The sequence below is a fragment of the Streptomyces sp. NPDC104831 genome, assembly GCF_055583025.1.
In genome coordinates this window covers 77,804-132,601 of the sequence record NZ_JBVJOT010000017.1, presented here as the reverse complement: position 1 = coordinate 132,601, position 54,798 = coordinate 77,804, and the positions used below count along the sequence as shown (strand labels likewise).

Genomic DNA, 54,798 nt, shown 5'->3' with positions numbered 1-54,798 from the left:
CCCCGGGCAGCGCGACTACGACCTCGACCTGGCCCGGGTCAACATCAGCGGCGAGCTGCTGGACCTGGAGGCGTCCGGCGCGCTGCACCCGTCGGTGGACCCGGTGGAGTTCGGCCACGAGATCTGCACCCGCTACCAGGGGCTGTGGCGGGAGCTGACCCGCACCTCGGTGTACCCGGCGGGCAAGTACCACTACATCGAGCGCCGGATCCGCCGGCTGAACGACCTCGGTTTCGACGTGGCCGAGATGCAGATCGAGCACTCCTCCAACGGTGACACGGTCACCTTCGTGCCGAAGGTCGTGGACGCCGGCCACCACCAGCGGCAGCTGCTGCGGCTGACCGGCCTGGACACCGAGGAGAACCAGGCACGGCGGCTGCTGAGCGACCTGGAGAGCTGGATGGCCACCCAGGACGACTACGCCCCCGAGGACGCGGGCGGCGGGGACCCCCACGCCGCCCGCCCGGAGGTGCTCGCCCACCGCTGGGTCCGGGACGTGTTCCGGCCCACCGTGCGCGCCGTGCCGCCGGAGCTGCGCGGCACGATGGACCCGGCGGAGATCTACCACCAGCTGCTCGAACACCGCTGGTACCTGTCCGAGCGCGCCCAGCACGACATCGGGCTGGACACGGCCGTCAAGGACTACATCGAGAACGTCCTGCCGAGGGCCCGCGCCACACTGGAGCCGGCCGAGCCCGAGTAGGTCAGTCGTGCGGGACCACGGCCACCGGGCAGCCGGCGTGGTGCAGCACGCCGTGCGCCACCGAGCCGATCCGGGCACCGACGGCCGTCCGGTGCGCCCGGCGCCCGACGACCATCAGCTGGGCCCGGGCCGCCGTCGACAGCAGCACCTGCCCGGCGCTGCCCATCTCGACGTGCTCGGCGACGGACACCTCGGGGAACCGCTCCCGCCAGGGCCGCACGGCATCCGCCAGCGCCTGCTTCTCGTACGGTTCGAGGCCGCCCGCCTCGTCCAGCAGCCGGAGCGAACCGGGGCTGTAGGCGAACACCGGGGGCAGGGTCCACGCCCGCACCACGCGGACCCCCGCTCCCCGGGCGGCCGCCGTCTCGAACGCGAACCGCAGCGCCGCCGCGCTGTCCTCGGGGCCGCCCTGCTGGCCGACCACGACGTCCCGGCCGGCCGCCTCCGCCGCCGCTTCGTCCCCGGCGCGCACCAGCACCACGGGCCGGGCCGCCTCGGCGATCACCTGCTGCCCCACCGAGCCCAGCAGGAACCCGACGACGGGTCCGTGCCCGCGCGAGCCGAGCACCAGCATCTCGGCCCCGGCCGCGGCCCGGGCCAGCGCCTGCCCGGCCCCGCCCTCCACCAGGTCCGTGGTCACCGTCAGCCCCGGGTGCCGCTCCGCGACGGAGCGCGCGGCGCGCTCCACGCCTTCCGCGACCCACCCGTGCTGGGTGTCCCGGTCGGCCGTGGCCAGCGCCTCGGCGTACCGCCAGGCGTGCACCACGCGCAGCGGCAGGTCCCGGCGCACCGCCTCCCTGGCCGCCCAGTCCAGCGCGGCCAGGCTCTCCTCGGTACCGTCCACCCCTGCCGTGATCGGGCGTGTCATCCGTGGGCCTCCTCGTCGTCCCGTGCGCACGAGCGTGTCGTCGTGTGCTCATGATCATGGTGCCCGCTCCCGGCCGCCGGCACCGCGAAGTGCCGCGGCGGACCCGGGCGATCGAACATACGATGGCCTGGTACCGGTGACATGGGTGGGGAGTCGTATGGCACAGGCCGCCGAGACCGCGCGGACCGTCATCCTGACCGTGGACGACGACCCGGGGGTCTCCCGCGCCGTCGCCCGCGACCTCAGGCGGCGCTACGGCGGGTCGTACCGCATCGTCCGGGCGGAGTCCGGCGAATCCGCGCTCGCCGCGCTGCGCGAGCTGAAGCTGCGCGGGGACCTGGTGGCGGTGATCCTGGCCGACTACCGCATGCCCCGGATGAACGGCGTCGAGTTCCTGGAACAGGCCCTGGACGTGTACCCGGGTGCCCGCCGGGTGCTGCTGACCGCGTACGCGGACACGCACGCGGCGATCGACGCCATCAACGTCGTCGACCTGGACCACTATCTGCTCAAGCCCTGGGACCCGCCCGAGGAGAAGCTCTACCCGGTCCTCGACGATCTCCTCCAGGCCTGGCGCTCCAGCGCCCACAGGCCGGTGCCCAGCACCAAGGTGGTCGGGCACCGCTGGTCGGCGCGGTCCTCGGCGGTCCGGGAGTTCCTGGCCCGCAACCAGGTGCCCTACCGCTGGTACTCGGTGGACGAGCCGGAGGGCCGGCGGCTGCTGGCCGCCGCCGGGCAGGACGGGCAGCGGCTGCCGCTGGTGGTCACCCCGGACGGCACGGCCCTGGTCGAGCCCGAACCGCCCGAGCTGGCGGCCCGGGTCGGGCTCGCGACGACCCCGGCGGCCGACTTCTACGACCTGGTGGTGATCGGCGGCGGCCCGGCCGGGCTCGGCGCGGCCGTGTACGGCGCCTCCGAGGGCCTGAGGACGGTGCTGGTGGAGCGGTCGGCGACCGGCGGACAGGCCGGGCAGAGCTCCCGCATCGAGAACTACCTCGGCTTCCCGGACGGTGTCTCCGGCGCCCAGCTCACCGACCGGGCGCGGCGGCAGGCGGCCAAGTTCGGCGCCGAGATCCTGACCGCCCGCGAGGTGACGGGACTCGAGGCCAGCGGGGCCGCCCGGATCGTACGGTTCGCGGACGGCTCGGCGATCGCCGCGCACAGCGTGATCCTCGCGACCGGCGTGCAGTACCGGCAGCTTCCGGCCGCGGGCTGTGACGGCCTGACCGGCTGCGGGGTGTTCTACGGCTCGGCGCTGACCGAGGCCGCCTCCTGCGAGGGGCAGGACGTCCACATCGTCGGCGGCGCCAACTCGGCGGGCCAGGCGGCGATGTACCTGTCCCGGTTCGCCAAGTCGGTGACCCTGCTGGTGCGCGGGCCCGACCTGTCGGCGTCGATGTCGCACTACCTGATCCAGCAGATCGAGGACGCCCCGAACATCTCGGTGCGCTGCCACACGGTGGTCGACGAGGCCCACGGCACCGGGCGGCTGGAGCGGCTGACGCTGCGGCACGCGGTGACCGGCGAGCGCGAACAGGTCGACGCCCAGTGGATGTTCGTGTTCATCGGCGCCGCCCCGCTGACCGACTGGCTGGGCGAGACGGTGCTGCGCGACGAGCGCGGCTTCATCCTGGCCGGGCCCGACCTGACCGCCGGCGGACGGCCGCCGGCCGGCTGGGAGCTGGACCGGCCGCCGTACCACCTGGAGACCAGCGTTCCCGGCGTGTTCGTCGCCGGGGACGCGCGCGCGGAGTCCGCCAAGCGGGTCGCGTCCGCCGTCGGAGAGGGAGCCATGGCCGTGATGCTCGTCCACCGGTACCTGGAGCAGTCGTGAGCGGCCGGACCGTGCCGTGCAGCCCCCGGGAGATCGGCTCGCTGTTCCTGTTCGAGAAGCTGAGCCCCGAACAGCTGGGCCGGCTGTGCGCGGCGGGCCGGGTGGAGCTGTTCGAGCCCGGCCCGGTGTACACCGAGGGCGACCCCGCCACCTGCCTCTTCGTGATGATCGAGGGCACGGTGGTGCTGTCCCGGCGGGTCGGCGCCGACGACGTGGAGGTCAGCCGGACCTCGCAGCGCGGGGTGTACGCGGGCGCGATGCAGGCCTACCTCGGCGACCGGGTGCGGCAGGTCTACCGCAACTCGATGCGGGTCACGGAGCCGACGCGGTTCTTCGTGCTGCCGGCGGACGTCTTCGCGGACGTGATGCGCGAGTGGTTCCCGATGGCCGTGCACCTGCTGGACGGTCTGTTCTTCGGGTCGAAGAACACCCAGGCGATGATCGGGCAGCGGGAACGGCTGCTGGCCCTCGGCTCGCTGTCGGCGGGGCTCACGCACGAGCTGAACAATCCGGCGGCGGCAGCGGTCCGGGCCACGGCCGCGCTGCGCGAACGGGTCGCCAAGATGCGGCACAAGCTCGGCCTGATCGCCGAGGGCCCGTTCTCCCGGGAGGTGCTGGCGAGCCTGGTGGAGATCCAGGAGCGGACCGCGGAGCGGGTGGCGAAGGCGCCGGTGCTCAGCCCGCTGGAGGCGTCCGACCGGGAGGACGCGCTCACCGACTGGCTGGAGGGACACGGCATCGGCCACGGCTGGCAGCTCGCGCCCGTCTTCGTGCAGGCCGGACTCGACACCGACTGGCTGGAGCAGGTCGCGGCGGCGGTCGGCGAGGAGATCCTGCCGAACGCGGTCGGCTGGCTCAACTACACGATCGAGACCGAGCTGCTGATGAACGAGATCGAGGACTCCACCGCCCGCGTCTCGCACCTGGTCGACGCGGCCAAGCAGTACGCGCAGCTGGACCGGGCGCCGTACCGGGTGGTGGACGTGCACGAACTCCTCGACAGCACCCTGCTGATGCTGTCCGGGAAGCGGGGGCCGGGCATCGAGGTGGTCAAGGACTACGACCGCACGCTGCCGCCGGTGCCCGCCTACCCGGCGGAGCTGAACCAGGTGTGGACCAACCTCGTGGACAACGCCGTGTCCGCGATGAACGGCACGGGCGGGCAGGGCACCCTGACCGTGCGCACGGCACGCGAACACGAGCGGCTGCTCGTGGAGTTCCGGGACACCGGGCCCGGGATCCCGCCGGAGATCAAGGGCCGGATCTTCGATCCCTTCTTCACCACCAAGCCGGTCGGCGAGGGCACCGGGCTCGGCCTGGACATCTCCTGGCGGATCGTCGTCGACAAGCACCACGGCACCCTGCGGGTGGACTCGGTGCCCGGCGACACCCGCTTCCAGGTGCTGCTGCCGCTGACCGCGGAGCCGTCCGGGGAGGAGCCGGAATGAACGACGTCGAGGCGACCGGGGACATCGACCCGGACGTGCCGCCGAGCGGGCCGGGCTGCGTGGAGTGCGAGGAGACGGGCGGCTGGTGGTTCCACCTGCGCCGCTGCGCGCGGTGCGGGCACATCGGCTGCTGCGACGACTCCCCCTCGCGGCACGCCACCGCCCACTACCGGGCGACCGGGCACCCGGTGATCCGCAGCTTCGAGCCGGGCGAGGACTGGTTCTGGGACTACGCCGCCGAGGAGCTGTACACCTCCGGCCCCGCGCTGGCTCCCCCGGCGAGCCGCCCCGCCGGCCAGCCGGCGCCGGGCCCGGCGGGCCGGGTGCCGGCCGACTGGGCGCGCACGCTGCGCTGACACCGGGCCGGGCGGGCCCGCACAGGCGGATGCCCCGCACGGGGCGGGGCATCCGGTGCTGCTGGGTGGTCCGGCGTCCGTCAGTGGGCGCGCGGGGTGTTGGCGGCGGTCACGTTGACCGCGGACCACGACGTGTTGACCGTCTTGTACTCGGTGCTGTTCGCGCCGTACAGGTCCTTGGCCGCCTTCAGGGTCGCGGTGCGCGCCTGGTGGAAGTCGGTGCTGGAGACCATGTAGCGGGTGAGCGCCCGGTAGTAGATGGCGGTCGCCTTGGTCCGGCCGATGCCCTTGACCTTGATGTTGTGGTAGGTCGGCGAGTTGTAGGTGACGCTGCCGATCGTCTTCTTGCCACTGCCCTCGGCGAGGAGGTAGTAGGCGTGCGAGGAGACGCCGGAACCGGCGTGCACCTCGGTGTAGTAGGTCTTCGGCGACCAGTAGTCGATGGTGCCCTCGAGCTTGTCCAGCGACGGGTGGTCCAGGCGGCGCAGGAACTTCTGCGCGAGGCCCAGCTTCTCGCCGACCAGGTAGTCCGGGGTGTCCTTCGCGTTCTTGGCGTAGAACTCGACGTTCGAGCCGAAGATGTCCGCGAGCGACTCGTTCAGCGAGCCGGGCTCGCCGTACTGGTTGCCGTCGGAGTCGACGATGGTCGGCTGGAGGTTGGCGGTCGCCTCCACCACGCCGTGGGTCAGCTCGTGACCGGTGACGTCGAGGACGACGAGCGGCTTCTTGAACATCTCGCCGTCGCCGTCGCCGTACAGCATGCAGTTGCAGGTGGGGTCCCAGAAGGCGTTGGCGACCTTCTTGCCCCAGTGCACCATCGCCTGGGCGGCCTTGCTGTTGTTGCGGATGCCCTTGCGCTTGAACGTGGACTTGTAGAAGTCCAGCGTCTTGGTCACGCCGTACTGCGCGTCGGCGGCGACCGTGGCCCGGCTCGTGGTCTTGCCGTTGCCCCACACGTTGTTCGTGTTGGTGAACTTGGCGCCGGCGCTGAACTTCTCGGTGTACGAGCCCTTGGCGTCCCGGGTCTCGGTGCCGTACCGGTTCGGGTCCTTGAGCTGGTAGTGCCCGCGCGAGGTCTGCGTGGTGGTGAGGCCGACGTTGCCCACGAAGAGGGTCTTGCCGGTGCCCTTGGCGGCCGACGGGTAGCCCGTCGCACCGGTGGCGCCGGAGCCGGCCGGGCCGGAGGCGCTCGCGGCGGAGCCGGTGCCGGTGGCCGGGTCGAGGGTCTCGCCGCGCTCGCGCAGGGTGTCGAGCAGCTTCGGCGACAGGAACTCGTCCCGGGTCGGCGTGCTGCTGCGCACCTTGCCGGTGACCGCGTCGACGACGACCGTGCGGGCGGTGTCCCGGTCGGTGACGGTGACCTGGTAGGCGAGCGCGGAGGCGCCGGCGCGGGCGTCCACCACGAGCTGGGCGCCGCTCGCGTCGCCCTTGGCCGCCGCGGCGGCCTTCGCGGCGGCCTGGGCGGCGGACAGCCTGGCGCGGGCGGCGGGCTTGACGGCGTGGTCGGCCGCGCGGGTCACGCCGGCGTAGCCGAGCTTGCCGTCGAGGTGGACGACGAGGTCGCCACCGAGCACCTGCAGGCCCTCGTGCGTGCGGACGAACCGGACGTGCCGGGCGCCCTCGGGGTCGATCATGACGTCCTGGGCGTGCAGTTCGTCGCCCTTGGAGACGCCGGTCGCGGAGGCGTGCGCGAAGGCCGCGGCGCGCGCCGCCTCCACCACCACCGCGGCATCGACGGCGGCGGAGGCGGCGGTGCGCTGCGTCCCCGTGTCGGGAGCCGCGAAAGCCGTACCGGCCAGGCCCGTGGCGGCCGTCGTCACCGCGACGGCGACCGCCACGGTGCGTATGTGCGGTCTACGCAATCTGATCAGGGTTCCTTCGTTCGAAGGCGGGAGAGGTCGTCAACCGCCTTGAGACATGACGCGGTTGGGGCGCCACGGGGGCCGGTCCGGCCCCGGGGGTAACCCTTACGGATCAGTCATGGACACGTAAAGCCGGAATGATCCATTTCGTGAACTTCTATGGCAATCCTTTACATACGGCAGCCACAGAGTGATCACAGCATGACCCATCGTGTGTCGGCTGGGAGGACGTCACCCCCATCCCCTAGGTTCCCAGGGCGGAATGTGACCGATATCGCATCAGGAACCCGGCCGGTGGGAGAGGATCGCGACATGGACTTGGCAACGGTGGGACGGGGAGCGGTACTCGGCGCGGTCACGCTGTCGCTGTTCGCGGTCCCCGCGCACGCGGCGGCACGGCAGGCAGCGCGCACTCCGGGCGCGGCGGCGCTGCCGGCCCCGGACACCGGGCGTCTGGCCGCGGTGCTGCGGTCGGTGGTGGCCCGGGGCGCGCCGGGGGCGCTGGCCCGGATCGACGACCACGGCCGGACCTACCGGGTCACCCGCGGTGTCGCCGACCGCGCCACGGGGCGGGCCATCAGCACCGGCGACCGGTTCCGGATCGGCAGCGTCACCAAGACCTTCACGACCGTGGTGCTGCTCCAACTGGTCGACGAAAAGCGGCTGCGGCTGGACGCGCCGGTCAACCGCTACCTGCCGGGCCTGCTGCCGGACGACCGGATCACCGTCCGCCACGTGCTCGGCCACCGCAGCGGCCTGTACGACTACAGCGACGACATGTTCGCCGCCAGCGTCCCCGGCTTCGAGGCGGTCCGCAACAAGGTGTTCACCTACCGGCAGTTGGTCTCCCTCTCCCTGAAGAAGCCCCGCACCAACGCGCCCGGCGCCGCCTACGCGTACTCCAACACCAACTTCGTCGTCGCCGGGCTGCTCGTGGAGAAGCTCACCGGGCAGCCGGTGGGAACCGCCTACCGGAACCGCCTCATCAAGCCGCTGAAGCTGACCGACACCTTCTACGTCCACCCGGACACCGCGATCCCCGGCCGCCACACCCGCGGGTACCTGACGCCGGACGCCGCGGGCGCCCCGCTGGTCGACGCGACCGCGCAGACCGCGTCCTGGGCGCAGAGCGCGGGGGCGGTCATCTCCAGCGCCCGCGACCTCGACGCCTTCTACGGCGCGCTGCTGAAGGGCAGGCTGATGTCCGCCGCGCGGCTCGCCGACATGGAGCGGTTCACCAAGGTGAACAGCACGACGGCGTACGGGCTCGGGCTGCGGCGGCGCACCCTGTCCTGCGGGGTGTCGGTGTACGGGCACACGGGGGCGGTGCAGGGCTACTACACCTACGCGTTCGGCACGAAGGACGGCGGGCGGACCCTGACCGCCGTGGCCAACACCTCCAACAACGCCAAGGTGCTGGACGCCCTGGCCGGGACGCTGGAGTCGGCGTTCTGCGGCAAGTGACCGGACGGCGGCCGGACCGGCACGTTCCGTGATCTTGGCGGAACGGGGCCGTCCGGGACACCATGCCCGCATGAAGGGTGATCTCTTTTCCAGTCAGCACATGGTGCGGCCGGCCGTGGAGCCGGGGATGTCCGTCGAGAACGCCAAGTGCGTCAAGTACGCGGTGGACGGCGAGATGTACGCCCGGCAGGGCGCGATGGTCGCCTACCGCGGCGACCTGAGGTTCGAGCGCAAGGGGCAGGGCGTCGGCGGCATGCTCAAGCGTGCGGTCACCGGTGAGGGGCTGCCCCTGATGGTGGTGCGCGGGCAGGGCGAGGCGTGGTTCGCGCACGAGGCGCAGAACTGCTTCATCGTCGACGTCGAGCCCGGCGACCAGTTCACCGTCAACGGCCGCAACGTCCTGTGTTTCGACGCCTCGCTGTCGTACGAGATCAAGACGGTGAAGGGGTCGGGCATCGCCGGCGGCGGCCTGTTCAACAGCGTGTTCACCGGGCAGGGCCGGCTCGGCCTGGTCTGCGAGGGCAACCCGCTGGTCATCCCCGTGTCCGCGCAGGCGCCGGTGTACGTCGACACGGACGCGGTGGTGGGCTGGACCACCCATCTGCAGACCTCGCTGCACCGCTCGCAGTCCCTCGGCTCGATGCTGCGCGGCGGTTCCGGGGAGGCCGTGCAGCTGATGCTCCAGGGCGAGGGGTTCGTCGTGGTGCGGCCGAGCGAGCTGACGCCCCAGACGAACCAGCAGCACTGACCACCTGCGGGGAAGCCCGGGCGGGGTCGCGCGAGGAAGGGGGATGGACGAGGCGCACGCCTTCGGCACCGGGTACGGCACGACGGGCGCGGCGCCCGTGCTACCGCCGTCCGCCTCCCCGGCGCGGGCCCGCGACGAGCGCACCGGCCCGTCCGCCGGCCTGTGGGCGCCGGGCTGCGCCGCGGGAACCTCCGGGAACGGCCGCCCAGGGCGGTGGTCCGCGAGGTCCTGCCCCGGGTGCCGTGGGCGGGCCGGTGCCGGACGCGACGGGGTACCGTCCGGCGCGGCGCAGGGCGGACCGGGTCGCGCCGACGACATCCGCACGGACGTTCCGGGTACCGGAGGAGTGACTCGCGTCGTCGGCTGTTTTCCGGGCGCGGAGGCGGGGACTCGCCGGATATGGTGCAAATCGGATACACGATGATGACCGAGCAGGCCGGTCCCCGGGACCTGGTGAACCATGTGGTGGGCGCCGAGGAGGTGGGGTTCGACTTCTCGGTGATCTCGGACCACTACTTCCCGTGGCTGCGCGCGCAAGGCCACGCCTCCTACGCGTGGAGCGTGCTGGGCGCCGCCGCCCAGGCCACCACGCGGATCCCCCTGATGACCTACGTCACCTGTCCCATCCTGCGCTACCACCCGGCGATCGTGGCGCAGAAGGCGGCGACCGTGCAGCTGCTGTCGGAGGGCAGGTTCCGGCTCGGCCTCGGCGCGGGCGAGAACCTGAACGAGCACGTCGTGGGCGGCGGCTGGCCTCCGGTGGACGTCCGGCACGAGATGCTGGAGGAGGCGATGGAGATCATCCGCGCGCTGTTCGAGGGCGGCCACGTCACCCACCACGGGCAGCACTACGACGTGGAGTCGGCCCGGCTGTGGGATCTGCCGGACCAGGCGCCGCCGATCGGCCTCGCCGTCTCGGGCGACCAGTCCTGCGAACTCGCCGGGCGCCTCGCCGACCTGGTGATCGCGACCGAGCCGAAGGCGGGCCTGCTGGAGGCGTTCGACCGGCACGGCGGCCAGGGCAAGCCCCGGGTGGGCCAGCTGCCGGTGAGCTACGACCCCGACCGGGACACGGCGGTCAAGCGCGCCCACTCCCAGTTCCGCTGGTTCGGCCTGGGCTGGAAGGTGAACGCCGAACTGCCGCACCCCGACTCGTTCGAGGCCGCGACGCAGTTCGTCACCGAGGACGACGTCGCCTCCGCCATCCCGTGCGGTGACGATCCGGATGCCTTCGTCGAGGCCGTACGGCCGTACGCGGAGGCCGGGTTCGGGGAGATCGCGCTGGTGCAGATCGGCGGCGACGCGCAGCGGGAGTTCCTGGACTGGTCGGCGAAGACCCTGCTGCCGGCGCTGCGGGAGGCGTTCGGCTGAGGGCCGGCGGCGGTGTGGCGCAGGAATCAGCCGCACGAGTGAGCATCCTGGGCACTGCCGGGGTACTAGAGGCTTCTACGCCGATTGTCTGCCGGAGGCCCCGCGTGAACCCGTTCGTGCACAAGACCCTGGTGGTGCAGCTCCTCGCGCCCGGCACCGGACGGTGTCCGGTGCTGGCCCATCTCGGCTACGCCGCCGACGACCCGTTCGCCGTCACCGCCGTCTTCGCCCACGACGGCCGGGTGCTGGCGTCCTGGCGGCTGGACCGGGCGATGCTCGCCGAGGGCCTGGCCGGCTCGGTCGGCATCGGCGACGTACGGCTGCGGCCACAGGACACGGGGCCGTGGCACGAGCTGCGCATGGAGTTCCTCGGGGACACCCGCCAGGACGGCAGCCGGCACCGGGCGGTCGTGCTGGCGTGGGCGCCGGGGGTGGCGGCGTTCCTGCGCGAGACGTACCGGGTGGTGCCGCCGGGCCAGGAGCGGGTCGACGTGGACGAGTTGCTGGCGGAGATCCTCTCCGCGGGGTGAGTAGCCGTACTCATGCCGGCGGCCCCGGCCCGGCGCCACGATGGGGGCTCTACGACGCCTCACAGCAAGGAGCCCCGCCGTGACCGCTGCGCATCCCGCCCCGCTCCGGGCGCCGCGCCGGGTACCGCCCGTCGTCTTCGCCGGTGTGGTGGCCGCGGGGCTGGCCGTTTCGGCGGTCGGCGCCCGTGACCGCGCCACCTGGTTCCTGGAGACCGTGTGGGTGCTGGTCGGCCTGCCGCTGGTGGTGCTGTGCTGGCGGCGCTTTCCGCTGACCGGGCTGCTGTGCGGGCTGCTCACGGCGCACGCGCTGGTCCTCGCGGTCGGCGGGCACTACACGTACGCCGAGGTCCCGGCGGGCGACTGGGTGCGCGACGCCTTCGGCCTGGACCGCAACCCGTACGACCGTTTCGGGCATCTGATGCAGGGCTTCGTCCCCGCCGTGCTGGTCCGCGAACTGCTCACCCGCACCTCGCCGTTGCGCGGCAGCCGCTGGCTGGCCCCGCTCACCGTGTGCGCCTGCCTGGCCTTCAGCGCCTGCTTCGAGCTGCTGGAATGGCTGGCGGCCGAGATCGGCGGCCACGGCGCCGACGCGTTCCTGGCGACCCAGGGAGACCCCTGGGACACCCAGTGGGACATGCTCTGCGCCCTGACCGGCGCCGTACTGTCCCTGCTCCTGCTCAGCCACCACCACGACCGCCATCTCCGGACACTGCGGACGCCTGCGGCAGTGCGCGTCCCGTCCGATGGACCACGGGCCGAGCCGGGGTCGGAGCGGGGCCGGGGCCGGTTGGGCGCCCCCGCACCCGGCCGTCCCGCGGGCAGCCCACGTCCTGCGCCGGGGCGGGCGCCTGGTGTCCGGCCAACGCCGTCGCCGAAGACGGCAGCCGCTCCGGGCAGGCCCTAGTCCTCCGGGTCCCGCGGGTTCCGGTGGCGGGCCCACAGGGGGAGGATGTACCAGCACAGGACGTACCAGGCGACGACGGCCGACACCAGGTAGGGGACGTAGCCGTTGTGGGTGGCCACCCGGAGGATCAGCAGCAGGGACGAGGTCATCGTGGCGAGCAGCAGGGCCAGGCCGACCAGTGTCAGCCGGGAGGCCAGCCGTACCGCGCGGGGCTTGACCCGGTGGCCGGAGACCAGGCGGTGCAGGGACACCGGGCCGATGAGGGCGCCGGTGGCGCAGGCGCCCATGACGACGGTCACGATGTAGATCGTCTGGTCGGTGTCGGCCAGCCGCGCGTACTTCGGCTGGAAGACCACCGTCAGCAGAAAGCCGAACAGGATCTGTACGCCCGTCTGTGCGACGCGGACCTCCTGGATGAGTTCACCCCACATCCGGTCGGCCCGCTCCTCCTCCGTCTCGTCGCGCCCTCTGCGCCGCCCTTCCCGTGTCATGCACAGCCGTATAACCGGCCGCCCGTTCGTCAAACGGGGAAGCGGCTACCAGCGGTTTTCGACCTGGTCCTTGATCCGGCGGTCGTACAGTTCCCGGATCGCGGTGAGGGTCGTGGGCGCCAGCGGCGGCAGCTTGGCCGCGGCGGCGTTGGCGCGGGCCTGCTCGGGGCTGCGGGCGCCGGGGATCACGGTGGTGACCCCCTCCTGCTCGATGATCCAGCGCAGTGCGAGCTGGGCCGGGGTGTAGCCCTCGGGGGCGAGCGCGGCGAACTCGGCGGCGGCCTCCACGCCGGTGGCGTAGTCGACCCCGGAGAAGGTCTCGCCCTGGTCGAAGGCCTCGCCGTGCCGGTTGTAGGTGCGGTGGTCGTCGGCCGCGAACACCGTGTCCTTGGTGTACTTCCCGGACAGCAGCCCGGAGGCGAGCGGGACCCGCGCGATGATGCCGACGCCGGCCTCGCGGGCGGCGGGCAGCACCTCGCGCAGCGGCTTCATGCGGAACGGGTTGAGGATGATCTGCACGCTGGCCACACCCGGCCGGGCGATCGCGGTGAGCGCCTGCTCGCAGGTCTCCACGCTCACGCCGTAGGCGGCGATGCGCTCCTCCTCGACCAGGGTGTCCAGGGCGTCGAACACCTCGTCGGAGGAGTAGACGGGGGTGGGCGGGCAGTGCAGCTGCACCAGGTCGAGGCGGTCGACGCCGAGGTTGCGGCGCGAGCGGTCGTTCCAGGCGCGGAAGTTGTCCAGGACGTAGTTCTCCGGGATCTGCTCCACCCGGCGGCCCATCTTGGTGGCCACGAGGACGTGCAGGTCGGGACGGCCGCGCAGGAAGGAGGCGATGGTCTCCTCGCTGCGCCCGTCGCCGTACACGTCAGCCGTGTCGAAGAAGGTCACCCCGGCCTCGGCCGCCGCCTCCAGCACGGACAGGGCCACCTTGTCGTCCACGTCGCCCCAGTCGGCGCCCAGCTGCCATGTGCCGAGCCCGACCACCGATGCCCACTGTCCCGACCTGCCGATCACACGTTCGTCCATGGCGTCAGTCTGTCATCCGTCACGGCATCCCGTGCACTTGACGGGTCGGCTCAGCCGGCCAGCCGGGCCCGCAGCTCACGCTTGTCCGGTTTGCCCGCCGCCGTCAGCGGGATGTCCGGCACCAGGTGCAGGGCGTCGGGAGCGTAGAGGCGCCCCTTGCGGGCGGTGACGAAGTCGCGGAGCTCCTCAAGCACGGGGCGCTGCCCGGCGGCGGGCACCACGGCGGCGTGCACGTGCTCGACCTCGTCGTCGTCCCGGCTGCCGAACACCGCGCACCGGCCGACGGCGGGATGGCCGAGCAGCAGTTCCTCCAGTTCCGCCGGATAGACATGGCCCCCGACGACCACGATCTTCTCCTTGACCCGGTCCACCAGGTACAGGTAGCCGTCCTCGTCGAGATAGCCGACGTCGCCGGTGTGCACCCAGCCGTCCCGCAGCACCTCGGCGGTCAGCTCCGGCTGCTTCCAGTAGCCGCCCATCACATAGGGCGAGCGCACCCGGACCTCGCCCCACTCCCCGGGCGGCAGGGCGGTGCCGTCGGCGTCCCGGACGGTGATCTCCACGCCCGGCAGGGCCCGGCCGACCGTCAGCTGGCCGCCGTGTCCGGTGACCTCCTGTTCCGTGGGGCCGGTCCGGGTGATGAGCTGCGTCTCGGCCTGTCCGTACATGCCGTGCAGCACGGGTCCGAGGACGCGGGCGGCCTGCCGCATCCGGGCCGGTGAGGCGGGGGTGCCGCCGTAGCTGACGCGGCGCAGGGCGGACAGGTCGGTGCGCGGCAGGTCGGGGTGGTCCAGGAGCCGGTAGAGCAGGGGCGGCAGCAGCCAGGTGTGGGTGACGCGCTCGCGCTGGATCGCGGCCAGCGCGTCCCCGGGCTCGAAACCGTGCCGCAGGACGACCGAGCCGCCCTGGTACAGCGCCAGGTCGGCGAAGATCCCGGCGAGGTGGGCGAGGGCGGTGCAGGCCAGGAAGCGGGGCGGGTCGCCGGCGGCGGCGAATTCCTGGTCCATGCTCAGCCGGTAGGCGCCGTGGGTCATGCGGATGCCCTTGGGGACGCCGGTGGTCCCGCCGGTGTGCCGGACGCACCAGTCGTCGTCGGGCCCGGCCCGGCCCTCCATCGGCCGGGCCGGCCGCCGTGCCGCCGCCGCGAGCACGTCCTCGGCCTCGCCGTCCGGTCCGAGCCAGAGGGTCTCCGGGGTGCCGGGGAGCCGCGACAGCTGCCGTGCCGCCTCCCGCTGCCGGTCGTCCACCAGCAGCAGGGAGCAGTCCACGCTCTCCATCACCCGGGCCATGACCGGCGGGCTCATGCCCTCGTAGAGCACGACCACCCGGGCGCCGGTCAGACCGACGGCGTAGCGGGCCACCAGGGCCTCCACGGTGTTGCCGGTGAGCAGGGTCACCGTGGCCCCGCGTCCCGTCCCGCGCTCGGCCAGTTCCCAGGAGAGCCGGTGGACCTGGTCCCGTAACTCGCCGGCGCCGACCACCCGTCCCTCGGCGGTGGTGACCGCGGGCCGGGCCGGTTCGGCGGCCAGCACGTCGAGGACGGCCTCCGCGTAACTGCGGAACCCGGCGCGCGCAGGGGTCTGTTGCTCGCTCATCGCTGTTCTCCCTCGTCCGAGGCGGTGGTGGGCACGGCCGACGCTAGTGCCGGGGCGTTCATGCCTTCCACGACCGGTTCGGCCATGTGTTCATGACGCGAGGGACATGAGCCGCTCCCCGGCCACCTTGCGGAAGTCGCGGGCGGCGGGCGAGAGGTAGGCGCCCCGCCGCCACACCAGGGTCAGCGTGCGGTGGCAGTCGGGGGCGTCCAGCCGCAGCCAGGCCACCGGGCCGTCCTCGCCGATGGCCCGCCGGGCGACGGCCGGCAGCAGGCACAGGCCGAGTCCGGCGCCGGCCAGTTCGGGGGTGGCGGCGGCCTCGTCGCCCTCGCAGACCACCCGAGGGGTCAGTCCCTCGCGGGCGAACAGCCGCTCCAGCAGGGCTCGTTGCCAATGGCCGGCGCGGGTGCTGACGAAGTCCTCGCCGGCCAGCTCGGCCACGGTGACGCTCGTCCGGCCGGCCAGCGGGTGCCCGGCCGGCACGGCCAGCAGCACCTCCTCGCGGACCAGTTCCAGCGTGCGCAGTCCGGGCCCGGCGAGCGGCTGGGAGGCGATGGCGAAGTCGACCTCGGCGGAGCGCAGGTGCCGGTGCATGGTGTCCACGGGGGCCTGGAACAGGCGTACCCGCACCCCGGGCCGCAGCGCGCGGAAGGCGGACAGCACCCCGGAGAGCTGGAGGAGGGTCTCGGCGGCCACGGCGACCCGTCCGGGGCCGGGTCCGGCGGCGTCGGCCATCTCCCGCCGCGCGTCCTCGAGTTCCGCCAGCACCCGGTCGACCCGGACCAGGAAGGCGGCGCCGTGGTCGTTGAGCCGTATACGGCGGCCGTGGCGGTCGAACAGCGGGACGCCGAGGTCGGTCTCGAGCCGGCGGATGGTCCGGCTCACCGACGGCTGGGCGACCCGTAGTTCCTCGGCGGCCCGGCTGATGTGCTGATGCCGGGCGACGGCCTGGAAGTAGCGCAGTGACAGCAGATCCATCCCCGTAGTGTCACCGCCCCACTCACCGTCACCGCGCCGAGCCGCCGCCGGGCCTCGGCCGCGCGGCTCGGGCCCGGTTCCGTTCCGGGCGGCGGGACGGTGGCCGGTGCAGTGGTCGCGTGGGCCGTCGGCGGGTGCGAACGGGTCCGGTCAGGCCCCGGCCCGGTCGCCCGGCGCCGGCAGCGGCGGAACGGACTCGTGCGGCCCGCCCTTGGAGGCGAGGCGGCGCAGCGCCCCGGACGGCCTCCGCCGGCGGCCGGTCGCAGGCGCGGGGCCGGCCGTGGGCGCGGGGCCGGCCGTGGGCGCGGGGCCGGTCGCAGGCGCGGGGTCTGCCGTGGCGCGGCGCCGGTCGCAGGCGCGGGGTCTGCCGTGGCGCGGGGCCGGCCGTGGCGCGGACGTCACCGCGTTCCGCGGCACCCAACCCGCGCGGATCGGGGACCGGCTCCCCGACGCCACCACTCCGCCACCGCCCGGCCCGCGGCGGGCACCGGCTGCGTCCGCCACGGCTCCGCCCAGCGCCGGAGCCGGGCCCCCGCTCACCTCCAGGCCCGGCCCCGGCCCCGTGAGTGTGAGGGCTCCACGTCCGGTGGGGCGGGGCGGGTCAGCGGGCGCGCTCGGCGCGGGCGTGCAGGGCGCGGGCGGCGCGGGGGCCGAGCCAGCGCTTGAGCCTGCGCAGGGACTCCAGCCGTCCGGCCGCCTTGTCCAGGCCGTAGTACAGCTGCGGCGGGACGTACGGCAGCAGCGGTGAGTGGCGCTGGCCGAGCAGCGCGAACATCCGGTGCGGGGGCAGGTGGATGTAGCGGGGCAGGTTCTCGTACCACCGGGCGCTGTGGCGGGCGGCGCTCTGCGCGGACAGCAGCTCGGTCCGGCGCCGGCGTTCGTAGGCGGCGAGGGCCTCGGGCAGGGGGTGCGCGCGCAGGGCGTCGGCCAGGCACATGGCGTCCTCCAGGGCGAGGGTGGTGCCGGCGCCGATGGAGTAGTGGGTGGTGTGGGCGGCGTCGCCGACCAGGACCACGCGGCCGTCGTGCCAGGTGCGGTTGGTGAGGGTGCGGAAGGTTTCCCAGGAGGCGCCGGGGCGGGCGACGAGGGGGTGGCCGTCGAGGACGCGGCTGAAGAGTTCCTCCAGCAGCGCGAGGTTCTCGGCGGGATCCGCCCGGTCCAGCCCGAGTCCGGTGAAGGTCTCCGGGGAGCACTCGACGACACAGGTGCTGTGGCCGTCGTCGTAGCCGTAGCCGTAGGCCCAGATCCAGCCGTGCGGGGTCTCGGTGAAGGCGAAGGTGAAGGCGTCGAAGACCTTGGTGGTGCCGAGCCAGAGGTAGGGGTTGCGGCCCGGGGTGACGCGGGTGCCGAAGTGGTCGGCGCGGCGGGTGCGCAGGGCGCTGTGGACGCCGTCGGCCGCGACGACGAGGTCCGCGCCCGCGGGCGGCCGGGTCGGCGCGCTCTCGTACTCCAGGCGGACGCCGAGGGCGCGGGCCCGGGCGGCGAGCAGGCCGAGCAGCCGGTGCCGGCCGATGCCGAAGCCCTCGTCGCCGTGGTGCCGGGTGGTCAGGCCGCCGACGTGGGCGACGCCGTCCGTCCACCGCACCGAGTGCTCCTCCACGGCGCGGGCGGTCTCGGGGTCGTACTCGTGGAGCCGGTCGAGCAGCCCGCGCCAGTACGTCACGCCCCAGCCGTAGGTGGAGCCCTCGGGGCCGCGTTCGTGGACGGTGACGTCGTGGGCCGGGTCCTGTCGCTTGAGCAGGAGGGCGAGGCAGAGGCCGGCGGGCCCGCCTCCGACGCAGACGACCTTCACGCGCACACCCCTGACGGTCACCAGACGTAGTAGATCGGAAACGGAGCGTAGCAGGGGCGGGCGGCCCATCCGATCGCGTCAGTCTGGCGTGGTGAGCCGCGCCACTCGGGCGGACCGCCACCGGAAAGGATCAAGGAAAACCGGGGCGGCCCGGCAAGGAATTCCCCGTTCCGGTGCGGATCGGGCCACCTCCACGGCAAGATCATCTTTGTTCAACTCTGTATGACATGTGGTTAATTGTCCGGATCACAGCCAACCGGTTCCGGGAGATTTCTCCTGCTCCCGGACCTGCCGATAGGCATGCGTCGTCACCAAAGGATCACTCTTCCGGAGGACCCGCATGCCCGAGATCACCCGGCGCCGCGCGCTCACCGCGGCGGCCGCCGTCGCCGCGACCGCGACGGCGGCCGTCGCCCACACCGCTCCCGCCGCGACGGCCGCGTCCGCCGCCGGCCACCACGAGCCCACCGCGCCCGACTCCTTCGACGAGGTCTACAAGGGCCGCCGGATACAGGGCCGTCCGGCCGAGGACACCGGACACCACCACGGACACGGCGGCGGCTACGCGGTGTTCGTCGACGGCGTACCGCTGCACGTGATGCGCAACGCCGACGGCAGCTGGATCAGCGTCGTCAGCCACTACGACCCGGTGCCCACCCCGCGCGCCGCCGCCCGTGCCGCGGTGGACGAGCTGCAGGGCGCCCCGCTGCTGCCGTTCCCCGCCAACTGACCGCCCCCGCAAGGACTTCGGAGCACCGAGCACCATGACCGTACGCAAGAACCAGGCCGCCCTGACCACCGACGAGAAGCGCCGGTTCGTCGCCGCCGTCCTCGAACTCAAGCGCGCCGGGCGCTACGACGACTTCGTCCGCACGCACAACGAGTTCATCATGGCGGACACCGACAGCGGTGAGCGGACCGGCCACCGCTCCCCGTCCTTCCTGCCCTGGCACCGCAGATTCCTGCTCGACTTCGAACAGGCGCTGCAGGCCGTGGACTCCTCCGTCACGCTGCCGTACTGGGACTGGAGCAGCGACCGCACCGTGCGGGCCTCGCTGTGGGCGCCGGACTTCCTCGGCGGTACCGGGCGCAGCACCGACGGCCGGGTGATGGACGGCCCGTTCGCCGCGTCCACCGGCAACTGGCCGGTCAACGTGCGCGTCGACGGCCGGACGTTCCTGCGGCGCTCGCTCGGCACGGGCGTGGCCGAGCTGCCGACGCGCGCCGAGGTGGAGTCGGTGCTGGCGATGAGCGCGTACGACCTGCCGCCGTACAACAGCGCCTCGGACGGCTTCCGCAACCACCTGGAGGGCTGGCGCGGGGTGAACCTGCACAACCGGGTGCACGTCTGGGTGGGCGGGCAGATGGCCACCGGCGTCTCCCCCAACGACCCGGTGTTCTGGCTGCACCACGCCTACGTCGACAAGCTGTGGGCCGAGTGGCAGCGGCGGCACCCGGACGCCGCCTATGTGCCGGCGGGCGGCACGCCGGACGTGGTGGACCTGAACGAGACCATGAAGCCGTGGAACACCGTGCGCCCGGCGGACCTGCTGGACCACACCCGGTACTACACGTTCGACGCCTGATCAGGCGTCGGCGGTACGGCACTCCGGGTGTCCCCAGCCCTGCGCGTTCTTGGCGATCTTCTCGCCGGCCGCGTAGGACCGGCCGCACGGGCAGCGGCCGGGGAACTTGGCCTTGATGGTCCGGGCGGACGAGGACGCCCCGGCGCCGGTCCGGCGGGGCGCCTTCCGGCGCGGCGCCCCGGCCGCCGCCGGGGTGCCGGGCGACGGCGGGGGCTCCGGGGAGCCGAGTTCGCTGCCGGCGGACTCCTGCACGGAGGCCGCCTGGCTGGCCGCGCGGTCGGCGAAGTCGTTCAGCGGGTCGCCGTCGGCCTGGTGGGCGGGTACGTAGCGGAACTCGACGGACCGGCCGCCGAGGAGTTCGTCGATGCGGACCACCAGGTCCTGGTTGGCGACGGGCTTGCCGGCGGCGGTCTTCCAGCCGTTGCGCTTCCAGCCGGGCAGCCAGGTGGTGACGGCCTTCATCGCGTACTGGGAGTCCATCCGGATCTCCAGCGGCACGTCCGCGTCGACGGCCGTGAGCAGCCGCTCCAGGGCCGTCAGCTCGGCGACGTTGTTGGTGGCCCGGCCGAGCGGGCCCGCCGCCCAGCGGGCGGGGGTCCGCTCGTCGCCGCCCGAGACCACCCACGCCCATCCGGCCGGTCCGGGGTTCCCCTTCGAAGCCCCGTCGCACGCGGCCACCACACGTTCACGCATGCGCTCGATGATGCCATGGCCACGGGCGGGGCCGTGCCGGGGCCGGTCAGACGTCCCTGATCTTCGGCATGCGCCCCTCGGTGGTCGTGATGTCGATCACCGAGAAGTCGGCGCCCTGCGGGTCGCTGAGCGCCGCGAACCGGCCGAAGGGGCTGCTCATCGGCCCGAAGCGGAGGATCCCGCCGAGCCCGACGGCCCGGTCGACGGCCGCGTCGCAGTCGGCGGTGGTGAAGTAGACGTTGATGTACGCGGGCACCTCGGGCGGGAAGTCGTCGGTCATCCGCATCCGGCCGAGGACGGTGTCCTCGCCGACGTCGTACATGCGGAAGTCCACCGCGTCGTCCTCGATCTCCTTCATCCGGTAGGGGAAGACGGTGGTGAGGAAGGCGTCCGCCTGCTCCGGCTCCCTGGTGAAGACCTCGGCCCAGCAGTAGGCGCCGGGCACCGCCGTCGCCTCGAAGCCCTCGTGGGTGCCCGCCTGCCACACGCCGAACACCGCGCCGCCGGGCTCCCGGGCCAGGCACATCGTGCCGAGATCACCGACCCGCATCGGTTCCAGCAGCACCTCCCCGCCGCTGTCGCGGATCCTGCGGGCGGTGGCCGCGGCGTCCGGCGAGGCGAAGTACAGGCACCAGCGGGACTGGCCCTCCTGGCCGGGCATGGGCGGGACGACGGCCGCGACGGCCCTGCCGTCCGCGTAGGCCTGGGTGTAGTGGCCGTATTCCGACGACGACTCGCCGAAGGTCCAGCCGAGGACGTCGCCGTAGAACCGCTTGGCTCCCTCGACGTCGCTGAACATCGCGTCGGCCCAACAGGGCGTTCCTTCGGGTTGCACGGCCATGCTCGCGACCCTCCTGATGTGCTGTGCCCCGTTTGTTCACGCTAGTCATCCGGGGTCCGGCCCGCGCGGTGAGCCGGGACGGGCGATCCGGCCGGCGGCGCGGTCGGCGTCCCGCTGCGGCGGCCCGCGGCGCATGCGGTCAGGAGGCGTGCGACGGTGGTGGCCCGGCATGCGCTACGCGCCCGCGTACGCCCCACGGTCGGCACGGCACCGTCCGGGCCGGGGCCGGATCAGGTGAGGAATCCGTCGGTGGTCGTGGGCCTCCCGAGGCGTGGCACAGGCCCGGGAACGCGATCGTGACAGGAGACCGTCGCACGCCGCGGAACTCACCGGCCCGGCCGCCGCCCACGCGAACGGGGGAAGGCGGCCGGGCCCGGCAAGGCCCGGCGCGCCGGGATCAGGCCGCGAGGCAGAGACCGCGGTGCGACCCGTGCCGCGGGGCCGCGGCGCGGTGGTGGACGGCCGTACGGCGGGACAGCTCGCCGTGCACCCGCGCCAGCAGGTCGCCGAGGCCCAGGCCGAGGGCGTGCGCGGCGGCGGCGAGGACCTCGGACGACGCCTCCTTGCGGCCGCGCTCGATCTCCGACAGATAGGGCAGCGAGATCCGCGCCGCGTCGGCCACGTCCTTGAGGGTGCGCCGCTGGGCCCGCCGCTCGCGGCGCAGCACCTCGCCGACCAGGTCCCGCCACAGGGGTTCCCTGGGGGCGGGCCCGTCCTCCGGCGCCTCGGGACGGGCCGGTGCCGGTCGCAGGGGGATCACTCGGGCTTCGTCGCTCACCGGGTCGGTCATCCCGTCAGCCTAGGAGCGGTACCGTCGGGGGCAAGGGCCGGGCGTTGCGCCCTGAGGGAAATCCTCGCCCGACCGGGGCCCCGGCCGGCCGTTTCCCGCCACCGCGTGATGGCGGGGGCATGCACCGCGTCACCGTGGGTACTCGCGCCGTGAGCGGCTTCACGGGAAGGCATGATCCGCCGGACGGCGGGTACCCGCTGGAGACGCTGCCTGGACACTGGGGCCGGCTCCACCCGGTGCCGGACCGGAGGCCGCACAGGGAGACGTCGCACCGTGACTTTCGTGGGAGAGGCAATGAACACCGCCGCCGGGATCCGGTCGGAAGCAGAGGCCGTCGAGGAGACCGGGCGGGACAGGACGGACGACGAGGGGTCACTGCCCGGCATCACGGACCCGGCGTCCGTCGCCCCGCGCGACGCGCGCGAGCTGTCCCGCCAGTTCTTCCGCCGGCTGGCCGAGCTGGAAGAGGGAACGCACCAGTACCAGTACGCGCGCAACACACTCATCGAGATGAACATGTCGCTGGTGCGGTTCGCGGCCGGACGCTTCCGGGGCCGCGGCGACGACATGGAGGACATCGTCCAGACCGGCATGATCGGCCTCATCAAGGCCATCGACCGGTTCGAGCTGTCGCGCGAGGTCGAGTTCACGTCGTTCGCGCTGCCGTACATCGTCGGCGAGATCAAGCGGTTCTTCCGGGACACCACCTGGGCCGTCCACGTGCCGCGCCGGCTGCAGGAACTGCGGGTGGAGCTGGCCAAGGCGCGGGAGGAGCTGTCCAGCCGGCTGGACCGGGATCCGACGGTGGCGGAGCTCGCCACGCTGATGAACCTCTCCGAGAAGGAGGTGGTCGAGGCCCAGCTGGCCTCGAACGGCTACAACTCCGCCTCCCTGGACGCCGCGCTCACCGGGGACGGCCCCGAGGACGGCGAGGCCGTGCTCGCCGACTTCATCGGCGTGGAGGAGGAGGGCCTGCGGCTCGTGGAGGACTTCCACGCGCTCGCCCCGCTGATGGCGGAGCTGAGCGAGCGCGACCGGCAGATCATCCACCTGCGGTTCGTGGAGGAGGCCACGCAGGCCGAGATCGGCGAGCGGCTGGGCTGCTCCCAGATGCACGTCTCCCGGCTGATCAAGCGGATCATCACCCGGCTGCGCCAGGGGATGCTCGGGGAACTGGGCTGCGCCTGACGTCCGGAGGGCACGACGCCGAAGGGCCGAGTGCCCGGGTGGGGGCTCGGCCCGGTGCGGGAGAAGAGGTGAAGAGGTTCAGCCCCGGCGCAGGGGAAAGACGGCCCGCACCCGCTTGCCCACGGGGACGCGTTCGACGGTGACCTCGGCGGCCAGCGCGTGCACGATCTCCAGTCCGTGCCGCCCGACGCGCTCGGGATTCTTCGGGAACCGGCGGGGCAGGGCCGTGCTGCTGTCGTACACGGACACGACGACCGAGCTGTCCGTGCCCTCCAGCTCCAGGATGTACGGGCCGTTGCTGTGCCGGTCGGCGTTGGTGACCAGTTCGCTCACCATCAGCAGCAGCTCGCCGTCGGCGCGGTCGTCGACGCTCGCGCACCACTCCGTGCGCAGCCGCTGGAGGAACCGGGCGGCGAAGGCACGCGCCTCGGCGATGCAGCCGGGGGCGCCGGTGTAGTGCGCCGCGCGCCGCAGCGGCTCCACGGGTACGTCGAAACCAGTCGGTATCACTGCCCCGCCCAGGTACTCGGTCATGCTGTTCTCTCTCGGAAAGGCCCGGTGCGACCGGTGGCCGTCGCTCCAGTCCTCGTACCCCGAGCCCGGCCCCGCAGTCCCTCGGATGCGTTCGCCCACCGCGCACAGGGGCCGCCGGTCGCGGCGGGGTCCTCTGCGGCCGGTGCCCGGCCCCCGGCGGCGCGGCGGAAGGTCAGGCCACCGGTATGACCAGCGCCGGTATCGTCCGCTGCATGCGCAGGGCGTCGACGGACTCCGCGAGCAGCTCGTACTCGGTGGTCTCGTCGCCGGTCGCGAGCCGTACCAGCCGGCCCGCGGCCAGTTCGTCGGCGACCAGTTCCTGCCGGGCCGGATCACCGCACCAGGCGCGCAGGACGGCCGGCACGTCGGGCACCGTGTCGGCGACCGGCACCAGGGCGCGGGGCGGGAAGTGGGCGGCCTCCGGCCGCGGGTCGAGGCGGTCGGCGATCCAGCTCGCCCGGTCGCGCAGCCACCACAGGGCGAGCGCGAGCGTGGGGGCCCGGTAGGTGCCGAGCGGTACTCCGATGCGCCGTCCGCCGCAGATGCCGTACGCGGTGACATGGCACAGGAACTCGTCGTGCATGCGCACTCCCCCGTCGCGTCGTCCGCCTGCGGGCCGGCCTCGCTTTCGCCGCGGCTCGTGTGCGGTGCGTGATCGGGGCCTCGCTGGAAGTGAAGCCCGCACCGTCGAGTATGTTCACCGATGAATCACTGTCACCATATTTTTCCGGCCAGTCTCCTGGCATATTCCGCGCGGATCCTGGCCGAAACGGCGCGGTCCGGCGCGGGCCTCGCGGGGACCTGGGCGGCCGGCCATGACCCCGGGGGTAATCGACGGCCCCCGGCCGCCCCCGGCAGGGTTGCGGTACCGGGTCGCCGCAGCGGGGATCCGGGTTCCGACCAGTACCGATCCTCGATGGAGGCTGATCGCCCATGACCGCGACCCCCGACCGCTACGAGACCGCCGCGGCCCGTTACTTCGACGCCTGGAACGCCACCGGACCGGAGCAGCGGGCGAAGGCGGTGGCCGCCGCCTGGACCGAGGACGGCCGGTACACCGACCCCCTCGCCGACGTCGGCGGGCACGACGGGATCGCGGCCGTCATCGCCGCCGCCCACGAGCAGTTCCCCGGTTTCGTCTTCCGGCCCCTCGGCTCCGTGGACGGCCACCACGACACGGCGCGCTTCTCCTGGGAACTGGTGAGCGAGGAGGCGGACCCCTCGTCCGGGGAGCGGTCCGCCCCGGTCGCCGGCTTCGACGTGATCACGCTGGACGCGGACGGCCGCATCCGCTCCGTGCTCGGCTTCCTCGACCGGGTGCCCGACGGCGCGTGAGGAGCGGCGTACGCGAGGGGCCCGGCCGCCGGGGCGGGCGGCCGGGCTCGTACGACGGTCGCGGGCCGGGGTGTGTCAGGGCCTGACGATGGCGTCGATCCGGTCCAGTTCCCCGGCGTCGAACTCCAGGTTGCCGATGGCCGCCACGCTGTCCTCGATCTGGCGGACGCTGCTCGCGCCGACCAGCGCGGACGTCACCCGGCCGCCGCGCAGCACCCAGGCCAGCGCGAGCTGGGCCAGCGTCTGGCCGCGGGAGGCGGCCACCTCGTCCAGCGCGCGCAGCCGGGCCACCAGGTCCTCGGTGACCGCGTCCGAGTTCAGGAACGGGCTGTCGCTCGCCGCCCGGGAGTCCTCCGGGATGCCGTCGAGATAGCGGCCGGTGAGCAGGCCCTGCTCCAGCGGGGAGTAGACGATGGAGCCGACCCGGAGCTCGTCCAGGGTGTCGAGCAGGCCCTCGTCCTCGGGGCGCCGGTCGAGCATCGAGTAGCGCGGCTGGTGGATGAGGAGCGGGGTGCCCAGCTCGCCGAGGATGCGGGCGGCCTCCCGGGTCTCCTCGGCGGAGTAGTTGGACACGCCGACGTAGAGCGCCTTGCCCTGCTGCACCGCGCTGTGCAGGGCGCCCATCGTCTCCTCCAGCGGAGTGTCCGGATCCGGGCGGTGCGAGTAGAAGATGTCGACGTAGTCCAGGCCCATCCGCCCCAGGCTCTGGTCGAGCGAGCCGAGCAGGTACTTGCGCGAGCCCCACTCGCCGTACGGGCCGGGCCACATCAGATAGCCGGCCTTGGTGGAGATCACCAGCTCGTCGCGGTAGCGGGCGAAGTCGTCCTTCAGGGCCGCGCCGAAGGCGGACTCGGCCGCGCCGGGCGGCGGGCCGTAGTTGTTCGCCAGGTCGAAGTGGGTCACGCCGAGGTCGAAGGCACGGCGCAGGATGGCCCGCTGGGTCTCCACGGGCCGGTCGGGTCCGAAGTTGTGCCACAGGCCGAGCGACAGGGCGGGGAGCTTCAGGCCGCTGCGTCCGGTGCGCCGGTAGGGCATGTCGGCGTAGCGGTCGGGGTGTGCGGTGTACAACGCGACTCCATGAGGGGTGGGCGCGGGATCTGCCGCCTCCACTCTTCCCCCGGCGGCGGGCAGCGGTCCAACAGAAGAATCCGATGGTATTCAGCGGATAGGCTTCTCAATCATGGAACTGCGCCATCTCCAGCACTTCGTCGCGGTGGCCGAGGACCGGCACTTCACCCGGGCCGCCGAGCGTCTGATGGTGTCCCAGTCCGGGCTGTCGGCGTCGATCCGGGCGCTGGAGCGGGAGTTGCGGGCGCCGCTGTTCGTGCGGACCACGCGCCGGGTGACCCTGACGGAGGCGGGGCGTGCGCTGCTGGCGGAGGCCGAGCGGATCCTCGCCCAGGTGCGGGCGGCGCACGACGCGGTGGCGGCGGTGCAGGGCGTGCTGCGCGGCACGCTGGCGCTCGGCACCGAGCAGTGCATCGCCGGGGTGCGGGTGGCCCCGCTGCTGGCGGCTTTCCGGGGCCGGCACCCGGATGTGGAGATCCGGCTGCGGCAGGCCGGTTCGGGCGCGCTGGCGGAGGAGGTCGCGGCCGGGCGGCTCGACCTGGCCTTCGCCTACCGCACCCAGGCCGACACCGACCAGCTGCGGTCGGTGTCGCTGACCAGCGAGCCGATGACCGTGCTGTGCCACCCCAGCCACCGGCTCGCCGCCGGGCCGGCCGTGCTCGGCCCGGACGACCTCACCGGCGAGGTGTTCGTGGACTTCCACCCCGACTGGGGTCCGCGCCGCACCACCGACGCGGCGTTCGCCGCGGCCGGGGTCCGGCGCACGGTCGCCCTGGAGGTCAACGACGTGCACAGCCTGCTGGACCTGGTGGACGAGAACCTGGGCGTCGCGGTCGTGCCCCGGCACTTCCGGCACAAGCGGCCGGCGCTCGCGGCGCTGCCGCTGAAGGGGACGGGCGGGGCACGGTACGAGACGGTGGCCCTGCTGCCGCCGGAGCGGGCCACGAGCCCGGCCGCACGGGCACTGGTCACCCTGCTCGAAACGGGGACGTGACGCACCGGCCGCCGGATTCCGGACGCGGGAGCGGCGGTGGTTTGCGATGGTGGACGGTATGCATGCCAAGGACATCCTCATCGACGGCTACGGCCGCGTCCGCGAAGAGGTCCATGCCGCCCTCGACGGCCTCGGCCCCGAGGAGCTGCACCACCGCCCGGCCCCGGACGCCAACACCATCGCCTGGCTGGTCTGGCACCTCACCCGGGTGCAGGACGACCACATCGCGGACGCCTTCGACCTGGACCAGGTGTGGCTCGCCCAGGACTGGCAGAAGCGGTTCGGGCTCGACCTGCCCCGGCACGACACGGGCTACGGGCACACCCCGGCCAAGGTCGCGAAGGTGCGGGTGGACTCGGCCGGACTGCTGACCGGGTACTACGACGCCGTCCACGAGCAGACCCTCGGCGTCCTGCGCACCCTGGCCGCCAAGGATCTGGAGCGCGTCGTGGACGAGCGCTGGGATCCCCCGGTCCGCCTGGGCGTGCGCCTGGTGAGCGTCCTGTCCGACGACCTCCAGCACGTCGGACAGGCCGCCTATCTCAGGGGGCTGGTTCAGAGCGCGGCGGCGTAACCCGGCAGGACCACGTCCTCGATGAGGGCCGTGCGCTGGTCGAACGGGATGAACGCGCTCTTGAGGGCGTTGACGGTGACCGTGCGCAGGTCCTCCACCGTCCAGCCGGCCTGCTCCACCAGCAGGGACATCTCGCGGGTCATCGTGGTCCCCGACACCAGGCGGTTGTCGGTGTTCAGGGTGACCCGGAAGCCGAGGTCCTTCAGGGCCGTGATCGGGTGCTCGGCGATCGAGCCGGCGCAGCCGGTCTGGAGGTTGGAGGTGGGGCACATCTCCAGGGCGATCCGGCGGTCGCGCACCCAGGAGGCGAGGCGGCCGAGCTTGCCGTCCACGATGTCCTCGGTGAGGCGCACCCCGTGGCCGATGCGCTGGGCGCCGCACACCTGGAGCGCCTGGTGGATGCTGGGCAGGCCGTACGCCTCGCCCGCGTGGATGGTGAAGGGCATGTTCTCGGCGCGCAGGTACGCGAAGGCGTCGAGGTGGTCGGCGGGCGGGAAGCCGTCCTCGGCGCCCGCGATGTCGAAGCCGACGACTCCGGCGTCCCGGTACGCGACGGCCAGCCCTGCGGCCTCGCGGACCCGGTCGAACATGCGCATCCCGCACAGCAGGGTGCCGACCCGGACGGGGGTGCCGGCCGCCGCCGCCTTGGCCATGCCGGCGGCCAGGCCCTCCTGGACCGCCTCGACGACCTCGGACAGGGCGAGTCCGCCCTTGAGCATCAGCTCGGGGGCGTAGCGCACCTCCGCGTAGACGACGCCGTCGGCGGCGAGGTCGAGGACGTACTCCTCGGCGGTGCGCAGCAGGCCCTCGCGGGTCTGCATGACGGCGAGGGTGTGCTCGAAGGTGGCGATGTAGCGGACCAGGTCGCCGGAGTCGGCGGCCTCGACGTACCAGGCGGCCAGCTCGTCGGGGTCGGTGGTGGGCAGGGTGTGGCCGGCCGCGTCGGCGAGTTCGACGACGGTGGCGGGGCGCAGGCCGCCGTCGAGGTGGTCGTGCAGGACGGCCTTGGGGAGCCGGCGGAGGGTCTCGGTGTCGATGCGGGACGCGGTCATGGTGTGTCGTTTCCTCGGCTGGGTGATGCGGGGCTGGTCAGTGGGCGGCGGGCTGGAGCAGGTCCCAGCGGTTGCCGTAGAGGTCCTGGAAGACGGCGACGGTGCCGTACGGCTCGTGGCGCGGCTCCTCCAGGAAGGTCACGCCGGCGGCGGTCATCCGGGCGTGGTCGCGGGCGAAGTCGTCGGTGTGCAGGAAGAAGCCCACGCGTCCGCCGGTCTGGTCGCCGATCCGGGCGCGCTGGCCGGCGTCCTTGGCACGGGCCAGCAGCAGTCCGGTGCCCGCCGCGTCGCCGCCGGGCTCGACGACGACCCAGCGCGAGCCGTCGGGGCGCGGGGCGTCCTCGGCGAGACGGAATCCCAGGGCCTCGGTGTAGAAGCGGATCGCCTCGTCGTAGTCGTGGACGACGAGGGTGACCAGGGCGACGCGGCGCATGGCTACCTTCCGGCGGGGGGCGGTTAGCCGGTGAGGTTATACGTAAAACTTGCCGGGCGCCAGTCCTCTTCTACGCGCGTCACGCAGGGGCGGAGTCGGACTGCCGGGGGCGTGGCACCCGGGGGGAGCGGTTGTGCGGCCCGGTCGTGGGGAGGGCGTCCCGTCACGACGTGGGGATCAGGGCCTCGCCTCGCCCTGCGCGACCTCCACGCGGTGGTGGACGTCGGCCGTCGCGGTCGCCGAGGCGAGGCAGGACAGGGCGGCGCAGGCGGCGAGGAGCGCGGCGGCCGTGCGGTGGGCCGCGGGCGGGCGCGGGCCGGCCAGCAGGGCCTGGACGCGCCGCGGGACGGGGCCGGTGGCGGCGCCGGCGGCGAAGCCGGGGCGCGCGGAGCCGGCGGACCGGGCGGCGAGGGCCGCGCGGGCGATGGCCCGGGCGGTCAGCCGCCGGTCGCCGACCGCGGCGGCGGCGGTCTCGTCCGCGGCGCGCTCGGCCGCGAGCCGGACCGTGTCCCGGACCCGGCGCAGCGCGGGGTGGCAGTGCGCCGCGAGTTCGGCGGCGGCCAGCGCGTAGTGGTGGCCGCCCGCGTTGTGCGCCCGCTCGTGGGCGAGCAGCGCCTCCCGCTCGGGGCCGTCCAGGGCACGCAGCATCGCCGTGGTGACGACGACCCGGTGCGGGCGGCCGGGCAGGGCGTAGGCGTCGGGCCGGGGCGAGTCCACCACGCACAGGTCGCCGGCGGCGGGCCGGCGGCCGGCCTCGGCGCGGGCCGCCCGGAAGGCGCGGGCCTGCTCCAGGGCCGAGCGGCCGAGGGTCCAGCCGCACCGGGCGAGCGCGCCGGCCGAGGCGGCGGCGGCCGGGACCACGAGGGCGCCGGGGGCGGTGCGCAGCGGATGGACCAGTTCGCCGAGCGCGGCGAAGAACGGCAGCTCCAGCAGCCCGAGCAACAGGAGCACGCCGAGGGTCACCGCCGTACCGCCGGCCAGCAGCAGCGCGCAGCCCGCGACGGACCACAGCGCGGCCGCCGGGCTCAGCCGGTCCAGTGCCCGGCGGGCCAGGAGCGGCAGGGCGAACGGGAGCAGCAGCGGGAGCGGGAGCAGGGCGGTCATCGGCCGTCGGAGGCGAGCAGGTCGCGCAGGACGCGTTCGTCGTCCGGGCTGAGCTGGGCGACGAAGCGGGCGAGCACCGTCTCGCGGTCGCTGTCCCGGTCCAGTTCGCTGTGCATCCGGCGGGCGGTGAGGCCGTGGGCGTCCTGGGCGTCCCGGACGGGGAAGTAGACGTAGCCCCGGCCCTGGCGCCGCCGGTCGACCACGCCCTTGTCGTGCAGCCGGCTCAGGATCGTCGTCACCGTCGTACGGGCGAGGCCGGTGCCGAGGCTCGACTGGACCTCGCCGGGGGTCCGGGGCGCGCCGGCGGACCAGAGCGCGGCCAGGACGCTCGCTTCGAGTTCACCGGCCGGCCGGCGTTCGCCTTTGGCGTCGGTCATGGGGAGGTTCCTCACCGCGTCTTCGTGTTGCTGTTCTCAAGGCCGTCCACGTCATCGTAGTCAGGGGCGCGGGCCGGCGCCCGCCGGGCGCGGGGTGGCCGCGGTGGTGGGGGCGTCCGGGCGCGGGGCGGGCCGCGGTGCGCGCGGGCGTGTGGGGCCGGCGACCTACGCCCGGGGTCCCGGGTGCGGGGCGTCCCGGGACGGAGGTGCCGGTGGGGCGCGGCCCGGTAGCGTCGCCGGACATGACGATCGACGAACCGGTCCGCACCCCGGCCCGGCGCAAGAGCGATGTGCTGGCCCGGCTGGAGCGGGAGAGCGACATCTGGGTGGCCTCGGCGGACGCGCACGGCGTGCCGTGTCTCGTACCGCTGTGGTTCGTCTGGCACGGGGAGTCGTTCTGGCTGTGCACGCGCGGCACCAACCCCACGGGCCGCAATCTCCGCGACGGCGGCCGGACCCGGCTCGCCCTCGGCGACACCCGGGACGTCGTGCTGGTCGACGGGGAGGTGCGGGTCTTCGGCTCCGGGGAGGTGCCGGAGGCGGCGGCCGGGGCGTTCGCGGCGAAGACCGGCTGGGATCCGCGCGCGGACGGCGCCGCCTACGACTTCTTCCGGGTGCGGCCGGTCGCGGTGCAGGCGTGGCACGGGGTGCGCGAGCTGCGCGGCCGGCATCTCATGCGGGACGGCGCCTGGGTGGTGTGACACCGGCCGGCGGCCCCGCCCGGCCGGGCCCTCGGCGGGCGGACCGCGGTGGCCGGGCCGACGGCGGCCGGCCGGTCCGGGTACGGACCTCGCGGCCGCGTCCGAAACGGTCAGCCGGCCTGTGCGCGGGCCCCGGCGAGCCGGGCCAGTTCCCCGGCGGTGAACCGCAGCGCCCCGGCGGCGACGTTCTCGGCCAGGTGGCCGGGGTCGCCGGTGCCGGGGATGGCGAGGACGTGCGGGCCCTGGTGCAGCGTCCAGGCGATGCGGACCTGCGCGGGGCTCGCGCCGTGGGCCCGGGCGACGGAGAGCACGGTGTCGTCGTGGGCGGCCGTGGCACCGCGCTCGCCGGCCTCGCCGGCCACGGTGTAGAAGGGGACGAAGGCGATGCCGCGCTCCCCGCACAGCCGCAGCAGTTCGTCACCGGCCGGGTCGGGGCGGTCCAGGGCGTACCGGTTCTGCACGCAGACCACCGGGGCGATCTCCAGCGCCTCGGCGAGGTGCCGGCCTTCCACGGCGGAGATCCCGAGGTGCCGGACGAGCCCGGCCGTGCGCAACTCCGCGAGGGCGCCGAAGTGTTCCGCGATGGAGTCCTGGTTCATCCGGCGCAGGTAGACGACGTCGAGGTGGTCCCGTCCGAGCTGGCGCAGGTTCTCCTCGACGTGGCCGCGCAGTTGGTCGGGCCGGGCGGAGGTGCCCCACGCGCCGTGCGGGTCGCGGTAGGGGCCGACCTTGGCGGCGATGACCAGGTCGTCGGGGTACGGGGACAGCGCGGTGTTGACGAGTTCGTTGGCGGAGCGCAGCGAGGAGAAGTAGAAGGCCGCCGTGTCGATGTGGTTCACGCCGAGCCCTACGGCCTCGCGCAGCACGGCCAGGGACCGCTCCCGGCCGCTGGGGGTGCCGTGGTGGAAGGCGGCGCTGCCCGTCAGCCGCATGGTGCCGAGACCGATGCGGTGGACGGGCAGGCCGCCCAGCGCGAAGGTGCCGGAGGCGTCCGCGGTGATCGTCTGGGTGGTCATCGGCGGAGTCTCGCACACCGCACCCGGCCGGTCCTCGGCAGAACGGGGCGGCGCCCGGCGGGACACCGGGGATCCGGCCGAGGCACCGGCAGGCGGCGACCCGGCTCCGGGCCCGGGCCGGATTCCCGCCGTCGCTCCAGTGAGCCGTCGAGGCGGGCGGGCCGGGCCCGGCCGCACGCGCGGCCGGGCCGCTCCGCCGGGAGGCTCAGCGCAGCGGCTTCGCGAGGACCGCCTTGCGGTGGCTGAAGGTCTCGATGGAGTAGCGGCCGTGGTAGTTGCCCATGCCGCTCTCCCCCACCCCGCCGAACGGCAGGTCGGAGACGGTGAGATGGGCGACGGGCAGACCGTGGCCGAGGCCGCCCGAGGAGGTCTCGGCGGCGAAGCGCGCGCGGACCTCGTCCGACTCGCTGAAGACGTACAGGGCGAGGGGCTTGTCCCGGTCGTTGACGAAGGCGATGGCCTCGTCCGGGCCGGACACGGTGACGATCGGCAGGATCGGGCCGAAGATCTCCTCCCGCATGACGGGCGAGTCCGGGTCGACGTCGGCGAGGACGGTCGGCGCGAGGTACTTCGCCGCCCGGTCGCCGACGCCGCCGACGGCGACCCGGCCGGAGCCGAGCAGGCCGGACAGCCGGTCGAAGTGCCGCTCGTTGACGATCCGGCCGTACTCCGGCGAGCGGGCCGGGTCGGCGCCGAACAGCTTCTCGATCGCGCGGACCAGCGCCGCCTCCAGGGCGGGCGCGGTCTCAGGGTCGGTCAGGACGTAGTCGGGGGCGACGCAGGTCTGGCCCGCGTTGAGGAACTTGCCGCGGGCGAGCCGGTCCGCGACCACCTCCGGGTCGGTGCCGCGATCCACGAACACCGGGGACTTGCCGCCGAGTTCGAGGGTGACCGGGGTGAGGTGCTCGGCGGCGGCCCGCATGACGATACGGCCGACGGTGCCGTTGCCGGTGTAGAAGATGTGATCGAAGCGCTCGGCCAGCAGGGCCGTGGTCTCGGGGACACCGCCCTCCACGACGGCGACCGCGTCCGGGTCCAGGTAGGCCGGGATCAGCTCGGCCAGCACGGCGGAGGTGGCCGGTGCCAGCTCGCTCGGCTTGGCGACCACCGCGTTGCCGGACGCCAGCGCGCCGACCATGGGGGCGAGCAGGAGCTGCGCCGGGTAGTTCCAGGGCGCGATGACGAGGACGACGCCCAGCGGGTCGTACTGCGTCCAGGCCGTGGCGTCGGCGCCCAGGTGCGCCGGGACGGGCGCGGGCTCGGGGCGCAGCCAGCCGGCCAGGTGCTCCAGGGTGTGGTCGATCTCGCGGACGGTGAAGTCGATCTCGGTGCGGTGGGCCTCGGTGCCGCTCTTGCCGAGGTCGGCGCGGAGGGCGGCGGCGAGGTCGGCGCCGCGTTCCGTGAGCAGGGCGCGCAGCCGGCGCAGCTGGCCGGTACGCCAGTCGACGGACTTCGTGCGGCCGGTGGCGAAGGTGGCGCGCAGCCGGGCCACGATCTTTGCGGGCTGCTCGGACGGGGAGTGGTTCACGGTGCCTCGATGGATCACGTGCGGACAGTCGGATGTATTTAGCAACCTTTCATGTCCTCAAGTTCATTCCGGCGGCGCCTCCGGGGTGACGAGGGTCACGCCCGGTCCGGGCCGGCCCGTGCCCTGCGGGTGCGCCGTCCGCGGAACCGGAAGAATCCCGGGTATGGATCCCACTCCGCACCCCCTCGTCGTCCGCGCCCGCCGGCTCGCCACCGACCTGCTCGCCCCCGAGGCCGAGCGGGTCGACCGGGAAGGGGTGCCCCCGGGCCACATCGAGGCGGTGAAGCGGTCGGGCCTGCTCGGGGTGGGCGCGCCCGTGGAGCACGGGGGCGCGGGGGCGCCGCCCGCCGTGGCGCGGGAGGTCGCGGAGATCCTGTCCGGGGCGTGCTGTGCGACCTGGTTCGTGCAGACCCAGCACCACACGCCGGTGCAGACCCTGGCGCACAGCGGGGGGCATCCGGTGCGGGAGCGGCTGCTCGGCCCGCTGTCCCGCGGGGAGCTGCTGTCCGGGGTGGCGTACGCGCATCTGCGGTCGTTCCCGCGCCGCCCGGTGCGGGTCCGGCCCGAGGGCGGCGGCTGGCGGTTCGACGGGACCGTGCCCTGGTACACCGGCTGGGGCCTGAACGACGTGATGCTGCTGGCCGGGGCGACCGACTCCGGCGAGGTGCTGTTCGCCTTCACCGAGGCCCGCGAGCGGCCGGGACTGCGGGCCTCGGCGCCGATGCGGCTGGCGGCCCTCACCGCCGCGCGCACGGTGTCCCTGGAGCTGGACGGCCTGTGGCTGCCCGCGGAGTCGGTGGCCCTGCGCACGCCGTACGACCGCTGGGCCGCCGGGGACCGGGTCAAGACGCTGCACACCAGCCCGGCGGTCTTCGGCGTGACGCGGGCCGCGCTCTCGCTCCTGGACGCGGACACGGCCGCCCCGCTCCGCGCCCGTCTCACCGGGATCCGCCGCAGGGCGTACGAACTGGCGGACGGGCCGCTGCCGCAAGGGTGGGCGCAGACCGGGGGGAAAGCGGGGGCCGGGACGGCGGACGCGTGGGTGGGGGAACGGCTGGCGGTGCGCGCCGAGGCGTACGAACTGCTGCGTACGGCCACCACGGCGGCGGTGGTGGCCGGCGGCGGCCGTGCCATGGCCCTGACGAGCCGCGCCCAGCGCCTCGCGCGGGAGGCGCTGTTCCTCCTGGTGCAGGGCCAGACCGCCGAGTCGCGCGCGGCGCATCTGCGGGCGCTGGGCGGGGCGCTGGCGGCCACCGGGGAACGGAACGCCTGAGCGGCGCGCGCCCCGGTCCGCGGTGCTCCACGCGACCGCGCACCGCCGGTCAGATCGCGAACGGGACCTCCGCGGCAGCGGCGGACGCCGGCCCGTGGGGGTGGGTCCACAGGCCCTGCGCGGCGAGCCGGGGCAGGACGCCCTCGCCGAACCAGTAGGCCTCCTCCAGGTGCGGGTAGCCGGAGAGGACGAACTCGTCGATGCCGAGGGCGTGGTACTCCTTGATCCGCTCGGCCACCTCCTCGTGGCTGCCGACCAGAGCCGTCCCCGCGCCGCCCCGCACCAGCCCGATGCCGGCCCACAGGTTGGGGTGGATCTCCAGGCCGTCCCGGCCGCCGCCGTGCAGCGCGAGCATGCGCCGCTGCCCCTCCGACTCGCTGCGGGCCAGCCCCTCCTGCACGGCCCGCACCGTCTCCTGGTCGAACCCGGCGAGCAGCCGGTCCGCCTCCGCCCAGGCCGCTTCCGCCGTGTCCCGGGTGATCACGTGCAGCCGGATCCCGAAGCGGAGGGTACGGCCGTGCCCGGCGGCGAGCCGGCGGATCCAGGCGATCTTCTCGGCGACCTGTGCGGGCGGCTCGCCCCAGGTGAGGTACACGTCGGCGTAGCGGGCCGCGACCTCCCCGGCGGCCGGTGAGGAACCGCCGAAGTACACCTCGGGGACCGGATCGGGCACCCGGCTGAGCCGCGCGTCCTCCACCCGCAGGTGCTCCCCGTGCAGATCGACGCCCTTGCCCTGCCACAATTCCCGGACGACGTGCAGGAATTCACCGGTGCGGCGGTACCTGGCGTCCTTGTCGAGGAAGTCGCCGTAGGCCCGTTGCTCCCGGCTCTCCCCGCCGGTGACGACGTTGAGCAGCAGCCGTCCCCCGGTCTGCCGCTGGAACGTGCTCGCCATCTGCGCGGCGAGCGTCGGCGAGACGAAGCCGGGCCGGAAGGCGACGAGGAACTTCAGCCGTTCGGTGTGCTGGCTGACCATGGCGGTGGTCAGCCACGCGTCCTCGCACCAGGCGCCGGTCGGGGTGAGCGCGGCCACGAAGCCCAGGTCCTCGGCGGCCCGTGCGATCTGGCCGAGATAGGCGACGGTCGGGGGCCGGTCCCGGCCGGAGGCGGTCGCCGGGGTGCCGTGGCCGCCTCCGACGACGTCGCGGCTGTCGCCGTTGGTGGGCAGGAACCAGTGGAAGGTGAGGGACACCGAGGGTCTCCGATCGCTTGGGTCCGTGGGGTGGGTGGGTGCGTGCGTGCCCGCGGGCCCGGGGTGCGGGTGTGCGGCGAGGCCGCCGGCGGCGTGCCCTGCGCGGGGGAGGGCGACGGGCGCCGGCACGGAGCGCGCGGCCCGGCACGCGGTGGCGGCACGCGCCTCCCCACCGTCGGCCGCGGGCGGGGCCGCGGCCCGCTCAGCTCGCCGTGGCCGCCAGCGCCGGCGCGCGGTCCAGGGCGGCGGCGAACTGGTCCACCACCTGCCCCAGGGCCTCGGCGGTGGCCGGTGCGACGGTCAGCGAGCCGTCCTCCCGCACGGTGATGTCTGTGTCGAGGGTGAACCAGCCCTGGACTATGTGTGCGGCGCCCATGGAGTTCAGCACCGGCCGCAGGGCGTAGTCGATGGCGAGGACATGCGCGGTGGAACCGCCGGTGGCCAGCGGCAGCACGGTCTTGCCGGTGAGCGCGTACTGCGGGAGCAGGTCCAGCAGCGCCTTGAGGACGCCGGAGTACGACGCCTTGTAGACGGGGGTGCCGACCACCACGCCGTCGGCGCGGGCGAACAGCTCGGCGGCCTCGACGACGGCGGGATGCCGGAAGTCCGCGCCGAGCAGGGCCTCGGCCGGGAGGGCGCGGACGTCGAGCGGGATCACCTCGTGTCCCTGGGCGACGAGCCGCCGGTCCAGGTGACGCAGCAGGAGATTGGTGCGGGAGGAGGCGGAGGGGCTGCCGGAGACGGACAGGACGGTGGCCATGGGTGTCTCGTTTCTGAGGTGCGCCGGACGGCCGTACGCGAGCCGGACGCCCGGGGAGAAGTCGGTCGGGAGCACCGCCTCCCGAGCCGGACCGGGCATGCGGAACCCCTGGTGCGGAACCGCTCGACGGGACGTCGGACACGCCTCACCCGTCGGGGGACGACGGGGATCCCGGTGTGCCGCGGGCCCGGAGGAGAGGGAAGGGGCGGCGGATCAGACCGCGGCGCGACAACAGGCGCTGGAGACGCGCGCGAGATCGACGTGGCGTCGCCGCGTGAGGTCCAGTCGCATGGTCATGCCATCGATCGTGGCAGCAGCCCGCGACAACCGTCAAGGAGATCCCGGCCGTTCTCGCATGGCGGACCCGCGCGGTCCACGGCGGCGGGGTTCCGGGCCCCGGACGGGCGGGGACTCAGACCCCGCCGTCCTCCTCCCGCCCCTCGACCACCACGAGGAAGGCGTCCGACTTCAGGTCCATCACCACGGTCGCCGGTTCACCCTCGGCGCGCCGGGCGGCGGCGAACTCCTCCGCGGGCCACGAACCACGCGGAGACCCGGCGGGAAAACGCTCCAGCACCCTCGCACTCATGACGGCGGCCACCTCCTGCTGCACCGGCCCGAACGGAATGTACGTGTTGTACTGATCCGCTTGCCCCGGATCCGCGGGGACATGCCCCGGCGGCGTCCCTCCTGCGCACATGAAAGCCCGTGCGGTGCCGCGTCCTTCGGCGACACCGCCTCGGCGGAGCCCCGGTCCTCGTTCCCGGTCCGGTGCGCGCCCGCGCGGCGGCGGGGATTCCTCGGTTCGTCGCCGCGCGGGACCGGGGTGGTGCGCCCCCTGCGCCCCGCCGTACGGTGCCGCTCGGGGTGGCGAGGCGACCGTCCGGGGGTCAGAGGTCCGCGTCGGGCCCGGCCGGCACGGTGAAGGAGATCCACACGTCCGGCGGCAGCTCGGGCCGGCCCGGCACCGGTCGCCGCTCCCGGGTCCAGGCCTCGCCGGCGAGGTCCGCGGCGACCCGTGGCCAGAACCGCGCGGCTGCCGGGTTGTCCTCCTGGAACGCGATCTCCCACCGTCCGGGGTGCCGGGTGAGCACCTCGCGCGCGGCCCGCAGCCCGATGCCCCGGCGCCGGGCACCGCGCACCACGAAGAAGCTGTTCAGTATGCGTACCGGCCCGTCGAGCCCGCGGACGAACGCCAGCCCGGCCGGGTGGTCGTCGCAGATCAGCAGGTACGGCACCCAGCCGGGCCCGGTGAAGGCGGACGTCACCCATTCGCTCCGGAAGGTGCCGTCGGCGGCGGGCAGGCCGCCCCGGAACTCGGAGAGATCGTGGCGGAACATCAGCCACAGCCGTTCCACGGCGGGCCGGTCGCCGGCAGTCGCGGGGCGGACGGCGAGGTCCGCGGTCGTGTTCTCTGTCATGAACGACAGCGTCCCCGGCGGAGCGCGGTCCGGCCGGGGATTCGGTGTCGCAACTCTAGCTCATCTCAAGGGCGTTGGCGGTCGGGCCGGTGTCCTCGCCGGTCTCCTTCGGGCCGAACGGCCAGATGCCCTCGTGCCGCGCCCATCCCAGGAAGGCCACGCAGCCGAGGGCCAGCCAGGCCAGGGACCACTCGACGGGGCGGCGGCCCGGGGAGTTGCGGTCGGCGTAGCCGTAGATGACGCACCAGCCGGTGAAGGCGACCACGCTCGGCACGGGATACAGCCACATCCGGTACGGGCGGGGCAGGTCCGGGCGGCGCCGGCGCAGGACCGTCAGCGCGACGATCTGGGCCAGCGCCTGCACGATCACCATCACCGTGGTGAGCAGCTGGATCAGGGTGGCGAGGTCGGTGTGGCGGCCGAGCAGGAAGCCGGCGGCGGTGACCGCGCCCAGGGTGGCCAGGCCGTACACCGGGAACCGGTGCCTGGGGTGCAGCTTGGCGTAGGGGCGGAAGAAGACGCGGTCGCGGGCGGCGTCGCAGGGCACCCGGGAGCCGCCGAGCAGGCCGGTGAAGACGGAGGCGAACGCGGTGACGAGGATCAGCGCCGTCACCGTGTCCGCCGCCGCCCTGCCCCAGGTGTCCTCCAGCACCGCGGAGGCCACCGAGGTGGAGGCGATGTCGTGCGGGTCGGTCATCCGGTGCCAGTCGACCACGCCGAGCGTGCCGATCTGGAGCAGCAGGTAGATCGCCATGATGCCGAGGATCGAGAAGAGCACGGAGCGCGGCAGGGTCCGGCCGGGGTCCTTGATCTCGGCGCCCAGGTATGCGGTGGTGTTGTAGCCGAGGTAGTCGTAGATGCCGATGGTGAGGCCCGCGGCGAAACCGGGCCAGTAGTGGCCGCTCATCACATGGAAGGCGCCCGCCGGATAGGTGAAGGCCATGTGTGGGCTGAAGTGGGTGGCCGCGGCGACGACCACCAGCAGCACGGAGGCGATCATCACGGCCCACATCACCGCCGTGATCCGGGCGATGTGCTCGATGCCGCGCCAGAGCAGGAGCACCGCCAGGGCGATCACGCCGAGGCCGATGAGGTCACCGGCCGTCCGCCCGAGGCCGGGGGCGAGGTAGCCGAGGTACTGGACGAAGCCGACCACACCCGTGGACATGATCAGCGGGATGAACAGCATCGCCGTCCACACGAACAGGAAGGGCATCAGGCGGCCGGTGCGGTGCCGGAATGCCTGGCGCAGATAGACGTAACTGCCGCCCGAGCCGGGCAGGGAGGCACCCAGCTCGGCCCAGACCAGCCCGTCGCACAGGGCGAGGACCGCGCCCGCGACGAAGCCGACGACCGCCTGCGGGCCGCCGAACGCGGCGACCATCAGCGGGATCGTCACGAACGGACCGATGCCGCACATCTGGCTCATGTTGATCGCCGTCGCCTGGAACAGGCCGACACGGCGGACGAAACCACCGGTGGGGGGCGGGGTACCGGACAATGGGGACTCCTGACACGACGGGTGTCCGACGCGCCCGGCGGTGGCTGACCACCCGTCAGACCCGCGACGGGGAAACGATCCTGCCCAGGCCGGCGGCCTCCTGTGCCGGTCTCCGCGAGGCTCGTTGACAGTGTCCGGGGCGCGACCTAGCGTGACCCAGGTTAGTAAAGTTTCCTAACTTTACGAGGCTGGAGACCGCCGTGTTCCCTCGCCCCACCCGCCGGCTCCCCCTGGCCGCCGCGGCGCTTCTCGCCCTGGGCGGCGCCCTGACCACCGGCGCCTGGGCCGGGCGCGGGGAGGCGACCGAACCCCGCCGGCCCGAACGGATCACGCCCGTGCCCTCCGCCGCGGGCACCGCCACCGCGCTGTCCGGCTATGCCATCCAGTCCGCCGCGAAGGTGAGCGACCCGGCGGCGGCCGTGTCCTCCCCCGGCTATCCGGCGCGGAACTGGTATCCGGCGGGTCCCCGCTCCACCGTGCTGGCCGCACTGCTGGCGAACGGCGTGTACGCCGACCCGTTCCGCTCCACCAACCAGCGGCAGATCCCGCGGGCCGACTTCGAGGTGCCGTGGTGGTACCGCTCGGACTTCGCGGTCGAGGACACCACGCGACGCACCTTCCTGGACTTCAGCGGCGTCGTCTCGGCGGCCGACGTGTACGTGAACGGCCGCCTGGTGGCACCGGCCTCGCGGGTCACCGGCGCCTACACCCGCCATGAGCTGGACATCACCCCGCTGATCAGGCGGGGCACCAACACGGTCGCCTTCCGGGTGCGGCCCAACGATCCCGACCGGGACCTGACCATGGGCTGGCTGGACTGGCTCCAGCCGCCGCCCGACCGGAACATGGGGCTGGTCCGGGACGTCCTGGTGCGCCGGGGCGGGCCGGTCGCGCTGCGCGACGCGCACGTGGTCACCAGGCTGGCGGTGCCCTCGCTCGCCACCGCCGACCTGACGGTCAGGGCCCAGGTCCGCAACGACACGGGCAGCGCGGTCACCACGGAGGTCACCGGCAGTGCCGGCGGGACCCGGTTCGCCCGGACGGTGACGCTCGGCGCGCACGAGTCGAAGACGCTCTCCTTCTCCCCCGCCGACGTCCCCGGTCTGCGCCTCACCCGGCCCCGGGTGTGGTGGCCGGCCGGGATGGGCGGGCAGCCGCTGTACGACCTGGACCTCACCGCCACCGTGGCCGGCACGCCGTCGGACACCGCGCACGAGACATTCGGCATCCGCGACGTGCGGGCCCCGCTGAACTCCGACGGCGCCCGCCAGTACCGCGTCAACGGCCGCGCGCTGCTGGTCAAGGGCGGCGGCTGGTCCCCGGACGAGTTCATGCGCTGGGACCGCGCCTACACCGAGGACCGTCTGAAGTACGCCCTAGACCTGGGTCTGAACACCCTCCGCCTGGAGGGCCACCTGGAGCCGGACGAGTTCTTCGACCTCGCCGACCGCTACGGTGTGCTCGCCCTGCCGGGCTGGGAGTGCTGCGACAAGTGGGAGGGCGACGTCAACCCCAACGGGTCCGGCGAGCCGTGGTCCGGCACCGACCACACCGTGGCGAAGGCGTCCATGGCCGCCGAGGCCGCCCGGCTGCGCGACCACCCGAGCGTGCTGTCCTTCCTGATCGGCAGCGACGCCGCGCCGGACGCCACGATCGAGCGGGGCTACCTGGACGCCCTGGAGGCGGCCGACTGGCCGGTCCCCGTGGTTCCCGCCGCCTCCGACACGTCCTCCCCACGGCTCGGCGACTCGGGCATGAAGATGACGGGCCCCTACGACTGGGTGCCGCCCGGCTACTGGTACGCCAAGCAGGAGGGCGGGGCCACCGGCTTCAACTCCGAGACCAGCGCGGGCCCGAGCATCCCCACCCTCGACACCCTGCGCCGGATGATGACACCGGCCGAACTCGACACCCTGTGGAAGGATCCGGACGCCCGGCAGTACCACCGTTCGCCGTCCGTCATCTTCGGCACGCTCAAGATCTACGACGAGGCGCTCGCCGGCCGTTACGGCACACCGACGGGCCTCGCCGACTACGTGCGCAAGGCCCAGCTCGCACAGTACGAGACCGTGCGCGCCCAGTTCGAGGCGTACCGGCGCAACGCGACCGACTCCGAGCGGCCCGCCACCGGGGTCGTCCACTGGATGTTCAACAGCGGCTGGCCGTCCCTGCACTGGCAGCTGACGGACCGTTACCTGGACCAGAACGGAGCCTACTTCGGCGCGAAGAAGGCGAACGAGCCGCTGCACGTGCAGTTCTCCTACGACGACCGCTCCGTCGTGGTGGTGAACAACCGCACCGCTGCCGCCCGGGGCCTCACCGCGCGGGCCACGCTGTTCGACCCCGACGGCACCCGCAGGTACGACCGGAGCGCCGGCGGGGTGACGGTGGACGGCGGCGGGGCGCACGCCACCGCGCTGACCCTGCCGGCCTCGGTGGACGGGGAGTCGCGCACCCATCTGCTGCGGCTGGTGCTGACAAACGCGGCCGGCAAGGAGGTGAGCCGGAACGTGTACTGGCTCTCCACCCGGCCCGACACCCTCGACTGGAGCGACACCACCTGGTACTACACCCCGACGACGGAGTACGCCGACCTCACCGGGCTGGCCTCGATGGCCCGGGTGCCGGTGCGGGCGACGGCGGTCACCCGCGCGTCGGACGGCGTGTCGACCACCACGGTGACCCTGCGGCGCGGTGGGGGCGGGACGACTCCGGCGCTGCTGACGGACGTCGACGTGGTGGGCGCGGACGGCAGGCCGGTGCTGCCGGTGCGCTGGTCGGACAACCAGGTGAGCCTGTGGCCGGGCGAGTCGGTGACGCTGACCGCCGCCTACCGGACGGCCGATCTGCGCGGCTCGGCGCCGCGCGTGCGGGTCTCCGGCTGGAACACACCGCAGACCACGGTCCCGGCGCCCTGACGGGAGCGGGGGCGGGTCCTCGCCCGGGCCCGGCGACGCCGATGTGGCGGCCCCGTCGCGGGGCACGGGGACCACGCGGGGACCTGCGCGCTTCGCCCACCGGCGGTCCGACGCCGGACCCGCCGGGCGCCGGGGCGCCGCCGTGGACGGCGCTCGCGCCGGTGCCCCCACGGTCGCGCTCGGGTGCCGGCGCGCTTCCCGGCCGGGCGGCGTGCCATTGCCCCGGTGGCAAAGGCGCTGGCCGAGCCGGGCACGGTGGCCGTAACCTGCCCGGCCGGAGATCATGACGTATGGAGGTGAGCCGATGGTGCGCGACGCCGAGCTGCGGTATCTGCGCCGCTGCGTGGAGTTGGCCGAGGAGGCGCTCGATGCCGGTGACCAGCCCTTCGGGTCGGTGCTCGTGGCCGGGGACGGCACCGTGCTGGCGGAGGACCGCAACCGGGTGGCGGGCGGGGACCACACCCGGCACCCCGAGTTCGAGCTGGCCCGCTGGTCGGCGGCGCGTCTGACGCCCGAGGAGCGGGCGGCTGCGACCGTCTACACCTCCGGTGAGCACTGCCCGATGTGCGCGGCGGCGCACGCCTGGGTGGGGCTCGGCCGGATCGTGTACATCGTCTCCTCCGAGCAACTGTCGGCGCTGCTGGACGAGTTGGGAGTGCCCGCACCGCCCGTGCGGACCCTGCCGGTACGGGACGTCGCCCCCGGGGTGGCCGTGGCGGGGCCGGTGCCGGAACTGGTGGACGAGGTGCGGGAGCTGCATCGCCGCTACCACTTGGGGCGGCCCCGACTCGGCTGAGGGTCAGCCGAGTTCGAGCGTGGTGACGCCGAACACCCGCTCCCGGGCGTGGGCGCGCACCGGGCCGGTGTACATGCGGGCGGTCTCGAACGAGGGGCGCAGGCCCGCCTGTTCGGCGAGGGCGGTGCCGGCCGTGTTCGGCTCGGGCACGTCGATCGCGACCTCCCGGCCGGTCACGCCGGCGGTGAGGGCGGCGAACAGCGCCCGGGCGTCGGCGGCGGTGTCCGCGAAGAGGGGGCCGATGCGCAGGGTGTCGTGGCCGGGGCGGAGCACTCCGTAGCCGGTCAGCCGGCCGTCGTGCTCGCGGACGACGGCCTGGTGGCCGGGCGCGGTGAGCCACGCGGCGAGGAACCGGGGGCGGTCGGCGGGGTGGCAGGCGCCGTCGTAGGCGGTGATCGCGGCGAGGTCGGCGGGGCCGGCCGGGCGGACGCCGGCGGGCGGCTCGGCCGCGGGGGCGGGGCCGGTGAACCGGATGGTGCGGTGGGCGAACCGGAAGCCGGACTGGCGGTAGTTGTCCTGCTGGGCGACGACTCCGTCCAGGCCGACGGTGCGGTTCCCGGCGTGCGCCAGCGCGGTCTTCCAGGTGGCCAGGCCGTGCCCCTGGCCGCGCAGGCCGGGACGGACCAGGTAGCAGCCGAGGAAGGCGAAGCCGGGGCCGTGGTTCACCACGGAGATCGCGGAGACCGGTTCCCCGTCGATCCGGCCGAGGAAGAACCCGTCGGGGTCCTGGGCGAAGAACGCGGGTCCGTCGGACAGCCCGGGGTTCCAGCCCTCCGCCGCCGCCCACCCGCTGATCACCGGCCAGTCGGCGAGGGTGGCCTGGGTGACGACGAGGTCCTGGGGGGCCGCAGAGGTCATCGGTGCGCTCCGTTTCCGTCGGGGTCGGGCTTGTCGTACGGCGCGGCCCTCGGCCGGCCGCCCGCAGCATCCTTCCGGATCAGCGGGGGCGACGCCACGGGAAGAGGGGCCGACGGGCACCGGGGCGCCCGCACGGCAACCGGGCCGCTCCGGCGGAGGGGACGGCTCGGGACTCCGTGCGGACGCGGGGGGCGGTGCCTTCCGCGCGGGTGGCCGGGGGCCGGGGGCGCCCGGCCGTCCTGCGGTCACCGTCGCGGAAGTGGCGGCAGGGGTGTCCGTGCGCCTCGTGGGTTCCTGCCTTCCGGACGTCGCGCGGGACTCACCCGCGCCAGAGCGGCACTGTTGTCGAACCGCCCGCGAAGCCGCCGAATGATCACCAACCGGTGCACAGGGTGCGCAGGATACGACGGCGGGTGCCGTCCCGCCCGCCGGGAGGCGGGCCTCAAGGGGTCCGCTTATGGTGATCCGAGGGCGCCGTCCCCGGTCCGTGGCGACGCGTCCCGGGAGGCGATCGATGCTGGCCATGCTGTCCACACGGTCCGCCGTGCGGCGCTGCGCGGGCACCTCGGTGCTCGCCCTGGCGCTGCTCGGGGCGGGCCTGCCCGCGGCCGCCGCCGACCGGCCGCAGCCGGACCTGACCCGCTTCTACCGGCAGCAGGCGGTGTGGGCCGCCTGCCCGGGCCCGGACATGCCGGAGGACCTGCAGTGCGCGAAGGTCACCGTCCCGCTCGACTACGCCCGGCCGGGTGCGGGCACCCTGGACGTGGCGCTGGCCCGCTACCGCGCGACGGGTCCCTCGCGCGGTTCGGTGCTGCTCGACTTCGGCGGTCCGGGCGGCGCGGGCATCCCGGAACTGGCCTCCGAGGGACGGCAGTTCATGGACCTCACCAACGGCTACGACGTGGTCACCTTCGACCCGCGCGGCGTCGGCCGCTCCTCCCCCGTCAGCTGCGGCGACGGCGGTGCCCCGGTCCCCGCGGTGCCGGAGCGGGACCCGGGTGCCGGCCCGCGGCGGGCGCTGTTCCGGCAGTTGCGGCAGGTGGCCGAGGAGTGCGCCCGCAACTCCGGTCCGGTGCTGCCCCACATCGGCACCGTGAACGCCTCCCGCGACCTGGACGTCATCCGCCATGCGCTCGGCGACGGGAAGCTCAACTACCTCGGGTTCTCCTACGGCACCCGGCTCGGCGCGGTGTACGCGGCGCAGTTCCCGGACCGGGTCGGCCGGTTCGTCCTGGACGGCGTGGACACGCTGACCGAGTCGCCGGCCGAGCAGGCACTGGCGGGCGCCGAGGGACAGCAGACGGCGCTGGACGACTTCCTGGACTGGTGCACGACGGATGCCGGCTGTCCGTTCGGGCAGGACCGGCGCCGGGCCGGGGACGAGGTGGTCCGGCTGGTGCGCGCGCTCGACCGGGACCCGGTGCCGACGGGCTTCGGCGGCTCGTTCGGCGGCCAGGACCTGGTCGGCGCCCTCGGGCAGGGCCTGTACAGCAAGCGGTCGTGGCCCTCGCTGGAACGCGCGCTGGCCTCGCTGGTGGAGGACGGCGACACCCGCCGGGTCCTGGGCTTCGCCACGGGCGGCATCACCCTCCCCCGCGGCCGCCACCCCGCGGACCCCGCCGGACCACCCCCCGAGCGGCACCGTGCGGACCGCACCGGACCGGCGCCCCGCGACCGGCACCGCGCGGACGGCGGGCTGGTCGACGCCGCCGACGTCCCGGCGGACAACCTGCCGGCCGCGCTGATGGCGATCAACTGCGCGGACGACCCCGACCGGCCCGACGCGGCCCGGCTCACCGAGGAGATGCGCACGCTGCGGGCCGCGTACGACCACGCCTCGCCGGTCTTCGGCCGCTACCGGCTCACCCAGCTGCTGCTGTGCTACGGCCGGCCCGCCGGCACCGACTTCATCCGCGAGCGGGTGAAGGACGTGCACACGGCGAAGATGCTGCTCGTGGGCACCCGCGGGGACCCGGCGACGCCCTACCGGTGGACCGTGGAGACCGCCCGTCGGCTGGGCCCCTCGGCGGTGGTGCTGGACAACAAGGGCGAGGGCCACACCGGGTACTCCTCCTCCATGTGTGTGCACCACAAGGTCAATGACTTCCTGCTCTACGGCACGCTGCCGGCCGGCGGGGGCTCCTGCCCCGCGGACGCCCCCTCGGCCACCGGTCCGCAGGGCACCGGCTGACCGCCGCGCACCCGCCGCCCGGTGCCGCGTGCCCCGGCCGGGTGACAGCCGCGGGCCGGGGCAACCTCCCGGGCCCGCCGGCCGTCACACAGGGCGGGCGGGTTCCGGCCGCCGCAACCGCTCCCGACCACGACAGGGGGACATCCCATGCGCTTCCGTGCCGCCACCGCCGTACCCGCCGCCGCGGCCGCCGCCGCGGCCCTGCTGCTGACCGCGCCGCAGAGTCAGGCCGCCGCCGGCCACGAACGGACCGCCCGCTGCGCCGAGCGGGCGCTGACGGTCCTGGCGAGGGCCGCCACCGGCCACCCGTCCGTGCTGCGGGTCAGCGTCACCAACCACACCGCCCGCGCCTGCCTCGTCGACCGTGTGCCCACGGTGACCTTCGGCGACCTGGACGGGGCCGCGCTGCCGCTGCCCGAGGGCGGCACCGGCGGCCTCCGGCTGGCGGCGGGCGGCACCGCCTACGCCGCCGTGCGGACCATCGCCGATCCGGCGGACCCCGAGGCCCGCCGGGCGGACTCGGTCACGGTGGCGGCCTCGGCCGCGCACTGGGGCCGCTCCTTCGGTCCCGGGCGGCTCGGCACCGGCCGGCAGGTGCTCGTCTGGGAGCCGGTGACCACCTGGTGGCAGCCGACGGCACGGGACGCGGACCGGATCATCGGGCTGGACTGAGCGGCCGGCTCAGCCGAGCACCAGCTCGGGCGCGTACAGGTCCAGCCACCCGGCGAGGTCCAGGGCGCGTTCCAGACCGCGCCGGGCCGCCTGGGTGCTGACGGGCGTGTCGCGTTCGGACGCCTCCCGCACCCGGTCCCGGTCGAGCAGGTCGAACACGGGGTGGGAGGGCCGGGCCAGCAGCTCCTTGACCTGTTCCTGGAGCGCGCGGGCGTACCCCGGGTCCTGGGTGGACGGGTAGGGGCTCTTCACCCGGTCGTAGACCGACTTCGGCAGGAGGTCCGCCGTCGCCTCCCGGAGCAGGCTCTTCTCCCGGCCGTCGAAGGACTTCAGGGCCCACGGCGCGTTGTAGACGTACTCGACCAGCCGGTGGTCGCAGAACGGCACCCGGACCTCCAGGCCGACGGCCATGCTCATCCGGTCCTTGCGGTCGAGCAGCATGCGCACGAAGCGGGTCAGGTGCAGGTGGCTCATCCGCCGCATCCGGTACTCGAAGTCGCTCTCGCCGTCCAGCCGGTCGATACCGGCGACGGCGGTGCGGTAGCCGTCGGCCACATAGCCCTCGAGGTCGAGGGCCTTGGCCAGGTCGGTGCGCACGACATCGGCGTCCTCGCCGAAGTGGCGGCCCATGGTGGCCAGCCACGGGAAGGTGTCGGCGTGGCGCGCCTCCTCGTCGAAGAACTGCAGATAGCCGCCGAAGACCTCGTCGGCGGACTCGCCGGACAGGGCGACGGTGGACTTCTCGCGGATCGCGCGGAAGAGCAGCAGCAGCGAGCTGTCCATGTCGCCGAGGCCGGACGGCAGGTCGCGGGCCCGGATCACCCGCTCGCGGACGACGGGGTCGGAGAGGGCGTCGGTGCCGAGCACGATGTCCTGGTGCTCGGTGCCGGCGAGCCGGGCCACGTCGTGCACGAAGGGTGTGTCGGGCGTGCCGCGCAGTTCGTCGGCGACGAAGTTGTCGGTCTGGCCGGCGAAGTCGACGGCGAAGCTGCGCACCCTCTCGCCGTGGACGGCGAGCTGCCGGGCGGCCAGCGCGGTCATGGCGGAGGAGTCGAGCCCGCCGGAGAGCAGGGTGCAGCGCGGAACGTCGGAGACCAGCTGGCGGCGCACGATGTCGTCGAGGAGCGAGCGCACGGTGGCGATGGTGGTGTCGCGGTCGTCGGTGTGCGGGCGGGTCTCCAGGCGCCAGTACACACGGGTGGACAGGCCGGAGCGGTCGACGGTGACGACGGTGCCGGGTTCCACCTCGGCCATGCCGTCCCAGACCGCGTGCCCCGGCGTCTTGATCATGACGAACAGCTCGCGCAGGCCGTCCAGGGTGACGCGGGCCCGGGCCAGCGGGTTGGCGAGGATCGCCTTGGGCTCGGAGCCGAACAGGACGCCGTCGGCGGTGCGGTAGTAGTAGAACGGCTTGATGCCCATGCGGTCGCGGATCATCACCAGCTTGTCCTGCCGGCCGTCCCACACGGCGAACGCGTACATGCCGTTGAGCCGTTCGGCGATCGCGTCGCCCCACTCCAGATAGCCGTGCAGCACGACCTCGGTGTCGGAGTCGGTGGTGAACCGGTGGCCGCGGTCGGTGAGTTCCCGGCGCAGTTCGGTGAAGTTGTACGCCTCGCCGGAGTAGACCAGGGCGACGGTGCCCTCGGGGGTGGCCACGGACATCGGCTGACGGCCGCCCGGGAGGTCGATGATGGCGAGCCGGCGGTGCCCGAGGGCGGCGGGACCCTCCGTCCAGGTGCCGCGGTCGTCCGGGCCCCGGCAGGCCATCGTCTCGGTCATCGCGTCCAGAGCGGCGGCCTCCGTGCTCAGATCACGGTCGAAGGAGACCCATCCGGTGATGCCGCACATGCGCTACCTCCTGCCTCCGGCCGCCGGCGGACCACCGCTCACCTGCGTCTTCCTGGGGTGCGGGGGCCGGCCGGGCAAACCAGTTGTATCGAGCATCTATATCGAGAGTCCATCGGACGTCCGGCCGAGTCAACGCGCCGGAAACACGGGACGGGTATCCGCGCGACGGTTTCGGCCGCGTTTTGCCTCAGCAAAATCCGCGGATCCGCACGTTGCCGCACACCAGCCGACGGGAACCGGCCACGGGCAAAAACTTCCTCAAGTAAACGACGTGTTACGTCTTCGCGATCAGAAACCGCGGCGAGACCACCGAAGTCCGGATTACCCCGAATGCCGTAAAGGTGATTCCGCCCTATCGTGCTGTCATGGAGCACGCACTGAGTCCCGCGACCCTCGCCGAACTGCGCCGCCCGCGCCCCTATCCGGCGGTCTCCGTGCTGACCCCGACGCACCGCCGGCAGCGCGGCGACGGCCAGGACCAGGTCCGGCTGCGCAACGCGCTGACCGAGGCGCGCCGGCGCCTGGAGTCCGACCCCGCCGTCACCCGCGAACGGCGTGCCGACGTCGAGGCACAACTCGACCGCGCCCTCGCGGAGGTGGACCTGACGCACCCCGAGGACGGCCTGGTGATCTTCGCCGCGCCGGGTGAGCACCAGGTGTGGTCCCTCGCCCGGCCCGTGCCCGAGCGGGTGGTGCTGTCGGACACCTTCCTCACCCGCAACCTGGTCTCGGCCCACGCCGCCGAGCGGCCCTTCTGGGTGCTGTCGCTCTCCGCCGACCGCGTCACCCTGTGGAGCGGCGGTGCCGGCCGGGTCGTCGAGGACCGCGCGGGCGGCTTCCCGCTGATCCGCGCCCGGGAGAACTTCGACGCCGAGCGGCTGATGCGGATCGGCGACCAGCCGAGCACCTTCCGCGACGAGGACACGCGCCGGTTCCTGCGCGACGCGGACACCGCCATGAGCAGGGTCCTGCGCGCCCGGCCCCGGCCGCTGTACCTCACCGGCGAGCAGGCGGCGCTGTCCCTGATGGAGGAGGCCGGCAGCGTCGCCCGGTGCGCCGTGCCGGTGCCGCACGGCGGGCTGGCCCACGCCGGTCCGGAGGCGGTGTGGCAGGCCGTCCGGCCGGTCCTGGAGGAGGAGTCCCGCCGCACCGCCGCGTCCGTCGCGCGCGAGCTCACCGCGGCACGCGGGCGCAGGGCCTACGCCGCCGGGGTGGACGAGCTGTGGCAGAGCGCGCGGGACGGCCGCGTCCGGCTGCTGGCCGTCGAGGAGAACTACCGCACGACCGTCCGCGAGACCGGTGACCACCTCGAACCGGCCGAGTCGGGGGACCTGGACGCCCGTGACGACATCGTGGACGAGATCGTCGAGCAGTGCCTGGAGACCGGCGCCGAGGTGCGCTTCCTCCCGGACGGCACGCTGGCCGACGCGAACGGCATCGCCGGAGTGCTGCGGTACTGAAAGGCCCCGGCCTGCGGGGGCGCGAAGCCGGAGCGCCGCCGCACCGGGCCGCTCCCGGCCCGGGCGCCCCGCGCGCCGCGTACGCTACGGCGTGATCGTCGGCGTAAGGGAGCGCGCGCATGGGTGAGCTGCTGGGTGTGGCGGTACTGGGGGCCGGACACATGGGAGCGGACCACATTCGGCGCCTCGACCGGGTGATCAGCGGCGCCAGGGTGGCGGCGGTGGCCGATCCCGACCTCGCCCGGGCCGAGGCCGCGGTGGCGGGGCTGGACCGGGTCACCGTGCACACCGACCCGCTGGCCGCGCTCGACGCGCCCGGGGTGGCGGCGGTCCTGATCGCGTCCCCGGGCCCCGCGCACGAGGAGGCCCTGCTCGCCGCCTTCGCCCGCCGGCTGCCGGTGCTGTGCGAGAAGCCCATGGTGCCGGACCCCGCCGGTGCCCTACGGGTGGTGGAGGCCGAGGCGGCGCTCGGCCGCCGGCTGGCGCAGATCGGCTTCATGCGCCGCTACGACGCCGAGTACCGCCGGCTGAAGGCACTGCTGGACGACGGCGGCCTGGGCCGTCCCCTGATGCTGCACTGCACGCACCGCAACGTCTCCTCCCCCGGCCACTTCACCAGCGCCATGCTGGTCGACAGCTCGGTGTCGCACGAGATCGACGCGGCCCGGTGGCTGCTCGGGCAGGAGCTGACGGCGGTCACCGTGCTGCGGCCCACGCCCTCCTCGCGCGCGCCCGAGGGCCTGCTCGACCCGCAGTTCGTGCTGTTCGAAACGGAGTCGGGGGCCCTGGTGGACGTCGAGGTCTTCGTCAACTGCGGCTTCGGCTACCAGGTCCGCTGCGAGGCCGTGTGCGAGGCGGGCAGCGCGCGGATCGGCGAGGCGCACACCATGGTGGTCACCACCCCGGACGGCGCCCGCGAGGAGGTGGCGCGGGACTATCTCGTCCGGTTCGCCGACGCCTACGACCGCGAGGTGCAGGCCTGGGTCGACGCCACCCGCCGCGGCGAGGTCACCGGCCCGGGCGCCTGGGACGGCTACGCCGCGTCCGTGGTCGCCGAGGCGGGCGTGCGGTCCCTGGAGACCGGCGCCCGGGTGCCCGTCGAAGCGGCTCCCCGCCCGGACCTGTACGCCCGGCCCGGTCGCTGACGCCCACGGCCGCGCGAGCGGGGCACCGGGGCGCCGCCGGACCGGCTCACACGCCCCCGAACAGCGCGCTCAGCCCCCGCTCCACCACCCCCGACACGTCCTCCTCGCCGCTCGCCACCACCTCGTACGTGCGCCCGAGGAAGCCCCGCAGCACCGCCGCCCGGAAGAGCAGCAGGGCCATGCCGTGCGGCGAGTGCAGTTCCATGGCGGTCCGGGTGCGGTCGTAGGGGCATATCCGGACGTCCCCGTGGCCGGCCGGGGCCCCCAGCCCCTCGTCGAGCAGCGAGCGGGCGAAGGTCCAGGTGACCTCCTCGCCGTGCAGGGCGGCCTCGGCGGGGAAGTCCAGGTACACCGCGAGCGGGTCGTCCGCGGTGTAGCGGAGCGTGGCGGGCACCGGGACCTCCTGGTCCCCTGCGGCGACGAGGCGGGCGTGGGCGAGCTGTGCGACGGTGGTGTCCATGCTCATAAGGAGTCCGCGCGGGCCCCTCACATGGCGCCAATTCCGGTCAGAATTGGGCAGGTACCGGCCGCTCGGCCGCTTCGGGGAACGCGATGTCGGCGAACATCCGCGCGAACACCGGGACCGGACCGACCGTCTCTTCCACGTCTCATCCAACTCGCGTACGCGACATACGACTTGACCGCCACGGCGAGTACGCCGTCCGTCCCTTTCGATGCCTCTTCAAGGACCCTGGCATATGCCTGAGGCACCACCGTATCGTGTGTTGCCAAATCCCTTACAGGCCGTCGCGGGCTGTGCAAGAGTCGTAACGGTCCCCCGCCGCCGCCCGCCGTACCGTCCCCCCATTCCGGAGTGCTCATGCCGTCCCCAGTCTCCGCGGACCGCCCAGCCGCCCAGCCGCCCGGCCGCGGCTCGGTCGAGGCGCTGATCACGCAGACGCGGCGGCTCAAGGGAGACGTGGACGCCGTACGACGCGACACCCGGGGCGACGGCGCGGGCCCCGAGGAACGCTGGCAGCGCGCGCTGTACGACCTGGCCCTGCACCAACTGAACGACGTGGACGCCCACTTGGCCCAGCTGCGGGACGGACCGCCGGCCGAGCGGACCCCGCCGGCACCGGCCGCACCGGGCGGCTCGCTGCTCAGCCGCGTCGGCAGCGCCGAGTGGAACCTGCTGACGGACGAGGCCACCTGGTCCGCGGAGCTGTACCGGATCCTCGGTCTCGACCCGGCCCGCCCCGCCCTCACCCTGGACGAACTGCCCGGCCTGGTGCCGGAGGAGGACCGGCCGAAACTCACCGAGATGATGACGGCCTGCCTGGTCGACGCGCGGCCCATCGACGGCGAGTTCCGCGTCGTACGCCCCGACGGCGTCGTGCGGACCGTCCACATGATGGGCGAACCCGTGCTCGGCGCCGACGGCGGCACGACCTCCATGTGGGCCGTGCTCCGCGACGTCAGCGAACTGCGCCGCAGCCAGCGGACGGTGAGCGAGACCCGTGACTCGCTGCACCGGCACCGCCGGCGGGAGCGGACCGAACACCGGATCGCGGCGGAGTTACAGGAAGCCGTGCTGCCGCCCTGGCACGGCTCCCTGCGGCTGCCGCACCAGGGGCCGGCGACCCTGGACCTGGCCGCCCACCGCCTCCCGGCCGCCACCGCCACCCTGATCGGCGCCGACTGGTACGACGCGCTGGACCTCGCCGACGGCCAGAGCCTGCTCACCGTGGGCGGTCTCACCGGGCAGGCCGTCGCCTCCGGCATGGCGATGCTGCTCGGCGCCGTACGCGGCATGGCGATGGCCGGGACCCGGCCCGGCCGGCTGCTCACCCTGCTGAACCGGTTGCTCGACACCGCCGCGCGGCCCGCCCTCGGCAGCGCCGTCTGCTGCCGCTACCGGCCCACGACCCGCACCCTGGTCTGGGCGCGGGCCGGACACCCCGCCCCGCTGCTGTACCGCGACGGGAGGGGGCGCCTGCTGGACGCACCGGACGGCACCCCCCTCGGCGCCTCCTCGGGCACCGTCTACGAAGAGGCCGCCGTCACCCTGCGACCGGGCGACCTCCTCCTGCTGCACACCGGCGCCCTGCTTCCGGAGCACGACGGCACGGCGGCCGTGGACCGGCTGCTCGGCCTCGCCCCCCGGTTCGGCCCCGCGCACTCCGCGCGGGACTGTGTGCGCACGGTCGTCGAGGAGTTCGGCGGACCCGGACGCGAGGACGACGCGTGCGTGCTCGCCGCGAAGGTCACCGCATGACGACGGCCACCACCTGACGCTTCGTCATTACCCGACGTCTCGTTACCACCTGACGTCTCGTCATCGCGGGCCGTCAGCCGGCTCGCCGGAGTGAACGGCGCGCGGACCCTACGCCTGTGCGCCGGCGCCTTCCGTCCGGGCCCGCTGCTTGGGCAGGGAGGCGCTGATCTCCTCCCGCAACTGCCGGATCTCCGGAGAACCGGCGTACTGCGCGGTCAGGCGGTACATCTGCCGCAGCCGGTCCCAGGTGCGACGCGAGGAGTTCGAGCCCATCGCCATCAGGGCCAGCCGCGCGTAACGGTCGGCCTGTTCGGGGTCGTCGGCGATGAAGCAGGCGGACGCCATGGACAGGTGATCGAAGATCTTCGAGCGCTCCCGCCCGTCCACCCGCAGGGCGAGGGCCTTCTGCGCGTAGTGCTGGGCGTGTTCGGCCGCGCCCGGGTCGAACTCCGCCAGGGTGCGGTAGGCCAGCGCCTGCATGCCGTACAGGTCGGCGTCCTTGAAGGTCTGCATCCAGTCCGGCGCCGCCGCGTCCTGCCGGTCGACGACGAACAGGTCCTCCGCCTGCCCGAGGGTGCGGCGCATCGCCTGCCCCTTGCCCATCGACGCCTGCGCCCAGGCCTCGATGGTGTGGAACATCGCCTTCGTACGCGGCTGGAGGCGGTCCCCCGCGCCGGTCTGGGCGAGCTTCATCAGGTCCAGGGCCTCGTCCGGGCGGCCGAGGTGCACCATCTGCCGGGCCGCCCGGGACAGCG

52 protein-coding genes and 1 pseudogene (2 of these 53 only partly in view) are annotated in these 54,798 nt (G+C 74.0%); 24 read left to right on the top strand and 29 right to left on the bottom strand.

All coding sequences use genetic code 11. The features are described from left to right. Positions 1-703 carry the 3' portion of a DUF4032 domain-containing protein gene (locus tag ACZ63H_RS14765; RefSeq protein WP_469864876.1) on the top strand. The gene continues 548 nt to the left of window position 1, outside the view, so 703 of the gene's 1,251 nt are visible here — the last part of the coding sequence; the start codon falls outside the window, past its left edge; it ends in the stop codon at positions 701-703. A 1-nt stretch (position 704) separates the two neighbouring features. Here ACZ63H_RS14765 and ACZ63H_RS14760 read toward each other — a convergent pair whose 3' ends face one another. After that, a complete protein-coding gene (locus ACZ63H_RS14760; protein WP_469864874.1) occupies positions 705-1,571 on the bottom strand; it encodes a universal stress protein in 867 nt (288 codons plus the stop codon). 157 nt (positions 1,572-1,728) lie between these two features. On the opposite strand from ACZ63H_RS14760, the gene ACZ63H_RS14755 reads away from it, so the two are divergent. Genes ACZ63H_RS14755 through ACZ63H_RS14745 form a run of 3 tightly spaced genes read left to right on the top strand, consistent with a single transcriptional unit; the run spans position 1,729 to position 5,209 of the window. Beyond that, positions 1,729-3,405, top strand: coding sequence for an FAD-dependent oxidoreductase (locus tag ACZ63H_RS14755; RefSeq protein WP_469864872.1), 1,677 nt, complete (start codon positions 1,729-1,731; stop codon positions 3,403-3,405). Continuing rightward, positions 3,402-4,853 carry an ATP-binding protein gene (locus ACZ63H_RS14750; RefSeq protein ID WP_469864870.1) on the top strand — a complete coding sequence of 484 codons (1,452 nt, stop codon included), beginning with the start codon at positions 3,402-3,404 and terminating at the stop codon, positions 4,851-4,853. The genes ACZ63H_RS14755 and ACZ63H_RS14750 overlap by 4 nt, the downstream gene beginning before the upstream one ends. Further along, positions 4,850-5,209 (top strand): UBP-type zinc finger domain-containing protein, encoded by a 360-nt coding sequence (locus ACZ63H_RS14745; RefSeq protein WP_469864868.1) that lies wholly within the window; start codon positions 4,850-4,852, stop codon positions 5,207-5,209. The genes ACZ63H_RS14750 and ACZ63H_RS14745 overlap by 4 nt, the downstream gene beginning before the upstream one ends. An 80-nt stretch (positions 5,210-5,289) precedes the next feature. Here ACZ63H_RS14745 and ACZ63H_RS14740 read toward each other — a convergent pair whose 3' ends face one another. Next, positions 5,290-7,071, bottom strand: a complete 1,782-nt coding sequence (locus ACZ63H_RS14740; RefSeq protein WP_469864866.1) for a M4 family metallopeptidase — start codon at positions 7,069-7,071, stop codon at positions 5,290-5,292. 312 nt (positions 7,072-7,383) lie between these two features. Between ACZ63H_RS14740 and ACZ63H_RS14735 the strand changes: the two genes are divergently transcribed. The 5 genes and pseudogenes from ACZ63H_RS14735 to ACZ63H_RS14715 all read left to right on the top strand — a co-directional run. After that, entirely contained in the window at positions 7,384-8,535 is a 1,152-nt protein-coding gene (locus ACZ63H_RS14735) for a serine hydrolase domain-containing protein (RefSeq protein WP_469864864.1), read from the top strand. Positions 8,536-8,605: 70 nt separating this feature from the next. Beyond that, a complete protein-coding gene (locus tag ACZ63H_RS14730) occupies positions 8,606-9,283 on the top strand; it encodes an AIM24 family protein (protein ID WP_469864862.1) in 678 nt (225 codons plus the stop codon). 399 nt (positions 9,284-9,682) lie between these two features. Then, entirely contained in the window at positions 9,683-10,654 is a 972-nt protein-coding gene (locus ACZ63H_RS14725; RefSeq protein WP_469864860.1) for an LLM class F420-dependent oxidoreductase, read from the top strand. Between the two features lie 104 nt (positions 10,655-10,758). Beyond that, entirely contained in the window at positions 10,759-11,184 is a 426-nt protein-coding gene (locus tag ACZ63H_RS14720; protein ID WP_469864859.1) for an SsgA family sporulation/cell division regulator, read from the top strand. 40 nt (positions 11,185-11,224) lie between these two features. Beyond that, a pseudogene (locus ACZ63H_RS14715) lies at positions 11,225-11,896 on the top strand (DUF2238 domain-containing protein); the annotation flags it as partial. A gap of 188 nt (positions 11,897-12,084) precedes the next feature. On the opposite strand, the gene ACZ63H_RS14710 reads toward ACZ63H_RS14715, so the two are convergent. From ACZ63H_RS14710 to ACZ63H_RS14690, 5 genes are all read right to left on the bottom strand, one after another. Next, positions 12,085-12,579 carry a DUF6328 family protein gene (locus tag ACZ63H_RS14710; protein ID WP_469864857.1) on the bottom strand — a complete coding sequence of 165 codons (495 nt, stop codon included), beginning with the start codon at positions 12,577-12,579 and terminating at the stop codon, positions 12,085-12,087. Positions 12,580-12,624: 45 nt separating this feature from the next. Continuing rightward, a complete protein-coding gene (locus ACZ63H_RS14705) occupies positions 12,625-13,608 on the bottom strand; it encodes an aldo/keto reductase (protein WP_469864855.1) in 984 nt (327 codons plus the stop codon). Between the two features lie 50 nt (positions 13,609-13,658). Continuing rightward, a complete protein-coding gene (locus ACZ63H_RS14700) occupies positions 13,659-15,203 on the bottom strand; it encodes an AMP-binding protein (RefSeq protein ID WP_469864853.1) in 1,545 nt (514 codons plus the stop codon). A 90-nt stretch (positions 15,204-15,293) separates the two neighbouring features. Continuing rightward, a complete protein-coding gene (locus ACZ63H_RS14695; RefSeq protein WP_469864851.1) occupies positions 15,294-16,181 on the bottom strand; it encodes a LysR family transcriptional regulator in 888 nt (295 codons plus the stop codon). A 601-nt stretch (positions 16,182-16,782) separates the two neighbouring features. Beyond that, entirely contained in the window at positions 16,783-17,979 is a 1,197-nt protein-coding gene (locus ACZ63H_RS14690; RefSeq protein WP_469864910.1) for an FAD-dependent monooxygenase, read from the bottom strand. A gap of 334 nt (positions 17,980-18,313) precedes the next feature. On the opposite strand from ACZ63H_RS14690, the gene melC1 reads away from it, so the two are divergent. Next, positions 18,314-18,703, top strand: coding sequence for an apotyrosinase chaperone MelC1 (gene melC1, locus ACZ63H_RS14685; RefSeq protein WP_469864849.1), 390 nt, complete (start codon positions 18,314-18,316; stop codon positions 18,701-18,703). 34 nt (positions 18,704-18,737) lie between these two features. Then, positions 18,738-19,559 (top strand): tyrosinase MelC2, encoded by an 822-nt coding sequence (gene melC2 / locus ACZ63H_RS14680; RefSeq protein ID WP_469864847.1) that lies wholly within the window; start codon positions 18,738-18,740, stop codon positions 19,557-19,559. On the opposite strand, the gene ACZ63H_RS14675 is transcribed toward melC2, so the two are convergent. From ACZ63H_RS14675 to ACZ63H_RS14665, 3 genes are all read right to left on the bottom strand, one after another. Beyond that, complete coding sequence (locus ACZ63H_RS14675; RefSeq protein ID WP_469864908.1) at positions 19,560-20,264, bottom strand: ribonuclease H family protein; 705 nt, start codon at positions 20,262-20,264, stop codon at positions 19,560-19,562. Positions 20,265-20,298: 34 nt separating this feature from the next. After that, on the bottom strand, positions 20,299-21,093 hold the full coding sequence (locus ACZ63H_RS14670; RefSeq protein ID WP_469864845.1) for a VOC family protein: 795 nt from the start codon (positions 21,091-21,093) through the stop codon (positions 20,299-20,301). 397 nt (positions 21,094-21,490) lie between these two features. Then, entirely contained in the window at positions 21,491-21,883 is a 393-nt protein-coding gene (locus ACZ63H_RS14665) for a helix-turn-helix domain-containing protein (protein ID WP_469864843.1), read from the bottom strand. Positions 21,884-22,177: 294 nt separating this feature from the next. Between ACZ63H_RS14665 and ACZ63H_RS14660 the strand changes: the two genes are divergently transcribed. After that, positions 22,178-23,071 (top strand): RNA polymerase sigma factor SigF, encoded by an 894-nt coding sequence (locus ACZ63H_RS14660; RefSeq protein ID WP_469864906.1) that lies wholly within the window; start codon positions 22,178-22,180, stop codon positions 23,069-23,071. A gap of 78 nt (positions 23,072-23,149) precedes the next feature. On the opposite strand, the gene ACZ63H_RS14655 is transcribed toward ACZ63H_RS14660, so the two are convergent. Further along, positions 23,150-23,605, bottom strand: a complete 456-nt coding sequence (locus tag ACZ63H_RS14655; RefSeq protein WP_469864841.1) for an ATP-binding protein — start codon at positions 23,603-23,605, stop codon at positions 23,150-23,152. Positions 23,606-23,777: 172 nt separating this feature from the next. After that, positions 23,778-24,188 carry a hypothetical protein gene (locus ACZ63H_RS14650; protein ID WP_469864839.1) on the bottom strand — a complete coding sequence of 137 codons (411 nt, stop codon included), beginning with the start codon at positions 24,186-24,188 and terminating at the stop codon, positions 23,778-23,780. A 350-nt stretch (positions 24,189-24,538) separates the two neighbouring features. Here ACZ63H_RS14650 and ACZ63H_RS14645 point away from each other — a divergent pair, with 350 nt between their 5' ends. Continuing rightward, positions 24,539-24,940 carry a nuclear transport factor 2 family protein gene (locus ACZ63H_RS14645; RefSeq protein ID WP_469864837.1) on the top strand — a complete coding sequence of 134 codons (402 nt, stop codon included), beginning with the start codon at positions 24,539-24,541 and terminating at the stop codon, positions 24,938-24,940. Positions 24,941-25,015: 75 nt separating this feature from the next. Here ACZ63H_RS14645 and mgrA read toward each other — a convergent pair whose 3' ends face one another. Beyond that, the gene (mgrA, locus tag ACZ63H_RS14640) at positions 25,016-26,008 is read right to left on the bottom strand and encodes an L-glyceraldehyde 3-phosphate reductase (protein ID WP_469864835.1); all 993 of its coding nucleotides are present in this window, start codon (positions 26,006-26,008) and stop codon (positions 25,016-25,018) included. 112 nt (positions 26,009-26,120) lie between these two features. On the opposite strand from mgrA, the gene ACZ63H_RS14635 reads away from it, so the two are divergent. Next, positions 26,121-27,002 carry a LysR family transcriptional regulator gene (locus ACZ63H_RS14635; RefSeq protein WP_469864833.1) on the top strand — a complete coding sequence of 294 codons (882 nt, stop codon included), beginning with the start codon at positions 26,121-26,123 and terminating at the stop codon, positions 27,000-27,002. Positions 27,003-27,060: 58 nt separating this feature from the next. Then, complete coding sequence (locus tag ACZ63H_RS14630) at positions 27,061-27,576, top strand: mycothiol transferase (RefSeq protein ID WP_469864831.1); 516 nt, start codon at positions 27,061-27,063, stop codon at positions 27,574-27,576. On the opposite strand, the gene ACZ63H_RS14625 is transcribed toward ACZ63H_RS14630, so the two are convergent. The 4 genes from ACZ63H_RS14625 to ACZ63H_RS14610 form a co-directional block, all read right to left on the bottom strand. After that, on the bottom strand, positions 27,558-28,628 hold the full coding sequence (locus ACZ63H_RS14625) for an adenosine deaminase (RefSeq protein WP_469864829.1): 1,071 nt from the start codon (positions 28,626-28,628) through the stop codon (positions 27,558-27,560). The two genes, ACZ63H_RS14630 and ACZ63H_RS14625, sit on opposite strands and share 19 nt — an antisense overlap. Positions 28,629-28,665: 37 nt before the next feature. After that, positions 28,666-29,061, bottom strand: a complete 396-nt coding sequence (locus tag ACZ63H_RS14620) for a VOC family protein (protein WP_469864827.1) — start codon at positions 29,059-29,061, stop codon at positions 28,666-28,668. Positions 29,062-29,238: 177 nt separating this feature from the next. Beyond that, complete coding sequence (locus ACZ63H_RS14615) at positions 29,239-30,165, bottom strand: M48 family metalloprotease (RefSeq protein WP_469864825.1); 927 nt, start codon at positions 30,163-30,165, stop codon at positions 29,239-29,241. After that, positions 30,162-30,542 carry a BlaI/MecI/CopY family transcriptional regulator gene (locus ACZ63H_RS14610; protein WP_469864823.1) on the bottom strand — a complete coding sequence of 127 codons (381 nt, stop codon included), beginning with the start codon at positions 30,540-30,542 and terminating at the stop codon, positions 30,162-30,164. Before ACZ63H_RS14610 ends, ACZ63H_RS14615 begins: the two co-directional genes overlap by 4 nt. Before the next feature lie 242 nt (positions 30,543-30,784). On the opposite strand from ACZ63H_RS14610, the gene ACZ63H_RS14605 reads away from it, so the two are divergent. Beyond that, positions 30,785-31,243, top strand: a complete 459-nt coding sequence (locus ACZ63H_RS14605; protein ID WP_469864821.1) for a pyridoxamine 5'-phosphate oxidase family protein — start codon at positions 30,785-30,787, stop codon at positions 31,241-31,243. 110 nt (positions 31,244-31,353) lie between these two features. Here ACZ63H_RS14605 and ACZ63H_RS14600 read toward each other — a convergent pair whose 3' ends face one another. Together ACZ63H_RS14600 and ACZ63H_RS14595 are read right to left on the bottom strand one after the other, a co-directional pair. Then, the gene (locus tag ACZ63H_RS14600; RefSeq protein ID WP_469864819.1) at positions 31,354-32,259 is read right to left on the bottom strand and encodes an aldo/keto reductase; all 906 of its coding nucleotides are present in this window, start codon (positions 32,257-32,259) and stop codon (positions 31,354-31,356) included. 205 nt (positions 32,260-32,464) lie between these two features. Then, a complete protein-coding gene (locus tag ACZ63H_RS14595) occupies positions 32,465-33,787 on the bottom strand; it encodes an aldehyde dehydrogenase family protein (RefSeq protein WP_469864904.1) in 1,323 nt (440 codons plus the stop codon). Positions 33,788-33,950: 163 nt separating this feature from the next. Between ACZ63H_RS14595 and ACZ63H_RS14590 the strand changes: the two genes are divergently transcribed. After that, positions 33,951-35,060, top strand: a complete 1,110-nt coding sequence (locus ACZ63H_RS14590) for an acyl-CoA dehydrogenase family protein (RefSeq protein WP_469864817.1) — start codon at positions 33,951-33,953, stop codon at positions 35,058-35,060. A 49-nt stretch (positions 35,061-35,109) separates the two neighbouring features. Here ACZ63H_RS14590 and ACZ63H_RS14585 read toward each other — a convergent pair whose 3' ends face one another. From ACZ63H_RS14585 to ACZ63H_RS14560, 6 genes are all read right to left on the bottom strand, one after another. Next, the gene (locus tag ACZ63H_RS14585; RefSeq protein ID WP_469864815.1) at positions 35,110-36,252 is read right to left on the bottom strand and encodes an LLM class flavin-dependent oxidoreductase; all 1,143 of its coding nucleotides are present in this window, start codon (positions 36,250-36,252) and stop codon (positions 35,110-35,112) included. A 202-nt stretch (positions 36,253-36,454) separates the two neighbouring features. Continuing rightward, positions 36,455-37,012: an NADPH-dependent FMN reductase gene (gene ssuE, locus ACZ63H_RS14580; protein ID WP_469864902.1), complete on the bottom strand. Its 558-nt coding sequence runs from the start codon at positions 37,010-37,012 to the stop codon at positions 36,455-36,457. A 213-nt stretch (positions 37,013-37,225) separates the two neighbouring features. Continuing rightward, on the bottom strand, positions 37,226-37,303 hold the full coding sequence (locus ACZ63H_RS14575) for a putative leader peptide (RefSeq protein ID WP_397953445.1): 78 nt from the start codon (positions 37,301-37,303) through the stop codon (positions 37,226-37,228). A 121-nt stretch (positions 37,304-37,424) separates the two neighbouring features. After that, positions 37,425-37,601, bottom strand: coding sequence for a hypothetical protein (locus ACZ63H_RS14570; protein WP_469864813.1), 177 nt, complete (start codon positions 37,599-37,601; stop codon positions 37,425-37,427). 301 nt (positions 37,602-37,902) lie between these two features. Continuing rightward, a complete protein-coding gene (locus ACZ63H_RS14565; protein WP_469864811.1) occupies positions 37,903-38,433 on the bottom strand; it encodes a GNAT family N-acetyltransferase in 531 nt (176 codons plus the stop codon). Between the two features lie 55 nt (positions 38,434-38,488). Beyond that, positions 38,489-39,934: an APC family permease gene (locus ACZ63H_RS14560; protein ID WP_469864809.1), complete on the bottom strand. Its 1,446-nt coding sequence runs from the start codon at positions 39,932-39,934 to the stop codon at positions 38,489-38,491. A 200-nt stretch (positions 39,935-40,134) separates the two neighbouring features. On the opposite strand from ACZ63H_RS14560, the gene ACZ63H_RS14555 reads away from it, so the two are divergent. Further along, the gene (locus tag ACZ63H_RS14555) at positions 40,135-42,852 is read left to right on the top strand and encodes a glycoside hydrolase family 2 protein (protein ID WP_469864808.1); all 2,718 of its coding nucleotides are present in this window, start codon (positions 40,135-40,137) and stop codon (positions 42,850-42,852) included. Positions 42,853-43,156: 304 nt separating this feature from the next. Further along, positions 43,157-43,648, top strand: coding sequence for a nucleoside deaminase (locus tag ACZ63H_RS14550; RefSeq protein ID WP_469864900.1), 492 nt, complete (start codon positions 43,157-43,159; stop codon positions 43,646-43,648). 3 nt (positions 43,649-43,651) lie between these two features. On the opposite strand, the gene ACZ63H_RS14545 is transcribed toward ACZ63H_RS14550, so the two are convergent. Next, on the bottom strand, positions 43,652-44,506 hold the full coding sequence (locus ACZ63H_RS14545) for a GNAT family N-acetyltransferase (RefSeq protein ID WP_469864806.1): 855 nt from the start codon (positions 44,504-44,506) through the stop codon (positions 43,652-43,654). 514 nt (positions 44,507-45,020) lie between these two features. Between ACZ63H_RS14545 and ACZ63H_RS14540 the strand changes: the two genes are divergently transcribed. Together ACZ63H_RS14540 and ACZ63H_RS14535 are read left to right on the top strand one after the other, a co-directional pair. Further along, positions 45,021-46,697, top strand: a complete 1,677-nt coding sequence (locus tag ACZ63H_RS14540; RefSeq protein ID WP_469864804.1) for an alpha/beta hydrolase — start codon at positions 45,021-45,023, stop codon at positions 46,695-46,697. A 147-nt stretch (positions 46,698-46,844) separates the two neighbouring features. Further along, on the top strand, positions 46,845-47,369 hold the full coding sequence (locus ACZ63H_RS14535; RefSeq protein WP_469864802.1) for a DUF4232 domain-containing protein: 525 nt from the start codon (positions 46,845-46,847) through the stop codon (positions 47,367-47,369). Between the two features lie 9 nt (positions 47,370-47,378). Here the strand turns inward: ACZ63H_RS14535 and asnB are convergent, their stop codons facing one another. After that, on the bottom strand, positions 47,379-49,220 hold the full coding sequence (gene asnB / locus ACZ63H_RS14530; RefSeq protein WP_469864801.1) for an asparagine synthase (glutamine-hydrolyzing): 1,842 nt from the start codon (positions 49,218-49,220) through the stop codon (positions 47,379-47,381). Positions 49,221-49,585: 365 nt separating this feature from the next. Here asnB and ACZ63H_RS14525 point away from each other — a divergent pair, with 365 nt between their 5' ends. Together ACZ63H_RS14525 and ACZ63H_RS14520 are read left to right on the top strand one after the other, a co-directional pair. Further along, entirely contained in the window at positions 49,586-50,680 is a 1,095-nt protein-coding gene (locus tag ACZ63H_RS14525; protein WP_469864799.1) for a baeRF3 domain-containing protein, read from the top strand. A gap of 119 nt (positions 50,681-50,799) precedes the next feature. After that, positions 50,800-51,825 carry a Gfo/Idh/MocA family protein gene (locus ACZ63H_RS14520; RefSeq protein WP_469864797.1) on the top strand — a complete coding sequence of 342 codons (1,026 nt, stop codon included), beginning with the start codon at positions 50,800-50,802 and terminating at the stop codon, positions 51,823-51,825. Positions 51,826-51,871: 46 nt separating this feature from the next. Here ACZ63H_RS14520 and ACZ63H_RS14515 read toward each other — a convergent pair whose 3' ends face one another. Continuing rightward, the gene (locus ACZ63H_RS14515) at positions 51,872-52,285 is read right to left on the bottom strand and encodes an SsgA family sporulation/cell division regulator (protein WP_469864795.1); all 414 of its coding nucleotides are present in this window, start codon (positions 52,283-52,285) and stop codon (positions 51,872-51,874) included. Positions 52,286-52,645: 360 nt separating this feature from the next. Here ACZ63H_RS14515 and ACZ63H_RS14510 point away from each other — a divergent pair, with 360 nt between their 5' ends. Beyond that, positions 52,646-54,043, top strand: a complete 1,398-nt coding sequence (locus ACZ63H_RS14510; RefSeq protein ID WP_469864793.1) for a PP2C family protein-serine/threonine phosphatase — start codon at positions 52,646-52,648, stop codon at positions 54,041-54,043. Between the two features lie 108 nt (positions 54,044-54,151). On the opposite strand, the gene ACZ63H_RS14505 is transcribed toward ACZ63H_RS14510, so the two are convergent. Next, on the bottom strand, positions 54,152-54,798 hold the 3' end of the coding sequence (locus ACZ63H_RS14505) for a DNA-binding protein NsdB (protein ID WP_469864791.1). It continues 850 nt past the right edge of the window; 647 of the gene's 1,497 nt are visible here — the last part of the coding sequence; its start codon lies beyond the right edge, outside the window; its stop codon occupies positions 54,152-54,154.

What these genes read in the sequence shown, in the direction of transcription:
- ACZ63H_RS14610 (WP_469864823.1), bottom strand. Translation starts at nt 30,542, where the DNA reads ATGACCGACGCCAAAGGCGAACGCCGGCCGGCCGGTGAACTCGAAGCG.
- ACZ63H_RS14665 (WP_469864843.1), bottom strand. Translation starts at nt 21,883, where the DNA reads ATGACCGACCCGGTGAGCGACGAAGCCCGAGTGATCCCCCTGCGACCG.
- ssuE (WP_469864902.1), bottom strand. Translation starts at nt 37,012, where the DNA reads ATGGCCACCGTCCTGTCCGTCTCCGGCAGCCCCTCCGCCTCCTCCCGC.
- ACZ63H_RS14695 (WP_469864851.1), bottom strand. Translation starts at nt 16,181, where the DNA reads ATGGATCTGCTGTCACTGCGCTACTTCCAGGCCGTCGCCCGGCATCAG.
- ACZ63H_RS14510 (WP_469864793.1), top strand. Translation starts at nt 52,646, where the DNA reads ATGCCGTCCCCAGTCTCCGCGGACCGCCCAGCCGCCCAGCCGCCCGGC.
- melC2 (WP_469864847.1), top strand. Translation starts at nt 18,738, where the DNA reads ATGACCGTACGCAAGAACCAGGCCGCCCTGACCACCGACGAGAAGCGC.
- ACZ63H_RS14760 (WP_469864874.1), bottom strand. Translation starts at nt 1,571, where the DNA reads ATGACACGCCCGATCACGGCAGGGGTGGACGGTACCGAGGAGAGCCTG.
- melC1 (WP_469864849.1), top strand. Translation starts at nt 18,314, where the DNA reads ATGCCCGAGATCACCCGGCGCCGCGCGCTCACCGCGGCGGCCGCCGTC.
- ACZ63H_RS14575 (WP_397953445.1), bottom strand. Translation starts at nt 37,303, where the DNA reads ATGCGACTGGACCTCACGCGGCGACGCCACGTCGATCTCGCGCGCGTC.
- ACZ63H_RS14650 (WP_469864839.1), bottom strand. Translation starts at nt 24,188, where the DNA reads ATGCACGACGAGTTCCTGTGCCATGTCACCGCGTACGGCATCTGCGGC.
- ACZ63H_RS14745 (WP_469864868.1), top strand. Translation starts at nt 4,850, where the DNA reads ATGAACGACGTCGAGGCGACCGGGGACATCGACCCGGACGTGCCGCCG.
- ACZ63H_RS14725 (WP_469864860.1), top strand. Translation starts at nt 9,683, where the DNA reads ATGGTGCAAATCGGATACACGATGATGACCGAGCAGGCCGGTCCCCGG.
- ACZ63H_RS14735 (WP_469864864.1), top strand. Translation starts at nt 7,384, where the DNA reads ATGGACTTGGCAACGGTGGGACGGGGAGCGGTACTCGGCGCGGTCACG.
- ACZ63H_RS14550 (WP_469864900.1), top strand. Translation starts at nt 43,157, where the DNA reads ATGGTGCGCGACGCCGAGCTGCGGTATCTGCGCCGCTGCGTGGAGTTG.
- ACZ63H_RS14710 (WP_469864857.1), bottom strand. Translation starts at nt 12,579, where the DNA reads ATGACACGGGAAGGGCGGCGCAGAGGGCGCGACGAGACGGAGGAGGAG.
- ACZ63H_RS14635 (WP_469864833.1), top strand. Translation starts at nt 26,121, where the DNA reads ATGGAACTGCGCCATCTCCAGCACTTCGTCGCGGTGGCCGAGGACCGG.
- ACZ63H_RS14600 (WP_469864819.1), bottom strand. Translation starts at nt 32,259, where the DNA reads ATGACCACCCAGACGATCACCGCGGACGCCTCCGGCACCTTCGCGCTG.
- ACZ63H_RS14730 (WP_469864862.1), top strand. Translation starts at nt 8,606, where the DNA reads ATGAAGGGTGATCTCTTTTCCAGTCAGCACATGGTGCGGCCGGCCGTG.
- ACZ63H_RS14540 (WP_469864804.1), top strand. Translation starts at nt 45,021, where the DNA reads ATGCTGGCCATGCTGTCCACACGGTCCGCCGTGCGGCGCTGCGCGGGC.
- ACZ63H_RS14615 (WP_469864825.1), bottom strand. Translation starts at nt 30,165, where the DNA reads ATGACCGCCCTGCTCCCGCTCCCGCTGCTGCTCCCGTTCGCCCTGCCG.
- ACZ63H_RS14605 (WP_469864821.1), top strand. Translation starts at nt 30,785, where the DNA reads ATGACGATCGACGAACCGGTCCGCACCCCGGCCCGGCGCAAGAGCGAT.
- ACZ63H_RS14590 (WP_469864817.1), top strand. Translation starts at nt 33,951, where the DNA reads ATGGATCCCACTCCGCACCCCCTCGTCGTCCGCGCCCGCCGGCTCGCC.
- ACZ63H_RS14520 (WP_469864797.1), top strand. Translation starts at nt 50,800, where the DNA reads ATGGGTGAGCTGCTGGGTGTGGCGGTACTGGGGGCCGGACACATGGGA.
- ACZ63H_RS14515 (WP_469864795.1), bottom strand. Translation starts at nt 52,285, where the DNA reads ATGGACACCACCGTCGCACAGCTCGCCCACGCCCGCCTCGTCGCCGCA.
- ACZ63H_RS14660 (WP_469864906.1), top strand. Translation starts at nt 22,178, where the DNA reads ATGAACACCGCCGCCGGGATCCGGTCGGAAGCAGAGGCCGTCGAGGAG.
- ACZ63H_RS14705 (WP_469864855.1), bottom strand. Translation starts at nt 13,608, where the DNA reads ATGGACGAACGTGTGATCGGCAGGTCGGGACAGTGGGCATCGGTGGTC.
- ACZ63H_RS14755 (WP_469864872.1), top strand. Translation starts at nt 1,729, where the DNA reads ATGGCACAGGCCGCCGAGACCGCGCGGACCGTCATCCTGACCGTGGAC.
- ACZ63H_RS14655 (WP_469864841.1), bottom strand. Translation starts at nt 23,605, where the DNA reads ATGACCGAGTACCTGGGCGGGGCAGTGATACCGACTGGTTTCGACGTA.
- ACZ63H_RS14620 (WP_469864827.1), bottom strand. Translation starts at nt 29,061, where the DNA reads ATGCGCCGCGTCGCCCTGGTCACCCTCGTCGTCCACGACTACGACGAG.
- ACZ63H_RS14535 (WP_469864802.1), top strand. Translation starts at nt 46,845, where the DNA reads ATGCGCTTCCGTGCCGCCACCGCCGTACCCGCCGCCGCGGCCGCCGCC.
- ACZ63H_RS14525 (WP_469864799.1), top strand. Translation starts at nt 49,586, where the DNA reads ATGGAGCACGCACTGAGTCCCGCGACCCTCGCCGAACTGCGCCGCCCG.
- ACZ63H_RS14645 (WP_469864837.1), top strand. Translation starts at nt 24,539, where the DNA reads ATGACCGCGACCCCCGACCGCTACGAGACCGCCGCGGCCCGTTACTTC.
- ACZ63H_RS14565 (WP_469864811.1), bottom strand. Translation starts at nt 38,433, where the DNA reads ATGACAGAGAACACGACCGCGGACCTCGCCGTCCGCCCCGCGACTGCC.
- ACZ63H_RS14700 (WP_469864853.1), bottom strand. Translation starts at nt 15,203, where the DNA reads ATGAGCGAGCAACAGACCCCTGCGCGCGCCGGGTTCCGCAGTTACGCG.
- ACZ63H_RS14545 (WP_469864806.1), bottom strand. Translation starts at nt 44,506, where the DNA reads ATGACCTCTGCGGCCCCCCAGGACCTCGTCGTCACCCAGGCCACCCTC.
- ACZ63H_RS14630 (WP_469864831.1), top strand. Translation starts at nt 27,061, where the DNA reads ATGCATGCCAAGGACATCCTCATCGACGGCTACGGCCGCGTCCGCGAA.
- asnB (WP_469864801.1), bottom strand. Translation starts at nt 49,220, where the DNA reads ATGTGCGGCATCACCGGATGGGTCTCCTTCGACCGTGATCTGAGCACG.
- ACZ63H_RS14670 (WP_469864845.1), bottom strand. Translation starts at nt 21,093, where the DNA reads ATGGCCGTGCAACCCGAAGGAACGCCCTGTTGGGCCGACGCGATGTTC.
- ACZ63H_RS14625 (WP_469864829.1), bottom strand. Translation starts at nt 28,628, where the DNA reads ATGACCGCGTCCCGCATCGACACCGAGACCCTCCGCCGGCTCCCCAAG.
- ACZ63H_RS14570 (WP_469864813.1), bottom strand. Translation starts at nt 37,601, where the DNA reads ATGAGTGCGAGGGTGCTGGAGCGTTTTCCCGCCGGGTCTCCGCGTGGT.